This window comes from Streptomyces sp. NPDC033136, from assembly GCF_055578235.1.
This window is the reverse complement of the sequence record NZ_JBVIPD010000010.1, coordinates 1-55,617: the sequence shown is the minus strand read 5'-3', so window position 1 is coordinate 55,617 and position 55,617 is coordinate 1. Positions and strand designations below refer to the sequence as shown.

The 55,617-nt window shown below is 72.6% G+C and carries 51 protein-coding genes, 7 pseudogenes and 1 riboswitch (1 of these 59 only partly in view); of the genes and pseudogenes, 29 read left to right on the top strand and 29 right to left on the bottom strand.

All coding sequences use genetic code 11. From position 1 onward, the window contains the following. Window positions 1-342, bottom strand: partial view of an ABC transporter ATP-binding protein gene (locus tag ACZ5TL_RS20075; protein ID WP_468591314.1) — the beginning only. The gene continues 579 nt to the left of window position 1, outside the view; only the first 342 of its 921 coding nucleotides appear in the window; the start codon lies at window positions 340-342; the stop codon falls past the left edge of the window. 107 nt (window positions 343-449) lie between these two features. Here ACZ5TL_RS20075 and ACZ5TL_RS20070 point away from each other — a divergent pair, with 107 nt between their 5' ends. The 3 genes from ACZ5TL_RS20070 (at window position 450) to ACZ5TL_RS20060 (ending at window position 3,555) form a co-directional block, all read left to right on the top strand. Next, complete coding sequence (locus ACZ5TL_RS20070; protein ID WP_468591312.1) at window positions 450-1,619, top strand: sensor histidine kinase; 1,170 nt, start codon at window positions 450-452, stop codon at window positions 1,617-1,619. A 14-nt stretch (window positions 1,620-1,633) separates the two neighbouring features. Beyond that, window positions 1,634-2,296 (top strand): response regulator transcription factor, encoded by a 663-nt coding sequence (locus ACZ5TL_RS20065; protein ID WP_468591310.1) that lies wholly within the window; start codon window positions 1,634-1,636, stop codon window positions 2,294-2,296. A gap of 101 nt (window positions 2,297-2,397) precedes the next feature. Further along, window positions 2,398-3,555, top strand: coding sequence for an ROK family transcriptional regulator (locus ACZ5TL_RS20060; protein WP_468591309.1), 1,158 nt, complete (start codon window positions 2,398-2,400; stop codon window positions 3,553-3,555). Window positions 3,556-3,862: 307 nt separating this feature from the next. Here the strand turns inward: ACZ5TL_RS20060 and ACZ5TL_RS20055 are convergent, their stop codons facing one another. After that, window positions 3,863-4,624, bottom strand: coding sequence for a GntR family transcriptional regulator (locus ACZ5TL_RS20055; RefSeq protein WP_468591307.1), 762 nt, complete (start codon window positions 4,622-4,624; stop codon window positions 3,863-3,865). 492 nt (window positions 4,625-5,116) lie between these two features. Here ACZ5TL_RS20055 and ACZ5TL_RS20050 point away from each other — a divergent pair, with 492 nt between their 5' ends. From ACZ5TL_RS20050 to ACZ5TL_RS20030, 5 genes are all read left to right on the top strand, one after another. Beyond that, the gene (locus tag ACZ5TL_RS20050; protein ID WP_468591305.1) at window positions 5,117-5,770 is read left to right on the top strand and encodes an NADPH-dependent F420 reductase; all 654 of its coding nucleotides are present in this window, start codon (window positions 5,117-5,119) and stop codon (window positions 5,768-5,770) included. Between the two features lie 106 nt (window positions 5,771-5,876). Beyond that, entirely contained in the window at window positions 5,877-6,707 is an 831-nt protein-coding gene (locus ACZ5TL_RS20045) for an alpha/beta fold hydrolase (RefSeq protein WP_468591303.1), read from the top strand. Between the two features lie 68 nt (window positions 6,708-6,775). After that, window positions 6,776-8,215 carry a MocR-like pyridoxine biosynthesis transcription factor PdxR gene (gene pdxR / locus ACZ5TL_RS20040; RefSeq protein WP_468591301.1) on the top strand — a complete coding sequence of 480 codons (1,440 nt, stop codon included), beginning with the start codon at window positions 6,776-6,778 and terminating at the stop codon, window positions 8,213-8,215. Window positions 8,216-8,342: 127 nt separating this feature from the next. Next, the gene (locus ACZ5TL_RS20035; protein WP_468591299.1) at window positions 8,343-9,905 is read left to right on the top strand and encodes an alkaline phosphatase D family protein; all 1,563 of its coding nucleotides are present in this window, start codon (window positions 8,343-8,345) and stop codon (window positions 9,903-9,905) included. Between the two features lie 121 nt (window positions 9,906-10,026). Then, window positions 10,027-11,301, top strand: a complete 1,275-nt coding sequence (locus ACZ5TL_RS20030) for a GNAT family N-acetyltransferase (protein WP_468591570.1) — start codon at window positions 10,027-10,029, stop codon at window positions 11,299-11,301. 9 nt (window positions 11,302-11,310) lie between these two features. On the opposite strand, the gene ACZ5TL_RS20025 is transcribed toward ACZ5TL_RS20030, so the two are convergent. Beyond that, complete coding sequence (locus ACZ5TL_RS20025; RefSeq protein WP_468591569.1) at window positions 11,311-12,534, bottom strand: trans-sulfuration enzyme family protein; 1,224 nt, start codon at window positions 12,532-12,534, stop codon at window positions 11,311-11,313. Window positions 12,535-12,601: 67 nt separating this feature from the next. On the opposite strand from ACZ5TL_RS20025, the gene ACZ5TL_RS20020 reads away from it, so the two are divergent. Continuing rightward, complete coding sequence (locus ACZ5TL_RS20020; protein ID WP_468591297.1) at window positions 12,602-13,093, top strand: Lrp/AsnC family transcriptional regulator; 492 nt, start codon at window positions 12,602-12,604, stop codon at window positions 13,091-13,093. 31 nt (window positions 13,094-13,124) lie between these two features. Beyond that, on the top strand, window positions 13,125-14,816 hold the full coding sequence (locus tag ACZ5TL_RS20015) for a DUF885 domain-containing protein (RefSeq protein WP_468591295.1): 1,692 nt from the start codon (window positions 13,125-13,127) through the stop codon (window positions 14,814-14,816). A 176-nt stretch (window positions 14,817-14,992) separates the two neighbouring features. Here the strand turns inward: ACZ5TL_RS20015 and ACZ5TL_RS20010 are convergent, their stop codons facing one another. The 11 genes and pseudogenes from ACZ5TL_RS20010 to ACZ5TL_RS19960 form a co-directional block, all read right to left on the bottom strand. After that, window positions 14,993-15,511: an immunity 21 family protein gene (locus ACZ5TL_RS20010; protein WP_468591293.1), complete on the bottom strand. Its 519-nt coding sequence runs from the start codon at window positions 15,509-15,511 to the stop codon at window positions 14,993-14,995. A gap of 59 nt (window positions 15,512-15,570) precedes the next feature. Next, window positions 15,571-18,582 (bottom strand): AAA family ATPase, encoded by a 3,012-nt coding sequence (locus tag ACZ5TL_RS20005; RefSeq protein WP_468591292.1) that lies wholly within the window; start codon window positions 18,580-18,582, stop codon window positions 15,571-15,573. Beyond that, window positions 18,579-19,742 (bottom strand): exonuclease SbcCD subunit D, encoded by a 1,164-nt coding sequence (locus ACZ5TL_RS20000; RefSeq protein ID WP_468591290.1) that lies wholly within the window; start codon window positions 19,740-19,742, stop codon window positions 18,579-18,581. The genes ACZ5TL_RS20005 and ACZ5TL_RS20000 overlap by 4 nt, the downstream gene beginning before the upstream one ends. Window positions 19,743-20,011: 269 nt before the next feature. Continuing rightward, a complete protein-coding gene (locus ACZ5TL_RS19995; RefSeq protein WP_468591288.1) occupies window positions 20,012-20,638 on the bottom strand; it encodes a YigZ family protein in 627 nt (208 codons plus the stop codon). Between the two features lie 142 nt (window positions 20,639-20,780). Continuing rightward, a pseudogene (locus ACZ5TL_RS19990) lies at window positions 20,781-21,081 on the bottom strand (ABC transporter permease); the annotation flags it as partial. Window positions 21,082-21,159: 78 nt separating this feature from the next. Beyond that, a pseudogene (locus ACZ5TL_RS19985) lies at window positions 21,160-21,294 on the bottom strand (DUF4097 family beta strand repeat-containing protein); the annotation flags it as partial. After that, window positions 21,294-21,842 (bottom strand): SixA phosphatase family protein, encoded by a 549-nt coding sequence (locus ACZ5TL_RS19980; RefSeq protein WP_468591287.1) that lies wholly within the window; start codon window positions 21,840-21,842, stop codon window positions 21,294-21,296. The gene ACZ5TL_RS19980 and the pseudogene ACZ5TL_RS19985, both read right to left, overlap by 1 nt. Beyond that, the gene (locus ACZ5TL_RS19975; RefSeq protein WP_468591286.1) at window positions 21,839-22,624 is read right to left on the bottom strand and encodes a hypothetical protein; all 786 of its coding nucleotides are present in this window, start codon (window positions 22,622-22,624) and stop codon (window positions 21,839-21,841) included. Before ACZ5TL_RS19975 ends, ACZ5TL_RS19980 begins: the two co-directional genes overlap by 4 nt. A 99-nt stretch (window positions 22,625-22,723) precedes the next feature. Beyond that, a complete protein-coding gene (locus tag ACZ5TL_RS19970) occupies window positions 22,724-23,545 on the bottom strand; it encodes an ABC transporter ATP-binding protein (RefSeq protein WP_468591284.1) in 822 nt (273 codons plus the stop codon). Further along, a complete protein-coding gene (locus ACZ5TL_RS19965; RefSeq protein WP_468591568.1) occupies window positions 23,542-24,594 on the bottom strand; it encodes a FecCD family ABC transporter permease in 1,053 nt (350 codons plus the stop codon). The genes ACZ5TL_RS19970 and ACZ5TL_RS19965 overlap by 4 nt, the downstream gene beginning before the upstream one ends. Before the next feature lie 11 nt (window positions 24,595-24,605). Further along, window positions 24,606-25,622, bottom strand: a complete 1,017-nt coding sequence (locus tag ACZ5TL_RS19960; protein WP_468591283.1) for an ABC transporter substrate-binding protein — start codon at window positions 25,620-25,622, stop codon at window positions 24,606-24,608. Between the two features lie 69 nt (window positions 25,623-25,691). Next, a riboswitch (cobalamin riboswitch) is annotated at window positions 25,692-25,881 on the bottom strand. Window positions 25,882-25,962: 81 nt separating this feature from the next. Between ACZ5TL_RS19960 and ACZ5TL_RS19955 the strand changes: the two genes are divergently transcribed. Beyond that, window positions 25,963-26,373, top strand: coding sequence for a CoA-binding protein (locus ACZ5TL_RS19955; RefSeq protein ID WP_468591282.1), 411 nt, complete (start codon window positions 25,963-25,965; stop codon window positions 26,371-26,373). A 233-nt stretch (window positions 26,374-26,606) separates the two neighbouring features. Here the strand turns inward: ACZ5TL_RS19955 and ACZ5TL_RS19950 are convergent, their stop codons facing one another. Then, window positions 26,607-26,966, bottom strand: a complete 360-nt coding sequence (locus tag ACZ5TL_RS19950; RefSeq protein ID WP_468591281.1) for an ArsR/SmtB family transcription factor — start codon at window positions 26,964-26,966, stop codon at window positions 26,607-26,609. A gap of 64 nt (window positions 26,967-27,030) precedes the next feature. Between ACZ5TL_RS19950 and ACZ5TL_RS19945 the strand changes: the two genes are divergently transcribed. Continuing rightward, complete coding sequence (locus tag ACZ5TL_RS19945) at window positions 27,031-28,155, top strand: cation diffusion facilitator family transporter (protein WP_468591279.1); 1,125 nt, start codon at window positions 27,031-27,033, stop codon at window positions 28,153-28,155. A gap of 1 nt (window position 28,156) precedes the next feature. On the opposite strand, the gene ACZ5TL_RS19940 is transcribed toward ACZ5TL_RS19945, so the two are convergent. From ACZ5TL_RS19940 to ACZ5TL_RS19930, 3 genes are all read right to left on the bottom strand, one after another. Beyond that, entirely contained in the window at window positions 28,157-28,714 is a 558-nt protein-coding gene (locus ACZ5TL_RS19940) for a YbaK/EbsC family protein (protein ID WP_468591277.1), read from the bottom strand. A gap of 43 nt (window positions 28,715-28,757) precedes the next feature. Next, the gene (locus tag ACZ5TL_RS19935) at window positions 28,758-29,330 is read right to left on the bottom strand and encodes a helix-turn-helix domain-containing protein (RefSeq protein ID WP_468591276.1); all 573 of its coding nucleotides are present in this window, start codon (window positions 29,328-29,330) and stop codon (window positions 28,758-28,760) included. Between the two features lie 118 nt (window positions 29,331-29,448). Beyond that, the gene (locus tag ACZ5TL_RS19930; protein ID WP_468591275.1) at window positions 29,449-30,321 is read right to left on the bottom strand and encodes an acyltransferase; all 873 of its coding nucleotides are present in this window, start codon (window positions 30,319-30,321) and stop codon (window positions 29,449-29,451) included. Window positions 30,322-30,431: 110 nt separating this feature from the next. On the opposite strand from ACZ5TL_RS19930, the gene ACZ5TL_RS19925 reads away from it, so the two are divergent. Next, window positions 30,432-30,959: a gamma carbonic anhydrase family protein gene (locus tag ACZ5TL_RS19925; protein ID WP_468591274.1), complete on the top strand. Its 528-nt coding sequence runs from the start codon at window positions 30,432-30,434 to the stop codon at window positions 30,957-30,959. A 63-nt stretch (window positions 30,960-31,022) separates the two neighbouring features. Here the strand turns inward: ACZ5TL_RS19925 and ACZ5TL_RS19920 are convergent, their stop codons facing one another. From ACZ5TL_RS19920 to ACZ5TL_RS19905, 4 genes are all read right to left on the bottom strand, one after another. Further along, on the bottom strand, window positions 31,023-31,652 hold the full coding sequence (locus tag ACZ5TL_RS19920; protein ID WP_468591272.1) for a DedA family protein: 630 nt from the start codon (window positions 31,650-31,652) through the stop codon (window positions 31,023-31,025). Between the two features lie 72 nt (window positions 31,653-31,724). Beyond that, the gene (locus ACZ5TL_RS19915; RefSeq protein ID WP_468591271.1) at window positions 31,725-34,109 is read right to left on the bottom strand and encodes a phosphoketolase family protein; all 2,385 of its coding nucleotides are present in this window, start codon (window positions 34,107-34,109) and stop codon (window positions 31,725-31,727) included. A 187-nt stretch (window positions 34,110-34,296) separates the two neighbouring features. Beyond that, window positions 34,297-34,380 (bottom strand): hypothetical protein, encoded by an 84-nt coding sequence (locus tag ACZ5TL_RS19910; RefSeq protein ID WP_468591567.1) that lies wholly within the window; start codon window positions 34,378-34,380, stop codon window positions 34,297-34,299. A 591-nt stretch (window positions 34,381-34,971) separates the two neighbouring features. Beyond that, entirely contained in the window at window positions 34,972-36,828 is a 1,857-nt protein-coding gene (locus tag ACZ5TL_RS19905) for a ricin-type beta-trefoil lectin domain protein (RefSeq protein WP_468591269.1), read from the bottom strand. A 370-nt stretch (window positions 36,829-37,198) separates the two neighbouring features. Here ACZ5TL_RS19905 and ACZ5TL_RS19900 point away from each other — a divergent pair. Next, window positions 37,199-37,537, top strand: a pseudogene (locus ACZ5TL_RS19900) (UTP--glucose-1-phosphate uridylyltransferase); the annotation flags it as partial. Between the two features lie 51 nt (window positions 37,538-37,588). Here ACZ5TL_RS19900 and ACZ5TL_RS19895 read toward each other — a convergent pair. Then, the gene (locus tag ACZ5TL_RS19895; RefSeq protein ID WP_468591268.1) at window positions 37,589-38,041 is read right to left on the bottom strand and encodes a DUF4442 domain-containing protein; all 453 of its coding nucleotides are present in this window, start codon (window positions 38,039-38,041) and stop codon (window positions 37,589-37,591) included. A 164-nt stretch (window positions 38,042-38,205) separates the two neighbouring features. Between ACZ5TL_RS19895 and ACZ5TL_RS19890 the strand changes: the two genes are divergently transcribed. Continuing rightward, window positions 38,206-39,210: a DUF8017 domain-containing protein gene (locus tag ACZ5TL_RS19890; protein ID WP_468591266.1), complete on the top strand. Its 1,005-nt coding sequence runs from the start codon at window positions 38,206-38,208 to the stop codon at window positions 39,208-39,210. Window positions 39,211-39,608: 398 nt separating this feature from the next. On the opposite strand, the gene ACZ5TL_RS19885 is transcribed toward ACZ5TL_RS19890, so the two are convergent. Next, window positions 39,609-40,454, bottom strand: coding sequence for a spermidine synthase (locus ACZ5TL_RS19885; protein WP_468591264.1), 846 nt, complete (start codon window positions 40,452-40,454; stop codon window positions 39,609-39,611). A 112-nt stretch (window positions 40,455-40,566) separates the two neighbouring features. Beyond that, on the bottom strand, window positions 40,567-41,736 hold the full coding sequence (gene tuf / locus ACZ5TL_RS19880) for an elongation factor Tu (RefSeq protein WP_468591262.1): 1,170 nt from the start codon (window positions 41,734-41,736) through the stop codon (window positions 40,567-40,569). 346 nt (window positions 41,737-42,082) lie between these two features. Here tuf and ACZ5TL_RS19875 point away from each other — a divergent pair, with 346 nt between their 5' ends. Together ACZ5TL_RS19875 and ACZ5TL_RS19870 are read left to right on the top strand one after the other, a co-directional pair. Then, entirely contained in the window at window positions 42,083-42,874 is a 792-nt protein-coding gene (locus ACZ5TL_RS19875; RefSeq protein WP_468591261.1) for a TVP38/TMEM64 family protein, read from the top strand. Window positions 42,875-43,210: 336 nt separating this feature from the next. After that, a complete protein-coding gene (locus tag ACZ5TL_RS19870) occupies window positions 43,211-44,086 on the top strand; it encodes an undecaprenyl-diphosphate phosphatase (protein ID WP_468591259.1) in 876 nt (291 codons plus the stop codon). Window positions 44,087-44,800: 714 nt separating this feature from the next. Here the strand turns inward: ACZ5TL_RS19870 and ACZ5TL_RS19865 are convergent. Beyond that, window positions 44,801-44,911 (bottom strand): annotated as a pseudogene (locus ACZ5TL_RS19865) (hydroxymethylbilane synthase); the annotation flags it as partial. Between the two features lie 191 nt (window positions 44,912-45,102). Then, window positions 45,103-45,324, bottom strand: a pseudogene (locus tag ACZ5TL_RS19860) (ATP-binding protein); the annotation flags it as partial. A gap of 135 nt (window positions 45,325-45,459) precedes the next feature. Here ACZ5TL_RS19860 and ACZ5TL_RS19855 point away from each other — a divergent pair. Genes ACZ5TL_RS19855 through ACZ5TL_RS19845 form a run of 3 tightly spaced genes read left to right on the top strand, consistent with a single transcriptional unit; the run spans window position 45,460 to window position 48,316 of the window. Further along, window positions 45,460-46,140, top strand: coding sequence for a helix-turn-helix transcriptional regulator (locus tag ACZ5TL_RS19855; RefSeq protein WP_468591566.1), 681 nt, complete (start codon window positions 45,460-45,462; stop codon window positions 46,138-46,140). Beyond that, window positions 46,137-47,141 carry an ornithine cyclodeaminase family protein gene (locus tag ACZ5TL_RS19850; RefSeq protein ID WP_468591257.1) on the top strand — a complete coding sequence of 335 codons (1,005 nt, stop codon included), beginning with the start codon at window positions 46,137-46,139 and terminating at the stop codon, window positions 47,139-47,141. The genes ACZ5TL_RS19855 and ACZ5TL_RS19850 overlap by 4 nt, the downstream gene beginning before the upstream one ends. Further along, window positions 47,138-48,316 (top strand): DSD1 family PLP-dependent enzyme, encoded by a 1,179-nt coding sequence (locus ACZ5TL_RS19845; RefSeq protein ID WP_468591256.1) that lies wholly within the window; start codon window positions 47,138-47,140, stop codon window positions 48,314-48,316. The genes ACZ5TL_RS19850 and ACZ5TL_RS19845 overlap by 4 nt, the downstream gene beginning before the upstream one ends. Before the next feature lie 749 nt (window positions 48,317-49,065). Here ACZ5TL_RS19845 and ACZ5TL_RS19840 read toward each other — a convergent pair. Next, window positions 49,066-49,458: pseudogene (locus ACZ5TL_RS19840) on the bottom strand (GNAT family N-acetyltransferase); the annotation flags it as partial. A gap of 157 nt (window positions 49,459-49,615) precedes the next feature. On the opposite strand from ACZ5TL_RS19840, the gene ACZ5TL_RS19835 reads away from it, so the two are divergent. Next, on the top strand, window positions 49,616-49,930 hold the full coding sequence (locus ACZ5TL_RS19835; RefSeq protein ID WP_468591254.1) for a 3-hydroxyacyl-CoA dehydrogenase NAD-binding domain-containing protein: 315 nt from the start codon (window positions 49,616-49,618) through the stop codon (window positions 49,928-49,930). Window positions 49,931-50,225: 295 nt separating this feature from the next. Here the strand turns inward: ACZ5TL_RS19835 and ACZ5TL_RS19830 are convergent, their stop codons facing one another. Next, complete coding sequence (locus tag ACZ5TL_RS19830; protein WP_468591253.1) at window positions 50,226-50,663, bottom strand: MarR family winged helix-turn-helix transcriptional regulator; 438 nt, start codon at window positions 50,661-50,663, stop codon at window positions 50,226-50,228. Between the two features lie 125 nt (window positions 50,664-50,788). Here ACZ5TL_RS19830 and ACZ5TL_RS19825 point away from each other — a divergent pair, with 125 nt between their 5' ends. The 8 genes and pseudogenes from ACZ5TL_RS19825 to ACZ5TL_RS19790 form a co-directional block, all read left to right on the top strand. Continuing rightward, the gene (locus tag ACZ5TL_RS19825; protein WP_468591251.1) at window positions 50,789-51,292 is read left to right on the top strand and encodes an allene oxide cyclase barrel-like domain-containing protein; all 504 of its coding nucleotides are present in this window, start codon (window positions 50,789-50,791) and stop codon (window positions 51,290-51,292) included. 41 nt (window positions 51,293-51,333) lie between these two features. Next, entirely contained in the window at window positions 51,334-51,987 is a 654-nt protein-coding gene (locus tag ACZ5TL_RS19820; RefSeq protein WP_468591250.1) for an NAD(P)-dependent oxidoreductase, read from the top strand. Between the two features lie 187 nt (window positions 51,988-52,174). After that, window positions 52,175-52,705, top strand: a complete 531-nt coding sequence (locus tag ACZ5TL_RS19815; RefSeq protein ID WP_468591248.1) for a MarR family winged helix-turn-helix transcriptional regulator — start codon at window positions 52,175-52,177, stop codon at window positions 52,703-52,705. A gap of 162 nt (window positions 52,706-52,867) precedes the next feature. Next, entirely contained in the window at window positions 52,868-53,494 is a 627-nt protein-coding gene (locus tag ACZ5TL_RS19810; protein ID WP_468591247.1) for a DsbA family protein, read from the top strand. Between the two features lie 25 nt (window positions 53,495-53,519). Continuing rightward, on the top strand, window positions 53,520-54,326 hold the full coding sequence (locus ACZ5TL_RS19805) for an MBL fold metallo-hydrolase (RefSeq protein WP_468591245.1): 807 nt from the start codon (window positions 53,520-53,522) through the stop codon (window positions 54,324-54,326). A gap of 5 nt (window positions 54,327-54,331) precedes the next feature. Continuing rightward, window positions 54,332-54,751, top strand: a complete 420-nt coding sequence (locus ACZ5TL_RS19800; RefSeq protein ID WP_468591244.1) for a nuclear transport factor 2 family protein — start codon at window positions 54,332-54,334, stop codon at window positions 54,749-54,751. A gap of 462 nt (window positions 54,752-55,213) precedes the next feature. After that, window positions 55,214-55,309: pseudogene (locus ACZ5TL_RS19795) on the top strand (transposase family protein); the annotation flags it as partial. Between the two features lie 66 nt (window positions 55,310-55,375). Further along, window positions 55,376-55,617: transposase (locus ACZ5TL_RS19790; RefSeq protein WP_468591243.1), on the top strand; the 242-nt coding region annotated here is incomplete at its 3' end.

The window sequence follows — 55,617 nt, the reverse complement described above, 5'->3', positions numbered from 1 at the left end:
CAGTACCTCGTCGACCCGGCGGTCCGGGATGCGGTTGCTCACCGCCAGGACACGGAGGTGGTCGCGAGCGCTGCGGGAGCCGTGCGCGGCCTGTGCGTCGAGCAGAGCGCCGACGTGCCGCAGGGGTTCGCGCAGGGCCGGGTAGGCGCGGCCGCCGACCGTGGCGGAACCGGTGGTCGGCCGGTCGAGGCCCAGCACCAGTCGCATGGTGGTGGACTTGCCGGCGCCGTTGGGGCCGAGGAAGCCAGTGACGCGGCCGGGCAGCACCCGGAAGGTGAGGCAGTCCACGGCTCGTTTACCGCCGTACTCCTTGGTGAGGTTCTGGACTTCGATGCTGGTCATGGCAGCAGCCTGACCGTTCATCTGGGGCGGGGCCTCCCCCGGCGGTGGAGATCCTCTCCCCCGCCCGGGGGAGGCTCGTTGCCGGTGACGGCTGCCACGATGGCGCAATGGTCCGCATGCTGCGCCCGCTCACGCGGGCGGTGACGTACAAACGATGGCTGCACCTGATGGTGGGCATCGTGTGGTCGTCGTTGTGGATTTTCATCGACGAGGCGTGGTGGACCCAGGTCACGGCCGCCCTGTTGCTCGGACTCGCGGGCCTCGTGCCCCTGACACGCGTGGTGGAGGGGTTTCAGGCCAGGCTGCTGCTGACCGACCACCGGCAGGAGGGTGAGAGCGCGGAGATCGTGACCACCCCGTCGGTCACGTGGGGGGACCGCGGGCGGACGGTGGTGTGGCTGGAGACGCGGCTCGTCTTCGGCTGGGTCGTGGCCCATCTCTCCGTTCAGTTGCCCCTTTTCGCGGTCGACCTGCTGACGACGGGGCTCGGTCTTGGACCCTTCGCTGACGGATTCGTGACCGTCGAGGAGAACCGCTGGTGGCACGCCGTGGCGGCACCCGCGCCATTGATTCTGCTCCCCGTGGTCGTGGTGTGGTCGGGCCACTGCATCACCGCGCTGGCCGAACGGCTTCTCGGGCCTTCGCCCGCCGAGCGGATGGCGGCACTGGAGGCGCGCACCGACCAGTTGCTGGAACGCACGCGGATCGCCCGCGAGTTGCACGACTCCATCGGGCATGCGCTCACGGTCGCCGTGGTGCAGGCCGGGGCGGCTCGGGCGGCCGGTGACGCGGAGTTCACGGACCGGGCGCTGGGCGCCATCGAAGAGACCGGCCGGGCCGCCCTGGAGGACCTGGAGCGCGTACTGGGTGTCCTGCGCGAGTCGGAGAAACCGGTGAGCGGCAGGCCGACGCTGGCGGACGCCGACCGGTTGCTGGAGTCCGCACGTGCCTCCGGTGCGAAGGTCGACGCCGAGGTGACGGGCCCGGTGGACACCGTGCCCCGGCCGGTGTCCCGGGAGGGATACCGGATCCTCCAGGAAGCCCTGACCAACGTGCTGCGGCACGCGGGGACGGTCCCGGCGCACGTACGCGTCCAGGTCGCCGACGGCACCCTCGTTCTCTCGATACGCAATCCCCTGACGGCTCCGGTGCCGGGCCCCGGGCGCGGCAGCGGCCTGCGCGGCATACGCGAGCGCGCGGCCTTGCTCGGCGGGCGGTCCCGGACCGGCCCTGACGAAGGTGACTGGCAGGTCCATGTCGAGCTACCGCTGAGTTGATCTACGCTGATCCGATGCCGGTCACTGTTCTCCTCGTCGACGACGAACCCCTGGTACGCGCGGGTCTGCGAGCCGTGCTGGAGGCGCAGCCCGACATCGAGGTCGTCGGGGAGGCCGCGGACGGGGCGTCGGTGATCCCGCTCGTGCGACAGCTGCGGCCGGACGTGGTCGCCATGGACGTACGGATGCCGCTGCTGGACGGTATCGAGGCCACCCGGGCGCTGCTGCGGACGGTCGACGAGCCGCCGCGGGTCCTAGTGGTGACGACCTTCGAGAATGACGAGTACGTCTACGAGGCACTGCGCGCGGGTGCCGACGGGTTCTTGCTGAAGAGGGCCCGGCCCGCCGAGATCGTGCACGCGGTGCGGCTGATCGCCGAGGGTGAGTCGCTGCTGTTCCCGGCCTCGGTGCGGCAGCTCGCCGCCGAGTACGGCGACACCGGCGGGAACCGTGCGGCACGGGCCGCGATGGAGCGGGCCCGGCTGACCGAGCGCGAGGCCGAGGTGCTGCGGCTGATGGCGCGCGGCCTGTCGAACGCGGAGATCGCCGCCCGGCTGGTGGTGGGGACGGAGACCGTGAAGTCGCATGTCAGCGCGGTGCTGGCGAAGCTCGGGGCGCGGGACCGCACACAGGCGGTGATCACGGCGTACGAGTCGGGGTTCGTGGCACCGGGCTGATCCCCCGGGACCTGCCCCGGGACCGGCGCCTGCCCCTCGCCGGGGTGCATCGTGCCGAAGTACGATCCGGCCAACACGCGCACGACCTGGGAGGACGGACGGTGGGGCGGCTGACCGGCGGGGATCCCTCGCTGCTGCGCAGGATCAACTCCGCGGTGGTGCTGCACGCGCTGCGCGCCACGGACTGCGCGACGCTGACCGAGATCACCCGGGTGACGGGGCTGTCCCGGCCGACCGTCGAGGGCGTCGTCGAGGGGCTGATCGAGGCCGGGCTCGTCGTCGAGAAGGCGGCCGAGGAGGGTGCCGCGCGACGGCAGGGGCGGCCCGCGCGGCGGTTCCGGTTCCGGGCGGAGGCCGGGCACCTGCTGGGACTGGAGATCGGGGCGCGCCGGGTGGCCGCGCTGCTGGCCGACCTGGACGGCCGGGTGATCGGCTCCCAGGCCAAGGACGTGCCGGAGACGGCCGGGGCCGACGAGCGGCTGGAGCGGCTGCGGGGTGCCGTCGCCGAGCTGCTGCGGCGGGCCGGTGTCGCCCGCGGCTCACTGTGGGCCGTGGGCGTGGCGACGCCCGGGATCGTCGAGGCGGACGGCACGGTGCGGCTGGGCACCGCGCTGCCCGGGTGGACGGGGCTGCGGCTGGGCGAACGGCTGGGCCGGTCCTTCAAGTGCCCGGTCCTGGTGGAGAACGACGCCAACGCGGCCGCCGTCGCCGAGCACTGGAAGGGCGCGGCCGCCGAGTCGGACGACGTGGTGTTCGTGCTGGCGGGGCTCAGCCCGGGCGCCGGTTCGCTGATCGGGGGGCGGCTGCACCGGGGCTACGGCGGCGCGGCCGGGGAGATCGGCGCGCTGCACCTGCTGGGCCGGGAGGTGACGCCCGAGACGCTCCTGTCCACCACGGACGAACCCCTCCACCCCCTGGACGAGCAGGCGGTCGCCGAGGTGTTCGCGCAGGCCCGCGAGGGCGACCAGCGGGCCCGCGCGGCTGTCGACCGCTTCAACCAGCGCCTGGTCCACGACGTGGCGGCCCTGGTCCTTGCCCTCGACCCGGAACTGGTCGTCATCGGCGGCTGGGCCGCGGGTCTGGACGGCGTCCTGGACCCCCTCCGTCACGAACTGGCCCGCTACTGCCTGCGGCCCCCGCAGGTGACCCTGTCCCGTCTGGGAGACGCGGCAGTGGCGACAGGCGCCCTGCGTCTCGCCCTGGACCATGTGGAGGAGCAGCTCTTCACGGTGGAGACGCCTACGGCACCCCACCGCTGACGCCCCCCCCCGCGGGCACGGGGCCCTGCCGAACCGCGGCTCCACCGCACATGCGCGCGGCCAGCCGCAGCGCACCCCCGAGCCACCGATCAACGCCCTGCCGCCGACCCCCTCACGGGCACGGGACCCTGCCGATCCGCGCCTCCACCCCCGCGGACGCGACCAGCCGCAACGCACCCCCGCCCCCCGATCGACGCCCTAACGGTCGGGGGCCGTTTCGTGACCGCTGCGGCTCCACCGCGTCAGCACGACCGGCCGCCACGCACCCGCGGCCCCCCGACGCACCGCACCCCCTGCACCGCTGACGTCAGGACGCCTGCCGCTGCGGCCCGGCGTGGATTTCCACGCCCCCCGCGTCACCGAAGGTCAACCGACACGTGTCAGCGCGATACGTCGCCACCGAAAGCGCGGCCGTGCGCCCCGCGGCGACGAACCGGGTCGTCACCACCAGCACGGGAGCCCCGGGCAGCCGGTCCAGCTCCTTCGCGTCGTCGGCCCCGGCAGAGCCGAGCTCCACCGCGTTCTCCTGCCGCTCCAGCTCCAGCCGCTGCAGCTCGCGCAGCACCGCACGCGCGCGCGCCGCTCCGGACGGCGCGTCGATGTCGGAGCGGTCGGGCACCGAGGACTCCGGGACGTACAGCAGTTCGGCGGCGACGGGCCGCCCGTGCGAGACGCGGGACCGGCGCACGATGTGCACGGACTCCTCCCGGCCGGTCTCCAGCGCCTCGGCGACGGCCGCAGACGGCACGGCCTCCGTGCAGTCGACGAGCTGCCAGGCGTCCTCGGGGCCGCCCGGCCAGGTGTGCGGGCCGGTGCCGAGGGAGACGCCCTCGCGGGGCGGCGCGACGGTCGTACCGACACCGCGGCGGCGCTGCAGCCTGCCTTCCAGTTCGAGCTGCTCCAGGGCCTGGCGGAGCGTGGCGCGGGCGACGCCGAAGCGTGCTGCGAGGTCGCGCTCGTTGGGGAGGATCTCCCCCACCGAGAACTCCGAGTCGAGCGCCTGACTGAGCACGGTCTTGAGATGCCAGTACTTCGGTTCCGGCACCGATTCCAGCTGCGTGGTCCCCACCCTGTCCTCCGCAATCGCCGTGGTCGGCGGCTTTTCAGCGCCCTTGTTTATTAAAGGTTGTTGCACTTCTCTGCGACCATAGGACGGCCCTGATCCTTGGTCAAGACCAATGGCCGGGAACGTTCACGGGGCGTTTCCCAGGGCCCCGGCAGGCCCAGGAGTGCCGGCTGCGCGGCGGACAGCGACCGCAGTTCGCCGGGGTTTGCCGGGACGGGTTTGCAACGACGTGGACGGCCTGGATCCGGCCGTCCGCGTCGTCGAGCTGGAAGACGGAGTCGGGGTTGTCCCCGGACAGGACGGGGCGACGCCCAGCGGGACGGGACGGTGCGCTTCGAAGACCTCGGCGACGTCGGGCGACGTCGGTCGCGGTCTCGGTGGTCACCGCTCCGCCCCGGCCCACCGCTGCGGCCCTGTCCAGGCGCGATCGCCCCGTCCCGGACAGAATGGCGTTCAGGCGCCGGTTTCCGGCGGCGCGGCTCCCCGGAGGTGGCGATGCGGTACGCGGTGCTGGGTACGGGCCAGGTCGGGCGGACGCTCGGCGGACGGCTGGTGGAACTGGGGCACGAGGTGCGGCTCGGCTCGCGCACGCGGGACAACGCCGCCGCGGTGCAGTGGGCCGCCGCCGCGGGCCCCAGGGCGGGCTCGGGGACGTTCGCGGACGCGGCGGAGTTCGGTGAGGTCGTGGTGAACGCGGTGGGCGGGCGGGTGGCGCTCGCCGCGCTGGAGGCGGCGGGGGCGGGGCACCTCGGCGGGAAGGTCCTCGTGGACGTCTCCAACCCGCTGGCGTTCGAGGAGGGCGAGCTGCGGCTGTCGCCGGTGGAGTCGGACAGTGTGGGCGAGCAGATCCAGCGGGCGTTTCCGCACGCGCGCGTGGTGAAGACGCTCAACACCGTCAACTGCCGGGTGATGGTGGAGCCCGCGCGGGTGCCGGGCCAGCACGACGTCTTCGTCTGCGGGGACGACCCGGGCGCCAAGGAGCAGGTGACGGCGCTGCTCGGGGAGTTCGGCTGGCCGGCGGACCGGGTGCTCGACCTGGGCGGCATCCGGGCGTCCCGGGCCGTGGAGATGTGGCTGCCACTGTGGGGCGGCCTGTTCCAGAAGTTCGGGCACGGGGAGTTCAACCTGGAGGTGCGCAGGGCCCGCTGAGCGGCACGCGCCCGTGAAGGTGCCGGCATCTTGGGGCTACCCGCCGGTAGCAATTGCTGACAAGCTGTCTACAGCGTCCGTCAGTGAGTACAGCCGAGGAGCACCCATGTCCGCCACCGTCTCCTTCAAAGTCGCCACCGCGCAGGGCGAGCAGAACGTGACCCTGTCCTACACCCGCGAGGGCAGCGGCGAGCCGCTGCTCCTGCTGCACGGCATCGGCCACCACCGGCAGGTGTGGGACCCGGTACTCCCCGCGCTCGCGGCCGAGCGCGATGTGATCGCCGTCGACCTGCCCGGGTGCGGTGAGTCACCGGCGCTCCCGGACGGCATGGCGCACAACCTGCCGACGATGAACGCCGTCCTCGCGGCGCTGTGCGAGGCACTGGAGATCGAACGACCGCACGTGGCGGGCAACTCGCTGGGCGGTCTGCTGGCCCTGGACCTGGCTCGGGCTTCGCTGGCCCGGTCGGTCACCGCCCTGTCCCCCGCCGGGTTCTGGAGCGCGGCCGAGCGCCGCTACGCCTTCGCCGTGCTGATGACGATGCGGCAGATCGCCCAGCGGATGCCGCTGCCGCTGGTCGAACGGCTGGCCCGCCCGGCGATCGGCCGCACCCTGCTGACGAGCACCATCTACGCCCGCCCGGGCCGCCGTTCACCCGAGGCCGTGATCGCCGAGACGCTCGCGCTGGCCCGGGCGCAGAGGTTCTCCGAGACGCTCCGCTCGGGCCGGACCGTGCGGTTCACCGACGACATCGTGGGCACGCCGGTCACCGTGGCCTGGGGCAACCGCGACCGGATCCTCATCCCCCGCCAGGGTGTACGGGCCAAGGGCGTCATCCCCCAGGCCCGGCTGGTACGGCTGCCCGGCTGCGGCCACGTCCCGATGAACGACGACCCCGCGCTGGTGGCCCGGGTGGTGCTCGACGGCAGCCGCTGAACCGCGGGGAGCCGGCCACGACCAGCCAGGGCGGCTCCAGCCTCCAAGGACCCCTAAGGTCTCCCCTCATGAGGCCAACGCAGAGCGATCCGGGCGGAGATGCCGCGTCCGCCGCCTGGGAGCTGCTGCTCCCCGCCGCTTCGGCACCGGCACGCACGCGCGGCCGTTCCCTCCAGGCCGCGCTGCGTGAGGCGGTCCGCTCGGGCCGGCTCGCGCCGGGCACCCGGCTGCCGTCGAGCCGGGATCTCGCGGCGGACCTGGGCGTGTCGCGCGGGCTGGTCACGGAGACCTACGAGCAGTTGACGGCGGAGGGGTATCTGCGCAGCGGCCGGGGCGCCGGGACCTGGGTGGGCGCGGCCGTGCGGGCCGCGCGGCCGCGGGCCCACGACCTCGCTCCGCGTGCGCCCGGCTCCCGGGCGGACTTCGTGCCGGGGACACCGGACCTGGCGCTGTTCCCGCGCCCCGCGTGGGCCGCCGCGCAGCGCGCGGTGCTGGCGGAGCTGCCGCACCAGGAGCTGGGATATCCCGACCCGCGCGGGTTGCCCCGGCTGCGCACCGCGCTGGCCGAACTGCTCACCCGGCGGCGGGGCGTGGTGGCCGACCCGGAGCGCGTCGTGGTCGTCTCCGGGGTGGCCCAGGCGACGGCCCTGCTCGGTTTCGCGCTGCACGCGCGCGGGGTGCGCGCCGTCGGTGTGGAGGACCCCGGCAGTCCCCAGCACGACGCGCTGTACGGCTCGGCCGGCGTCACCGCCGTACCGCTGCCCGTGGACGAGGAGGGAGTCGCCCTGGAGGCGCTGCGGGCGTCGGGCGTACGGGCCGTGGTGACGACACCGGCCCACCAGTTCCCCACCGGCATCGCCTACTCGGCGCGACGGCGCGCCGGCCTGCTCGACTGGGCGCGGTCCGTGGACGGCGTCGTCCTGGAGGACGACTACGACGGCGACTTCCGCTACGACCGCGCCCCCGTCGGCGCGCTCCAGGGCCTCGACCCGGACCATGTGGCCTACACGGGGTCGGTGAGCAAGTCCCTCGCCCCGGGGTTGCGGCTGGGCTGGCTGCTGGTGCCCGAGTCCTGGGCGGAGGAGATCGTCGAACGCAAACGCACCATGGACCTCGGCCACCCGGCCCTCGACCAGGCCCTGCTCGCCCGCTTCCTGGAACGCGGCGACTACGACCGCCAGTTGCGCCGCTGCCAGCGGGCCTACCGTGACCGGCGTGACGCGCTGGTCGCCGCCCTGGACGAGCACTTCCCCGGCTCGCGGGTGTCCGGGATCGCGGCCGGGCTGCACGTGATCGCCACACTGCCGGGACGGTACGGGCCCGAGGAGCGGTTCCTCAGGCGCGTCGCGCAGGCCGGGGTGGCGGTACGCCCCCTGTCGTCCTACTCGCACCCGCGGGCCGAGGACCCCGGGGCGAAGGAGGTGCGGCTCGTGCTGGGCTACGCCCATGTGCCGCCCGCCCGGATCGCCGAGGGCGTCCGCCTGATGGCGGAGGCGGCCACCGGGTGACCCGGCGTGCCCGCCGGGTTCCCTCACCCCGCGGCCAGTTGTTCACTTGGGGTTCGTGTGGGCGCCGCGGCGTGCCAGTAGGTGTGGCTCTGCACACTGGCCGGATCCCGTCCCTGGAGGCGTCTCCATGTCACACCGTCCGTTCCCCGGGCGCCGCGGCGTCCTGCGCGGTTCCCTCGCCGCGTCGGCGGCCCTGTCCCTGCCCACCGCGCTCGGCGCGGCGCCGGCCCTCGCCCGGTCCGGGCGTCCTACGGCGAAGTGGGGTGTGCAGGCGGGAGACGTGACCTGCGACTCCGGGCTGGTATGGGTGCGCTCCGACCGGCCGGCCCGGATGATCGTCGAGACGTCGGCGACCGAGTCGTTCCGCAACCCGCGCAGATGGCACGGCCCGCTGCTGGGCCCGGGCACCGATTTCACCGGCACGACCCGGCTGCGCGGACTGCCGTCCGGCGAGCAGATCCACTACCGCGTGCTGCTGGCCGACCCGGACGACCCGCGCCGCGCCGGTGAGCCGGTCACCGGCACCTTCCGCACGGCCTCCGCGAAACGCCGCGACGGGGTGCGCTTCGTCTGGTCCGGCGACCTGGCCGGGCAGGGCTGGGGCATCAACCCGGAGTTCGGCGGCTACCGCATCTATGACGCGATGGGCGCCCTGGACCCGGACTTCTTCCTGTGCAGCGGCGACACCATCTACGCCGACGGTCCGATCGCCGGGACCGTGCCCCTGCCCGGCGGCCGGACCTGGCGGAACATCACCACCGAGGAGAAGGCGAAGGTCGCCGAGACGCTCGGGGAGTTCCGCGGCAACTTCCGCTACAACCTGCTGGACGGGAACCTGCGGGCCTTCAACGCCCGGGTCCCGTCCATCGTCCAGTGGGACGACCACGAGGTCACCAACAACTGGTACCCGGGGGAGATCCTCACCGACAGCCGGTACACCGAGAAGCGCGTCGACGTGCTCGCCGCCCGCGCCCGCCAGGCCTTCTCGGAGTACTTCCCGGTCTCCACACTGCGCCGCCCCGGCGGCCGCGTCCACCGCGTGCAGCGCCACGGCCCGCTGCTGGACGTCTTCGTCCTGGACATGCGCACCTACCGAAACGCCAACTCCCCGGACGACCAGCCCGTGGACCCGCAGGGCATCCTCGGCCGCGAGCAGCTGGAGTGGCTCAAGCGCGAGCTGTCCCGCTCCCGGGCGGTGTGGAAGGTGATCGCTTCCGACATGCCGATCGGCCTGGTCGTCCCGGACGCCGCGAACATCGAGGCCGTAGCGCAGGGCGATCCCGGCACGCCACTCGGCCGTGAACTGCAGATCGCCGAACTGCTGCGGTTCGTCAAGCACCGGCGGATCACGGGCACGGTGTGGCTGACGGCCGATGTGCACCACACCTCGGCGCAGCACTACCAGCCGTCGCGGGCGGCCTTCACCGACTTCGAGCCGTTCTGGGAGTTCGTGTCGGGCCCGCTCAACGCCGGCGCCTTTCCGGCGAACGCGCTCGACGCCACCTTCGGCCCGGACCGCGTGTTCGTGAAGGCGCCGACGACGGCCAACGTCTCGCCCGCCGGGGGCTACCAGTTCTTCGGCGAGGTCGTCATCGACGGCCACAGCGGCGAGCTGACAGTACGTCTGCGCGAGCAGGACGGCACGGTGCTGTTCACCCAGGTGCTCCAACCGGGCCGGGTCGGCCAGTAGGTACGGAGCGCAACGTTTGAAGCGTCGACAAAGGGGGGAAACTGCCACCTTTACCCGCCAGTCACAATCCGTTCTCGATCGCGCAACACCGTTCCGTCACAGTGGGTGCATGAAGCGAGACATGAATCGAGAAGTGACTCAAGTGCCGTACCGGAAAGACGACTCCCGCCCCGCCACGCCGTGGCAGCGGATCGCGGAGGCGTTCCACGTCCGGCGAACACGACGCCACGAACACGCGCCGCCGACGGGCGATACCGAGTCCCCGCCCCCGGAGCCGGTGCCGGGTGCGGGGGCGGGTGCGGGGGCGAACACCCTGTGGCGGATGCGGACGACGGTGAAGGACGAACCGGGATCGCTGGCGGCCCTGTGCACCGCCCTGGCCGTACACCGGGTCGACATCCTCAGCCTCCAGACGCATCCGCTGGCCGAGGGCACGGTGGACGAGTTCCTGCTGCGGGCGTCGGCCGATCTGCCGGCGTCCGCGATCAGCACGGCGGTCCGGTGGGCCGGCGGTAACGACACCTGGATCGAGCGGGCCGACGCCCACGACCTGGTGGACGCGCCGACCCGGGTGCTCGGGCTCGCGGCCCGCACCGCCCTGGACTCGGCCGAACTCCCGCTGACGCTGCGCCAGTTGCTGGGCCGGTGCACGATCCGTTCCCATCCGGCGCCGGCCGGCGGCGACCGGGTGCCGGGGGGCCTGCCGGTGGAAGGGGCCCTCGACGACACGGTGATGCGGCTGCGCGGCCCGGAAGGCGGAATGATCACCGTGGAGCGGCCGTACCTGCCGTTCACCCCGACCGAGTTCGCCCGGGCCAGGGCCCTGGTGGAACTGGACGCCCGGCTCGGGCCGCGCCTCCCCCACGGACGGGACCTGCTCACGCTCGCCGAGGGCAGCGACATCGTCGTGCGGCGGGCGGACACGCGCGACCTGGAAGCGGCCAGGGCGATGCACGAGCGCTGCTCGGAGCGCACGCTGAAGTTCCGCTATCACGGGCCCGTCGGTGACGCCGACCGGTACCTCAGCCACCTGCTGAGTCCGCGCTACGGCCGCACCCTCGCCGTGCAGACGGCCTCCGGGCGGATCGTCGGGCTCGGTCACCTCCTGTGGGACGGGGACGAGACGGAGGTCGCGCTGATCGTCGAGGACGCGTGGCAGCGACGGGGCGTGGGCGCGCAGTTGCTGGCGCGGCTCGTGGCCCTGGCCGTCGAGGCGGGGTGCTCGAGTGTGTACGCGGTGACGCAGGCGTCCAACACGGGAATGGTCGCGGCGATGCGGGGGCTGGGACTTCCTCTCGACTACCAGGTCGAGGAGGGGACGCTGGTGATCACCGCGCGGCTGGGTGAGGCCGTCGTGACGGGTGCGGAGGAGTTCGGGAGCGCCTCCGCGCCGTAGGGGTGTCCGTCACTGGGCGGGTGCGGGCGCACTGTGGCTCGTCGCGCGGTTCCCCGTGCCCCTGCCGGGCCGCCGCAGCGCCCGGTCGAGGTCCGACCACAGGTCCTCCACGTCCTCCAGGCCCACCGACATGCGCAGCAGCCGGTCGCTCACCCCGGCGCCCCTGCGGTCCTCCGCGTCCACGATGCGGTGGCTGATGGACGCCGGGTGCTGGATGAGGGTGTCCACGCTGCCGAGGCTCACCGCGGGGGTGATGAGGCGTACGCCGGCGATGACCTCGTGCGGGTCGCCGTGGACCTCGAAGGCGACCATGGCGCCGCCGATGCGCGGGTAGTGCACCCGGGTCACGCGCGGGTCGGCGGCGAGGCGGCGGGCCAGTTCGGCGGCGGTGGCGGAGGCGGCCCGGACCCGGACGGGGAGGGTGGACAGGCCGCGCAGCAGCAGGTAGCCCGCCAGGGGGTGCAGGACGCCGCCCGTGGCGAAGCGCACCTGGCGCAACCGGCCTGCGAACTCCTCGTCGCAGGCGACGACGCCCGCCAGTACGTCGCCGTGTCCGCCGAGGTACTTGGTGGCGCTGTGCAGCACCAGCCGCGCGCCGTGCTCGGCGGGGCGCTGGAGGACCGGTGTGGCGAAGGTGTTGTCGACGAGCAGCGGCACCGAGCCGCAGGCGTGCGCCACGGCCCGCAGGTCGACCTCGGCGAGGGTGGGGTTGGCCGGGGACTCGACCATGACCAGGCCGGTGTCCGGGCGCAGCGCGTCGGCGACGCCGGCCGGGTCGGTCCAGGTGACCTCCGAGCCCAGCAGCCCGGCGGTCAGCAGGTGGTCGCTGCAGCCGTAGAGGGGGCGTACGGCGACGACGTGGCGCAGGCCCATCGAGCCGCGGACGAGGAGAGCGGCGCTCAGGGCGGCCATCCCGCTGGCGAACGCGACCGCGGCCTCGGTGCCCTCCAGTCGGGCCAGCGCCGTCTCGAAGCGGGCGACGGTCGGATTGCCCAGCCGCCCGTACACGGGCGGGCCGTCCGGCTCCGCGCCGGTGGTGGCGAACGCGTCGATGCGCGCCGCCTCGCCGCGGCTGTCGTACGAGGGGTAGGTGGTGGACAGGTCGATCGGCGGGGCGTGCAGCCCCTGCCGGGCGAGGTCGTCCCGCCCGGCGTGCACGGCCTCGGTGGCGAGTGCTCGCGGTGCGGTGCGTCCGTCGCGGTGGGAGCCCGTGCACGGTGTGTCCATGTCCATGTCCATGGAGAAGAAGAGTGAACATCGGCCGGGGTTCTGTGCGTGAATCCCGTGCTACGTTCGGCCGATGGCCGAATCTGTCGTACTGGACCCGGTGGATCTGCACCTGCTGCGGCTGTTGCAGAACGACGCACGGGCGACGTACCGGGATCTCGCCGCGCAGGTCGGGGTGGCGCCGTCGACCTGTCTGGACCGGGTGGCCCGGCTGCGCCGCTCGGGCGTGATCCTCGGGCACCGGCTGGAGCTGGATCCGGCCAAACTGGGGCGGGGCCTGGAGGCGCTGCTGTCGGTGCAGGTCAGGCCGCACCGGCGGGAGCTGGTCGGACCGTTCGTGGAGCGGATCCGCGCGCTGCCGGAGTCCCGGACGGTCTTCCATCTGACCGGGCCGGACGACTATCTGGTCCATGTCGCGGTCGCCGACATGGCCGATCTGCAGCGGCTCGTGCTGGACGAGTTCACCGCGCACCGGGAGGTGGCCCGGGTGGAGACCCGGCTGATCTTCCAGCAGTGGGAGTGCGGGCCGCTGCTGCCGCCTTCGCCCTCGGCTCAATCCGGGTGACGTGCGCGGTCCCCCGTACGAGGATGGCCGCATGTCTGAGATCAAGAGCCCGCTGCCCCGCGAGGTCGCCGACGCCTACGTCGACGAGCTCGTCGCCCTCGACCCGATCACCGGCACGTTCCTCGGCGACCAGGAGAGTTCGAGCAGGCTGCCCGACACCTCGCCCGCGGGTCAGGAGGCGCTCGCGGAGCTGGCGCGCCGGACGCTGGCCCGGCTGGACGAGGCCGAGCGGCTGCCCGGCGCGGACAGCGACATCGAACGCCGCTGCGCGCGGCTGCTGCGGGAGCGGCTCACCGCCGAACTCGCCGTGCACGAGGCCGACGAGAGTCTGCGCTCCGTCAGCAACCTCAGCTCCGTGGCCCACGCGGTGCGGCAGGTGTTCACCGTGACGCCGGCGCAGTCGGAGGAGGACTGGACGGCGATCGCCGAGCGGCTGCGCGCGGTCCCGGCCGCGCTGGACGGCTACCGGGAGTCCCTGGCGCTCGGCCTGGAGCGGAAGCTGTACGCCGGCCCCCGCGCCACGGCGACGTTCGTGGGGCAGCTCGGCGAGTGGGCCGACGCGGATGGTCAGGGCCACGGCTGGTTCGAGCAGTACGCGGCCGCCGGTCCCGAGTCCCTGCGCTCCGAGCTGGTCTCGGCGGCCCGTGCGGCCACCGAGGCCGTGGTACGGCTGCGCGACTGGATGCGGGACGTGTACGCGCCGACGGTCGAGGGCGCGCCGGACGTGGTGGGCCGGGAGCGGTACGCGCGCTGGGTGCGCTACTTCAACGGCACGGACCTGGACCTCGACGAGGCGTACGCGTACGGCTGGTCCGAGTACCACCGCCTCCTCGGCGAGATGAGGACTGAGGCCGAGAAGATCCTGCCGGGCGCCGCCACCCCGTGGGAGGCGCTGGCGCACCTGGACGAGCAGGGCACGCACATCGAGGGCGTCGACGAGGTCCGCGAGTGGCTGCAGAGCCTCATGGACGAGGCGATCGACTCGCTCGACGGCACGCACTTCGACCTGGCCGAGCGGGTACGCCGCGTTGAGTCGCGCATCGCCCCTCCGGGCAGTGCCGCGGCGCCCTACTACACGCCCCCGTCGGACGATTTCTCCCGCCCGGGCTGCACCTGGCTGCCGACCATGGGCGAGACGCGCTTCCCTGTCTACGACCTGGTGTCGACCTGGTACCACGAGGGCGTGCCCGGCCACCACCTCCAGCTGGCCCAGTGGAAGCACGTGGCGCAGGACCTCTCCCGCTACCAGGCGAGCGTCGGCATGGTGAGTGCCAACGCCGAGGGCTGGGCGCTGTACGCGGAGCGGCTGATGGACGAGCTGGGCTTCCTGACGGAGCCGGAGCGCCGGCTCGGCTATCTGGACGCGCAGATGATGCGGGCCGTGCGCGTGATCATCGATATCGGCATGCACCTGGAGCTGACGATCCCGGACGACTCGCCCTTCCACCCCGGCGAGCGCTGGACGCCCGGACTCGCGCAGGAGTTCTTCGGCTCGCACAGCAGCCGGCCCGCGGACTTCGTGGAGAGCGAGCTGACCCGCTACCTGTCCATGCCGGGCCAGGCCATCGGCTACAAGCTCGGCGAGCGGGCCTGGCTCCTGGGCCGCGAGAACGCCCGCAAGCGGCACGGGGACGCCTTCGACCCGAAGGCGTGGCACATGGCGGCGCTGTCGCAGGGTTCGCTGGGCCTCGACGACCTGGTGGACGAGCTGTCGCGGCTGTAGGCGCCGCCGGGCGCCGGAAGCCGTCCTCGGAGTCGACGGCCCGGGTGCCGCTCCGCCTCGTCCGTGGCGAGCCACGCGACGGGGCGAGCCACGCGACGGGGCGAGCCGGTGCCGTCAGGCGGGTTCGGATGTGCCTGCCCGGTCGCGCGGTTCCCCGCGCCCCTGAGAGGCGCGGGCTATCGCGGGGCCAGCAGCCGGAGCTGGACCAGGCCCAGCCACGTCTCCGGTCCCGGCTGGACACTCGCCGCGCGGACCGCGTACCGGCCCGGCTCCAGGGCGACCCGCACCCGGTCGGTCCCCGACGGGTCCGTCCCGGGCCAGGCCGCGTCGAACAGGAGCACGGACCCGGGCACGTCCCAGTGCACCTCCGGCTCCCACTCCGCGCCGGCGATCGCCGGCGGGACGCCGGCCAGCAGTTCGTCCTCGGAGTTTCCGGCGCACCAGCGGACGAAGATCCCGTGGTCGGGCAGGTACGCGGTGGAGGCGGGCTCGTCGCCCAGCACGAGGGCCGTGGAGTCGCCCACCGGCAGCAGTCCGACGTTGCCGTCCACCTCGCAGGCCCGGTCGTAGTCCGAGGCCGTCTCCTCGCCGTCGGCGCCCGCCCAGAACGGCAGGACGGTCTCGGGTACCGCTATCAGCGGCCCACCGCCCGACTCCACCCACTCCACGACGCCCGGCTCCGCGTATCGCACCATGGCGCAAGAACCTACAGGGTCAACTCCCGCACGATGATCGGGGGTTTCAGCAGCCGTAGTCACCCGCCTCCACGGGAGCCGGCGCCGCGCTGCCGCAGCACCGACCCCGATCTGCCCTTGACGACCTCCAGCTGGGCGTGGATCCGCCGCCGCAGGTCGGGCACGTGGCTGACGATGCCGACGCTGCGGTCGCGTTCGCGCAGGGAGTCGAGGACGTCGAGGACCTCGTCGAGGGTCTGGTCGTCGAGGCTGCCGAAGCCCTCGTCGATGAAGAGGGTGTCCAGCCGCACCCCGCCGGCCTCGTCCGTGACGACGTCGGCGAGGCCGAGGGCGAGGGCGAGGGAAGCGAAGAACGTCTCGCCGCCCGACAGGGTCGCCGTGTCGCGTTCGCGGCCGGTCCAGGCGTCGACGACGTGCAGCCCGAGGCCACTGCGGCCGCGTCCGGTGCGGTCGTCGGAGTGGACGAGGGTGTAGCGGCCGGACGACATGCGCCGCAGCCGTACCGTCGCGGCGGCGGCGACCTGTTCCAGGCGGGCCGCCAGCACGTAGGACTCCAGTCGCATCCGGCGCTCGTTGTCGGCCGAGGTTCCCGCGGCGAGGCCGGCCATGCGGGCGATCCGGTCGTACTCCTCGCGCAGCGGCGCCAGCCGGCGCACGGAGGCGGTCGCCCGGGCGGACAGCCGGTCGAGTTCGGCACAGCGCCGGCCGGCCGCGTCGTCGGCGGAGGCGGCGTCGCGCAGACGGCGGGCCGCGTCGTCGGTGTCCTGCTGCGCGCGGGCGACATCGGCGGGTGGCCGCTCGGCGGCGGCCGCGGTGTCCGCCTCGGCGAGGACGCTTTGAACAGCGGCCTCCTCGGTCTGCCAGGCGTCCAGGCGGTGTTGCAGCTCGCGGTGGGCGGCGGCGTCGAGGAGCGCGGCTGCCGCGGCCTGCGGCGTCTCGAAACCGGCCCGGAAGGCGGCGTCGGCGAGCCGGGCGTCGGCGTCCTTGAGCCGCTGGGCGGTGTCCTCGGCGACGCGGGCGGTGTCGGCGGCGTCCGTGAGCAGCGCGGTGCGCCGCTCCAGTTGCGCGGCCCGCGCGGCGACGCTGTCCAGGGCGCCCCTCGCCCGGTCCAGCTCTTCCTGCAGCAGGGCGCGTTCGCGGTCCAGCCGCTCCCGGTGTCCCACGCGGGACGCGGCCCGTACGGCGGCCTCCTGCCGGGCGGTCAGGCGCCGTTCGTGCTCCTGTCCGGCCTGCCGCAGCCGCTCCTGCGCGGAGTGCAGCTCTGCGGCGGCGCCGCGGGCGAGCGTGTACTGCCCCTCCAGTTCCTCGGCCTCGCGGGTGAGTTGACCGGTGGGCGTGTCACCCGCCTCGGCGGTGGCGGCGGCCAGTGCCTCCCGTACCACGCCGAGGCTCTGCTCGTGGTCGGCTCGCTGTTCGTCGGCGCGCTGGTAGGTGGCGAGGGCGTGCTCCTCGGCCTCGCGGTCGACGTGACCGGCGACCTTGCGGGCGGGGGCGGGGTGCTCGGTGGCGCCGCAGACGGCGCAGGGCTCGCCGTCGGTGAGGTGCGCGGCCAGCTCGGCGGCGATGCCGGTCAGACGCTGTTCCTTGAGGTCGAGCCAGTGCTGCTTGGCCCGCAGCGCCACCTCCTGAGCGGAGCGGACCTGCTCGACGGCCTTGTCGGTGTCCTCGGCGAGTTGGTCGCGCAGCCGGGCCGCCTTCAGCCGCTGGTGAGCGGGTTCACGCCGTAGGGCGAGCTGCTCGGCGCGGGAGGCGGCCCGCTGGGCGGCTTCCACCCGCTCCTGGAGGGCGGTGCGGGTCTCCTCCCAGCCGTCGAGCCAGGCCTCCGCCTCCTGAAGGAGGTCGGCGTCGGCACGCTCCTGACGGTCGAGGCCCGCGCGTTCGCCGAGGAGTTCGGCCAGCCGGCGCTCGGCGCGGCGGGCCGAGTCCAGTCCGCCCAGTTCTTCGGCGGCCCGGCGGGCGGCGGCGGCGAGTCCAGCCGCGCCCGCGTCGGCGAAACGCCCGGGCAGCAGCGCACGGGCGCGTGCCTCGGCGGCGGCCGCCCGGCGGTGCTCGGCGTCGGCGGACTCCCGCAGCTCCAGGGCGGGCGCGACCGTCTCGGCCTTGCGGGACCGCTCCATGAGCGCCTGCGCCTGCCGGTACGCCTCGGCTCCCTGCTCCAGATGCGCCGCCTTCTCGCGCGCGTCGGTGAACCGGCTCTGCAGCCGGGCGAGTTCGCGTACCTCGTCCAGGGCGCGGCCGGCGGCGGCCTGCGCGGACTCGGCGGCGGCGAGCCCGCACCCGGCGACGGTGAGCTGTTCGCGGGCGGTGCCGCGGGCGACGGCGGCCGCGCCCAGCACGGCCTCGGCGAGCCCGGGATCGCCGGGTGCCAGGTCCGGCAGTGCCATGGCGTCGCCCGCGGCCTGCTGCATGCGGTGGGCGTCGGCCAGCAACTCGGCGTCCCCGTCGCGCACCTGGGTCTCGGTGGCCCGGCGGCGCTCGGCGAGGCGCTTCTCGACGTCGGCGAAACGGCTGGTGTCGAAGAGGCGGCCCAGCAGTTTGCCGCGGGCCTCGGCGTCGGCGCGCAGGAACCGGGCGAAGTCGCCCTGGGGCAGCAGCACGACCTGGCAGAACTGCTCGCGGCTCATGCCGAGCAGCTGGGTGATCTCCTCGCCGATCTCCTGGTGGGAGCGGCTGAGGTCCTTCCATACACCGGAGGCCGGGTCGTACTCGCGCAGCCAGGTCTGGGCCTTGTCGACCGTGGTGCCGGTGCCGCGTTTCTTCGGACGTTCCCAGGGTGGCTGGCGGGTGATCTCCAGGCGGCGTCCGGCGACGGTGAGTTCGAGGCCGACCCCGGTGCGGATCTCGGGGGCAGCGTGGTCGCTGCGCAGGGTCGTGCCCTGGCCGCCGCCCTGCCGGGCGCCCGGTACGGAGCCGTAGAGGGCGTAGCACACGGCGTCGAGGACGGAGGTCTTGCCCGCGCCGGTGGGTCCGTGCAGCAGGAACAGCCCGGCCGCGGACAGGTCGTCGAAGTCGACGCTCTGGGTGCCGCCGAAGGGTCCGAAGGCGGTGACGGCGAGCCGGTGGAGCCTCACCGGGCCACCTCCCGTACGGCTTCGTCGGCCCGTACGGCGTCGAACGCGTCCCGCAGCACGCCCTGTTCGTGCGCGTCGGGTCCGGTGCCGCGCACATGGGCGACGAAGTCCTCGGCGATCTGCTGGTCGCTGCGTCCGGCGAGGCGCCGGGCGTACGACACCTCGGCCTCCTCCTGGTCCCGGTCGGGGTCGAAGACGAGGCTGAGCGTGTGCGGGAAGCGCTCGGTGAGCCGGGCCATCGGGTCGGCCGGGCGGACGGGGTCGGTGAGCGTCGCCTCGACCCACGCCCCTTCGTGCCGCGTCAGCTCCGGGTCGGCGAGCAGGTCCTCCAGCGTGCCCCGGAGGCGGGCCAGGGCGCGCGGCACCGGGCAGTCGACGCGCTCGGCCGCAACGGTGCCGTCGGCGGCGAGGTCGACGAGCCACATGCTCTTGCGGTGGGCGGACTCGGAGAAGGAGTAGGGCAGCGGGGAGCCGGAGTAGCGGACCCGGTCGGTGAGGGTCTGGCAGCCGTGCAGGTGCCCGAGTGCCACGTAGTCGACGCCGTCGAAGACTCCGGCGGGCACCGCGGCCACGCCGCCGACGGTGATGTCCCGCTCGCTGTCGCTGGGTTGGCCGCCGGTGACGAAGGCGTGGGCGAGGACGACGGAACGGGTGCCGGGCTCGCGGCCGGCGAGGTCGGCGCGGACCCGGTCCATGGCGGCGCCGAGCACGGCCTCGTGCCCGGCCTTCTCCACGCCGAACTCGTCCTTCACCAGCGCCGGTTCGAGGTACGGCAGTCCGTAGAAGGCGACGTCACCGTGGGCGTCGGCCAGCACGACCGGAGTGCCGGCCGCCGACGGCTCGGTCCGCAGATGGATGCCGGCCCGTCCGATCAGTCCCGCGCCCACGCCCAGACGGCGGGCGGAGTCGTGGTTCCCGGAGATCATCACCGTCGGCACGCCGAGGCCGGCGAGCCGGTGCAGGGCGTCGTCGAACAGCTCGACCGCGGCGAGGGGCGGCACGGCCCGGTCGTACACGTCTCCGGAGACGACCACCGCGTCCACGGCCCGCTCGCGCACGGTCGTCACGAGGTGGCTGACGAACTCGGCCTGGGCGCCGAGCATGTTCACCCGGTGGAAGGCCCGGCCGAGGTGCCAGTCGGACGTGTGCAGCAGTCTCACGACCCCGTTCCGCCCCGCATGTCTCCCCCTGCTGCCGCTCCACGAACCGCGCGAGCCGGTCCGGCTCGCTGTCAGCACCCACCACGCTAACCCGTGCGGGCACCTGGCCCCTCACGAACCTCGCGATGCCCCACCTTGGGGCGTCAATTCAGGGGAAATGTCCGCGAGTATGCGTGGAACGTGTCACTCCGGCACGCTGCCGTACTCCCGTGTCCACCGGTCGGGGGGCCTCACCGCGTCCGTCTTGCGGCACTCGCCGTGGCCGCGTGTCAGGCGTCCCCGTACGCCTCCCCGCCCAACGCGAACCCGGCCGTCCCGGCGGTCGCGTCGGCCAGCCACGCCCGGAAGGCGTCCACGTCGGCGTCCGGCAGGGCGATCCGGATCGTGACCGCCTCCCCGTAGCGCACGTCCCGCACCTCACGCCCCGTGGTCCGCAGGTCGTTCTCCAGTTTGCCGGCGCGCTGGTGGTCGACGGTGACCGTGGCCAGCCGGAACCTGCGGCGGGTGCGGGTGCCGAGGGTGTCCAGGGCCTCGCCGACCGCTCCGCCGTACGCCCGGATGAGCCCGCCCGCACCGAGCTTGACCCCGCCGAAATAGCGGGTGACGACGGCGACGACGTACCGCATGTCCCGGCGCAGCAGCATCTGGAGCATGGGGACGCCTGCGGTGCCTCCGGGTTCTCCGTCGTCGCCGGCCTTCTGGACGGAGGCGTCGGCGCCGATGACGTAGGCGAAACAGTTGTGGCTGGCGTCGGCGTGCTCCTTGCGGACCGCGGCGATGAAGTCCTGGGCCTCCTGCTCGGTGGCCGCCGGGGCGAGGGCGCAGAGGAAGCGGGAGCGGTTGACCTCGGTCTCGTGCACGCCCGCGCGGGCGACCGTGCGGTATTCGTCCTGCATCGGCCCAGCCTAATCGTCGGCACCGGTGACGACGGGGCGGTGTCCTCGCGCACGAACGGGGCGGCGCACTCCGGCGTGGTGCCGGTGTACGCCGCCGTGGGGTGGGGAGGGGTTGCGGAGGTGATCCGCGGGGTCATGGCGCTTATCGGGGGTCGTCGTCGAACTTCGAGGTCGACCAGAAAGTAGCCGAGCACCGCGAGCCCCGCGCACCAGATGACGGCGAGCCATCCGTTGGTGCCGATCTCGCTGCCGAGCAGCAGGCCGCGCAGGGTCTCGATGGCCGGCGTGAACGGCTGGTACTCGGCGATCGGCCGGAACCAGCCCGGCATCGTGTCGAGGGGCACGAAGGCGCTGGACAGGAGCGGCAGCTGGATCAGGGGCATGGCGTTGTTGCCGGCGGCCTCGGCGTTCGGGCTGACGAGGCTCATGGGCCAGGTCGATGCCGTCGAGGACGGTCTTGTCGCCGTAGGACTTGCGCAGCCCGTGCGCGGCGATCGCCAGGTCGGTCATGAGGGGCTTCTTTACAGGCTGCGGGCGGTGACGGCGCCGTAGGCGGTGGTCGCGTGGATGGTCAGGCCGGCGGCGGCGCCGTCGGTGTTCTTGAGCGCGTTGTGGATCCGGCCGCAGGTGGTGCCGGCGTCCAGGGAGGCGGAGACTAGTGGTGCTTCTTCACGCCCCGGGGCACGGTGACCGATGTGACCAGGGCGGTGCCTGGGGTGAAGGCCCGCCAGGACGTGCCGCGCCAGGACAGGACGGCGATCGCCGAGGTGGGGAACTTCGTGCGGACCCGCTCCAGGGTGTCGTCGAGGCCGTCACCGGCGAGCGCCAGGACCAGTTCCTCCAGACCGGGGTTGTGTCCGAGCAGCAGCAGCGTCTCCACCTCGGCGGGCGTCTCGTGCACGACGGCCAGCAGGCCCGCAGGGCCCGCCGCGTACAGGCGGTGGTCGTAGCGGACGGGCGGGGGTGTGCCCCACTCGGCGGCGGCCAGGTCCCAGGTCCGGCGGGCGCGTACGGCGGTGGAGCACAGCGCGAGGTCCGGCAGGCAGTCGGCCTCGGCCAGGGCCCGGCCGGCCGCGGGGGCGTCCCGGCGGCCGCGCGGGGCGAGCGGGCGTTCGTGGTCGGAGACGTCCACGGGCCAGGCGGACTTGGCGTGCCGCAGCACCACCAGGCGGCGCAGCGGGCCCGCTCCTGCGCGGTCGATCATGACGGGGATCCCAGGTCGGCGGTGAGGTCGAGGCCGAGGAGCCGGTCGGCGTAGGCGAACGTCTCGAAGCGGGCGCCGTCCGGCAGATCCGGCTCGGTCTCCACATGGTGCAGCACATCCAGCACCCGGGGCACGTCCAGGTCGTCCTCCCAGGCATCGCGCAGTCTCACCCGCACCTCGTCGGGAACCGGCCGCGAGGGGCTCCGGGCCCATCGGGCGACCGCGCCGCGCCAGCGGGCGAGGGTGGCGCGGGCGTCGTCGAGGTCGGCCGCCGTCAGCCGGGCGGGGGCGCTGTGGTGCCGGGTGATCAACGCGAGACGCAGGACGGCGGGGTCGATGCCGGACTCCGGGCCCTCCTGAGCCGACCGCCCGGCCGGCGCCTCCCCTTCCGCCGAACCGCCGGCCCGGCTGTCCGACACCTCCGCCCCCACGGCGCCGACCGCGATCCGCACCCCGTCGGGCGTCGCACCGCCCTTGGCCGCGACATGGATGACCTGGGCCTCCCCCAGGCCCGCGCTGACGTCAGGACTGTCCTCGAAGGGCCGGACGCCGAGTGCCGCGGCGCTCGTCCGCAGTTCCGCCTGGCGCCGCCCGCCCGTCAGCAGGGCCCACACGGGGGTGCCACCGAGCTCCAGGGTCCGCACGAGCAGGTCCGCGACGAGCAGCACCCGCAGGTTCGTCGTGTCGGAGCCGGGCGCGTGCACCTCGACACGGGTCAGGCCCCGGCGGGCGGGGGCGGCTTCGACCGGCCGGCCGGTACGAGTGTCGATGATGCGCAGCACGAGGCGAGCGTAGGCCGCCGGCCGGGGACACGCGGGCAGGTTCGGCGTTTCCCGGCCACCGTGGCGGACAGGCCCCTTCTTGGCGTGGGCCGGGTCCGCTCAGTCCAGGGTTCCCAGGAACCGCACGTGGGGCCGCCCCTCGGGGCCTTCGCACCGGACGTCCGCCCGCACCCCGTACACCTCGGCGATGAGCTCCTGGGTGAGCACGTCCCGCGCGGTGCCGCCCGCCACCACCCGACCCTCGCGCAGCACCACGACCTGATCGCAGTACATCGCCGCGAGGTTGAGGTCGTGCAGGGCGACGACGGTCGTGACCGGCAGGCCCGTGACCAGGGCGAGCAGGTCGAGCTGGTGGTGGATGTCGAGGTGGTTGGTCGGCTCGTCCAGGAGGAGTTCGCGGGGTTCCTGGGCCAGCGCGCGGGCGATCTGCACCCGCTGGCGTTCGCCGCCCGAGAGGGTGTGCCAGGGCTGGCCGGCCCGGCCGGCGAGGCCCGTGCGCGCCAGGGCGGCGCGTACCGCCCGCGCGTCGTCAGCCGAGGCGGGTGTCCAGGCGCGGCGGTGCGGCACGCGGCCCAGCCGTACGACGTCCTCGACCGTCAGCTCGACCTGTGTGTCCGACTGCTGCTCCACCATGGCGAGGCGGCGGGCGACCGTACGGCGGGGCAGGCCGTCCAGCGGCGTGCCGTCGAGCGTGACGACTCCGGTGGTCGGCGTGAGCAGCCCGGCCAGCAGTCGCAGCAGTGTGGACTTGCCGGAGCCGTTGGGGCCGAGGACACCGACCGTGGAGCCGGTCTCCGGCGCGAGGACGACGTCGTCGAGGATCAGGCGTCCGTCGGCACGGCGGCCTACCCGGTCGGCCCGCAGCCCGGCCCCGCTCACCGCCGTCGCCGCCCCGCTCGCCGCCGCCCCTGCCCCCTTCACCGCACCCTCCGCGTCCGGTAGAGCACCACCACGAACGCCGGCACCCCGATCAGCGACGTCACCACCCCCACCGGAACCTCCTGCGGGTCCAGCACCGTACGGGCCAGCGTGTCCACCCACACCAGGAACACCGCCCCGGCCAGGGCCGTGACCGGCAGCAGCCGGGCGTGCCCGGGGCCGGCCAGGGCCCGGGCGGCATGCGGCAGGACCAGCCCGACGAAGCCGATCGCCCCGGCCGAACTGACCAGCGCCGCCGTGAGCAGGGCCGTGACGCACAGCAGCACCAGCCGGGTGCGGGCCACGGACACCCCGAGCGCGGCCGCCGCGTCCTGCCCGAAAGCGAAGGCGTCGAGGGTACGGGCGTACGCCAGGCACACGACCAGCGTCACGGCCAGGACGGCCAGGCACAGCCAGACGTCGGTCCAGCCCGCGCCGCCGAGCGAGCCGAGGAGCCAGAAGAGCACGCCCCGGGTCGTCTCGGCGTCGGCGGCGGTCATCACGACGAAGGAGGTGAGCGCGGAGAACAGCTGCATGGCGGCGACGCCCGCGAGGACGACCCGGTCGGTGGTGCCGCCGAGGGTGTGGCTGAGCAGCAGCACCAGCGCGAAGGAGACCAGGGCGCCGAGGAACGCGCCCGCGGACACCGGGAGGGCGCCGCCTCCCACGCCGAGCACGACGACCAGGACCGCGCCGGTGGAGGCGCCCGAGGACACCCCGAGCACGAACGGATCGGCGAGCGGGTTGCGCAGCAGCGACTGCATCACCGCCCCGCACACGGCGAGTCCGGCCCCGCACACGGCCGCGAGCAGGGTGCGGGGCAGCCGCAGCTGCCAGACGATCCCGTCCCGGATCGGCGTCAGCTCCGAGCTGCCGAGGCCGAGGTGGGCGGCCACGACGGACCACACGTCGGCGACGCTGATGTCGGCGGGCCCGATGGTGAGGGACACGGCGAGGGAGACGACGAGCGCGAGGGCCCCGGCAGCGCCCAGCGCGAGCCCGGACCCACGGCGGGTCCGGATCCCGGACGCCGGGGCCGTGACCTCCGGCAGGTCCCGGTCGGTCACTTGGCCGGCCCGAACCGGCGCAGCCCGGCGGCGACCTGCTCCACGCCCTCGACCGTGCGGATGGTCGGGTTCATGGCCTGCCCGCTGAGCAGCACGTACCGCTTGTGCCGGACGGCGTCCATGGTCCTGGTGACCGGGTTGGACTCCAGGAAGGCGATCTTCCGCGCGGCCGACTCGGCGGTCTGTGACTTCCTGGTCAGGTCGCCGATGACGAGGACGTCGGGGTCACGGTCGGCGACCGTCTCCCAGTTGATCTGCGGCCACTCCTCGTGCGTGTCGTCGAAGGCGTTCTTCGCGCCGAGGGCCCGGGTGATGATGCCCGGCGCTCCGCAACAGCCCGCCATGTAGGGCGACTCGGAGTTGGCGAACCAGTACAGGAGGGTGACGTCGTGGGCGTCGATGCCGGAGGTGGCCTTCGTCATGCGCTGCCGGAGGGACGCCACGAGTTCCTCGCCGCGTTCCCTCACCCCGAACACGGCCGCGAGATCCCGTACCTCGCCGTACACGGTGTCGATGCCCAGGGCTCTGTCGCGTGCTCCGTCGCCGCCCCCCGAGTTGTCCTTGCCGGCGCAGTCGGACGGGGAGACGTACGTGGGGACGCCGAGCTTCTCGAACTGCTCGCGGGTGGCGACGCCGCCCTTGCCGAGGGTGGAGACGAAGGAGGCGGCGACGAAGTCGGGGCCGGCGTCCAGGACCCGTTCGAAGGACGGGTTGTTCTCGGCGATGCGCGGCACCTTCGCCTCGGCCTTCTCCAGCCCCTTCATCACCGGGTCGGTCCAGGTGGCGGTACCCGCGAGGCGGTCGGCGAGGCCGAGGGAGAGCAGGATCTCGGTGGTGCCCTGGTTGAGGGAGACGGCGTGCCGCGGCGCGGCCTCGACGCGGACCTCGTGGCCGCAGTTGCCGAGGGTGACGGCGGCTTTCGCGGGGGCGGGCTTCGCGTCGCCGCAGGCGGTCAGGAGCAGGGAGCCGACCGCGAGCAGCACGGCGGCACGGGCGGGTCGGGCGAGGGACACGGGAACCAGTCCTCAGTCGTCGAGGGCTCGATCGCGGAGCCCGGTCGTACGGTGCTCCCCCGCCGCGTGCGGCCGCGGGGGCCGCCAGCAGGTCTTCGGACTCGGGTTCATCCGGATCGGAGCGCCTTCCCGGACCTCCGCGAGGGAGTCCAGTGGCCGAGGCCCCGCCCGTCCCCCTCACCGCTGCGCGTCAGTTCCGGATTCGCACCGGATTCCCTGACCCACGTACATGGGTTCGACTGGCCTCGGCAAGCTATCACGGGGGCACCGGGGGAATGACCGCGCACCTCGCGTCGTTGTGCGCACAGCAGGTCGTCCACGACGTCCGAGGAGGCAGCCTGTGTACGGCGACGAGGCAACGATCCGCAGGATTCTCGCCGGACTCGGCGACACCTGGGCCGTGGTGGGCCTGTCGTCGAACCAGCGGCGCGCGGCGTACGGGGTCGCCGCCGTCCTCCAGCGCTTCGGCAAGCGCGTCGTGCCGGTGCATCCGAAGGCCGAGACGGTGCACGGCGAGCAGGGGTACGCGAGCCTGGCGGACATCCCCTTCGAGGTGGACGTCGTGGACGTGTTCGTGAACAGCGACCTCGCCGGAGCGGTCGCCGACGAGGCGGTCGCGAAGGGCGCCAGGGCCGTGTGGTTCCAGCTCGGTGTCGTCGACGAGGCGGCGTACGAGCGGACCCGCGCCGCGGGCCTGGACATGGTGATGGACCGCTGCCCAGCGATCGAGATCCCCCTGCTCGGGCAGTGATCCCCCTGCTCGGGCGTGACCTCGACGGCTGCTCATCCGCGGTGGCCGGCGATCCACCACTGGGCCCGGGCGTTGGCGTCCCGGCCCGGGGAGATGGGGCGGGGCATCGAGGACGGGCCGTCGCGGAGGCGCCCGCCCACTGAGACCGGCCTCCATGACGAGCCGCATGACCCGTGCCTTGCCGCTCCCGGGCTCCGGCGAGCAGTACCTCGGGGCGGCCGCGCGGTACTGACTCAGTCGTGCGGGGGCCGGTCGCTGAGGCGGTGGTCGGCCACGTTCAGCGCCTCGTCCACCAGCCGGCGCAGATGGCCGTCGCGGAGTGAGTAGACCACCCGGCGGCCCTCCTTGCGCGTGTCCACCAGGCCCGCGAGGCGCAGTCGCGCCAGGTGCTGGCTGACGGCCGGCCGCGCCGCCCCGCACGCCTGGGTGAGCGTCGTGACGTCGGCTTCCGACCCTGTCAGTGCGTGCAGCAGGGCGAGCCGCGTCCGGTCCCCGAGCAGGGCGAGCAGTTCGGCGGCGAGCGCGAACTGCTCCTCGCCGGGACTGCGCGGATGCGCATCGTGCGCAGATGACAGGTGCATGCGTGCGCTCATACGCACATAATGGCCCCGTGGGCGTGTGCACGTCCACTCACACGCGCACCGGAAGGGGACCCACGTGAGCGACCGGCACGAGCATTCCCACCCTCATGACCACGGACACCGGCACGACCGGGGCCACGGGCACGAGGACGGGCACGGGCACGGCGGGGGCCACGGGCACGACGACGGGCACGGGCACGACGGGGGCCACGGGCACGGCCTGCTCCACCGGATGGCCCACGTCCTCACCCCGCACTCCCACGAGACGGCCGGCAAGGTCGACTCCACCCTGGAGTCGTCGGCCCGCGGGATGCGGGCGCTCTGGGTCTCGCTCGCGGTGCTCGGCGTGACGGCCCTGGCCCAGGCGGTGGTGGTGGCCCTCTCCGGCTCGGTGGCGCTGCTCGGGGACACGGTCCACAACGCGGCGGACGCGCTGACCGCCGTACCGCTCGGCATCGCCTTCGTTCTGGGGCGGCGCGCGGCCACCCGCCGCTTCACCTACGGCTACGGGCGGGCCGAGGACCTGGCGGGCCTGGTGATCGTGCTGACCATCGCCGCGTCGGCGGCCTTCGCGGGCTGGGCGGCTCTGGACCGGCTGCTGGATCCGCGGCCCGTCGAGCACGTCCCGGCCGTCGCCGTGGCCGCCCTCGTCGGTTTCGCGGGCAACGAGTGGGTGGCCCGCTACCGCATCCGCGTCGGCCGCGCGATCGGATCCGCCGCGCTGGTCGCCGACGGGCTGCACGCCCGTACCGACGGGTTCACCTCACTGGCCGTGCTGCTGGGCGCCGCGGGCTCGGCCCTGGGATGGCACCTGGCGGACCCCGTCGTCGGGCTGGCGATCACCGCGGCGATCGTCCTGGTGCTGCGGGACGCGGCGCGGGAGGTGTTCCGGCGGGTGCTGGACGCCGTCGACCCGGCCCTGGTGGACCGGGCCGAGCGGGCACTGGCCGACGTTCCCGGGGTGCGCGGGGTGGGTGAACTGCGGCTGCGCTGGATCGGCCACCGGCTGCGCGCCGAGGTGGCGGTCGTGGTCGACGGTGAGGTGACGGTACGGGAGGCCCACCGCATCGCCGTCGACGCCGAGCATGCGCTGCTGCACGCCGTACCGCGCCTCACCGCGGCCCTGGTCCACGCCGACCCGGAACCGGCCCCGGGCGAGACCGACCCGCATCTGGCACTGGCGCACCACACCGCGGCGTAGGTCAGGAGACCCCGAGCCCCTCCAGCACCACGGCGCCCGGCAGTTCCGCGAACGCCTTGCCCGGGACCAGCAGCTTGCCGCGCCGCCGGCCGCTGCCGACCAGCACATACGCCAGGTCGACGACGGCCGTGTCCACCAGGAGGGGCCAGCCGCCCGGAAGTCCGATCGGGGTGATGCCGCCGTACTCCATGCCGGTCTCGGCGGTCGCCGTGTCCATCGAGGCGAACGAGGCCTTGCGGGCGCCGAGCCGACGGCGCACGACGCCGTTCACGTCGACCCGGGTGGTGGACAGCACCACGCACGCGGCGAGCGTTGACTCGCCGCCGCGCTTGCCCTCGACGACCACGCAGTTCGCGGACTGCTCCAGCAGCTCCCGCCCGTAGTGCTCCACGAAGATGGCCGTGTCGGCCCACTCCGGGTCGGTGTCGACGTACACGAGCCGGTCGGCGGGGACGCTGCCCTGCCAGTGGCGGACGGCGACGGCGACCGGGGCGGCGAGTTCGCCGAGGCAGGCGGGGGCCGGACGGGCGTTGTCGAAGTGTCCGATGGGTGGGCGCATGACCGCACGCTAACAACCGCCGACCGCCCGCCGGCCGGGCGTCTCAGGACACGGGCGGCACCGAGACGGCCATGACCATCTCCGTCGGCACGTCGCCGGTGTTGCCGTAGGTGTGCGGGACGTTGGCCTCGAAGTGGACGCTCGCGCCCGCGGGGACACGGTGCTCGGCGCCGTCGACGGTGAGCGTGAGCTCCCCCGCGGTGACGTGGAGCAGTTCGGTCGTGCCGGCGGGGTGCGGGTCCGAGGAGCTGCTCTGGCCCGGCATGAGCCGCCAGTCCCACAGCTCCAGTGGGCCGGGCGCCTCGGTGCCCGCGAGCAGCCGGTTGTAGCTGCCGGCGTCGGTGTGCCACAGCCGTACGGCCTGCTCGGCCGGGACGATGCGGACGTGCGGGCCCTGCTCGTAGTCGAGGAGGGTGGTGATGCTGACGCCGAGCGCGTCGCCGATCTTGACGACGGTGCCGAGGCTGGGGTTGGTGCGGGCCTGCTCGATCTGGATGAGCATGCCGCGGCTGACGCCTGCCCGGGCGGCGAGCACGTCCAGGGTGAAGCCGCGCACCGCGCGCCAGTGCTTGACGCTGCGTGCCAGCGACTGGGTCAGCAGGTCGAGGTCCGACACATTCCGTCCAATATTGCGTATGACACAGTACATCAGGGTGCACTACCGTGCGGTTGACCTGATCGTTCACCGAACTGTACTGCGAGGCATCCGCCGGCGTCGGGCTGAACCCGCGGGCTCAGGACTCCGGCTCCAGCTCCGCGAGACCGGCCGCCGTCTCCTCGCCACGAGCGCCGTCTCGTCGCTCTCCGGTTCCCGGCCGCCGGTCCCCGTGCTCATCGCCCGCTGTCCCCTGTGCGTCCAGCTCGGCCAGACGTGCCGCCGTCTCCTCGTCGAGTTCCGACAGCGCCCGCAGCTGCTCGGGCGTCACACCCTCGGGGATCGGGACCGGCGGCGGGGTGCGCAGGGGCGGCTGCCAGCCGTCGGCGGGCGTCCAGCGCCGGACGACACGCGCCGGTGCGCCCGCCACCACGGCGTGGTCGGGCACCGTGCCCCGCACGACCGCACCCGCGGCCACCACCACGTTCCGCCCGATCCGGGCGCCCGGCAGGATCACCGCGCCCGTGCCGATCCAGCAGCCGGGCCCGATCTCCACCGGCTCCATGCGCGGCCACTGCCTGCCGATCGGCTCGTGCGGATCGTCGTAGGAGTGGTTCGTGGAGGTGACGTAGACGTACGGGCCGAAGTAGCAGTCACTGCCGATCGTGACCGTCGTGTCGGCGATGACGTGGCTGCCGCGGCCCAGGACGACGCCGTCGCCGAGGCGCAGGATGGGGTCCGGGCCGAGGTCGAGGTCGGGCATCAGGCCCGCGGTGAGGGTGACCTGCTCGCCGATGATGCAGTGGGAGCCGAGGTGGATCCACGGCTCACCGAAGACCGTGCCGAGCGGGAAGGCGAGCCTGGTACCTGTTCCCATCGCGCCGAACCGGTACCGGCCGGGGTGCTCCGCGGTGACGGAGGCCGTCCGCTGCAGCCAGGCCCACCCGGCGTGGACGGCGCGCTGCGTGAGGCCCCGCCGCCAGGATGAGAACGTGTTCTTGCGCTTCGGCACGAGGTCACCGTACTCAGCGCTGGGACCCCTCATGAGGGCGAGGGCCTGTGATCTTCGCCCCACCGGGTGGCGTACGGTGCCGGTGGTCCACGACGACTCTGGAGGCGCACATGGGACAGCGGGCGATGATCACGGGGATCGGCGGCCGGGAGCCGGAGATCGACGAGACGGCCTTCGTGGCGCCCACCGCGTCGGTGATCGGGAGCGTGACGCTGGGTGGCGGCGCGAGTGTCTGGTACGGGGCCGTTCTGCGCGGGGACGTCGAGGAGATCTCCGTCGGAGCGAGCAGTAATGTCCAGGACAACTGCACGTTGCACGCCGACCCGGGGTTTCCCGTGAGCGTCGGTGAGCGGGTGAGCATCGGGCACAACGCGGTGGTGCACGGGGCGACCGTGGAGGACGACTGCCTGATCGGGATGGGGGCGACCGTGCTGAACGGCGCCGTGATCGGGGCCGGGTCGCTCGTCGCGGCGCAGGCGCTGGTGCCGCAGGGCATGGTCGTGCCGCCCGGATCGCTGGTGGCGGGGGTGCCGGCCAAGGTCAAGCGTCCCTTGACGGACGAGGAGCGGCAGGGCGTCACCCTCAACGGCACGATGTACGCCGAGTTGGCGAAGGCGCACCGGGAAGTGCATGCGTAGGCCCTTTCGGCGGGTGCGGGGCCGCGGGGGCCGGTCGCGCAGCACCCGGCGCCCCTGAGGAAACTACGCCTCCGTCGCTTCCAGCGTCCGGTTCGCCTTCCTGGCCTTGCGCCTGAGCACCAGCATCGACGTGAGGCCGAGGAGGACCGCTGCCACCAGGCCCAGCCACGAGAAGCGCTTCAGCCAGGACTCCGCGACGATGCCGACGTAGTAGACGACCGCTGTCGTGCCGCCGGCCCAGAGGATGCCGCCGAGGACGTTGGCGACGAGGAACTTCCAGTACGGCATGCGCAGCACGCCCGCGAGGGGGCCCGCGAAGATGCGCAGGAGGGCGACGAAGCGGCCGAAGAACACCGCCCACATGCCCCACTTCTCGAAGGAGCGCTCGGCGGTGGCGATGTGCCCCTCGCTGAAGTGCCTGGGGAACTTCCTGCCCAGCCAGGCCAGCAGGGGCCGCCCGCCCCTGCGGCCGATGGCGTAGCCGATGGAGTCGCCGATGATCGCGCCGGCCGTGGCGCTGGCGCCGAGGACGACGGGGTCGATGTCGCCGTGCTGGGAGGCGAGCAGCGCGGACGAGACCAGGATGATCTCGCCCGGCATCGGGATGCCCAGGCTCTCCAGGCCGATGACCACTCCCACCAGCGCGTAGACGGCGATCGCCGGTACGGTTTCGAGCCACTGCTGGACGTGCAACGCCGGTTCCTTTCCCTGAGCCTCCCCGCGTGCCCCGGGAAGCCTACCGGCGGTGAGGACGTCCCCCGCGGCTCAGGCGTTCCAGCTCCACTCGGCGACCTCGGGCAGGTCGGTGCCGTGCTCACGGATCCAGGCGTGGTGGCGGGTACGGGCGTCGGCCATGCGCTGGCGTACGGCCGTGGCGCGCACCGCGAGACCCGGGACGCGGTCGATGACGTCCATGACCAGGCGGTAGCGGTCGAGGTCGTTGCGGACGACCATGTCGAAGGGCGTGGTGGTGGTGCCGGCCTCCTTGTAGCCGCGCACGTGCAGGTGCTGGTGGCCGGCGCGGCGGTAGGCCAGGCGGTGGATCAGCCACGGGTACCCGTGGTAGGCGAAGATCACCGGCTTGTCGGTGGTGAACAGCCCGTCGTACTCGAAGTCGTTCATGCCGTGCGGGTGCTCCTCCCGGGGCAGCAGCCGGGCGAGGTCGACCACGTTCACCACGCGGACGGCCAGCTCGGGCAGGTACCGGCGGAGCAGATGCGCGGCGGCCAGAGTCTCCTGGGTGGGGACGTCACCGGCACAGGCCAGGACGACATCGGGCTCGCCGCCGTCCTCCGTGCCCGCCCACTCCCAGATGCCGGCACCGCGGGCGCAGTGCACCCGGGCCTCGTCCATCGACAGCCAGTCGAAGCAGGGCTGCTTGCCGGCCACGATGACGTTGACGTAGTCGCGGCTGCGCAGGGCGTGGTCCGCCACGGACAGCAGGGTGTTGGCGTCCGGCGGGAGGTAGACGCGCACGACCTCGGGGCTCTTGTTGAGGACGTGGTCGACGAAGCCGGGGTCCTGGTGGGAGAAGCCGTTGTGGTCCTGCCGCCACACGTGGGAGGTCAGCAGGTAGTTCAGGGAGGCGATGGGGGCGCGCCAGGGCAGCCTGCGCGAGGTGCGCAGCCACTTGATGTGCTGGTTGACCATGGAGTCGACGATGTGCACGAACGCCTCGTAGCAGGAGAACAGCCCGTGCCGGCCGGTGAGCAGGTAGCCCTCCAGCCAGCCCTGGCAGAGGTGTTCGGAGAGGACCTCCATCACTCGGCCGTGCCGGTCCAGGTGCTCGTCCACGGGGAGGGTCCCTGCCTGCCACGCCTTGCCGCTGGCGTCGAAGACGGCCTGCAGCCGGTTGGAGGCGGTCTCGTCCGGGCCGACCAGGCGGAAGTCACGCCGGTCGGCCGTGCCCGCCATGACGTCCCGGAGCAGGTCGCCGAGGACGCGGGTCGGCTCGTGCATCGTCGTGCCCGGCTTGTCGACGGGAACGGCGAAGTCGTCCAGGGAGGGGACCGGCAGGTCGCGCACGAGCAGTCCGCCGTTGGCGTGTGGGGTGGCGCCAAGCCGCCGGGTGCCCTCGGGGACGCAGGCGAGGACGTCGGCGGCCGGGCGGCCCTCGGCGTCGAACAGTTCCCCGGGCCGGTAGGAGCGCAACCACGTTTCCAGGGCGCGCAGGTGGGCGGGGTTGTCGCGGACACCGGACAGCGGCACCTGGTGCGCCCGCCAGGTGCCCTCCACCGGCACGCCGTCGACCTCGGCCGGGCCGGTCCAGCCCTTCGGGGTGCGCAGCACGATGACCGGCCAGCGCGGGCGGCCGGTCGCGCCTTCCTCGCGGGCGGCGCGCTGGGCCTCGGTGATGCGGTCGAGGGCGGTGTCCATGGCCTCGGCCATGGCCCGGTGGACGGCGGCCGGGTCGTCGCCGGTGACATGGATCGGGTCGTGGCCGTAACCGCGCAGGAGCGCGTCGAGCTCCTCCTCGGGCAGGCGGGCCGGCACCGTCGGGTTGGCGATCTTGTAGCCGTTGAGATGGAGGATCGGCAGGACGGCACCGTCATGGACCGGGTCGAGGAACTTGTTGGCGTGCCAGGAACCTGCCAGGGGGCCGGTCTCCGCCTCGCCGTCGCCGATCACGCACGTGACGAGCAGGTCCGGGTTGTCGAGGGCGGCGCCGTAGGCGTGCGCGAGGGAGTAACCGAGTTCACCGCCCTCGTGGATCGAGCCGGGCACCTCCGGGGCGACATGGCTGGGCACGCCGCCGGGGAAGGAGAACTGCCGCATCAGCCGTTCCATGCCCCGCGCGTCCCGGGACACGTCCGGGTACTTCTCGCTGTAGCTGCCCTCCAGCCAGGAGTTGGCCAGGACCGACGGCCCGCCGTGACCCGGGCCCCAGACGCAGAGGGCGTCGATCTCGCGGGTCTTGATCACCCGGTTGAGGTGGGTGTGGACGAGGTTGAGGCCGGGCGAGGTGCCCCAGTGCCCGAGCAGCCGCGGCTTGATGTGTTCGGGCCGCAACGGCTCGGTCAGCAGCGGGTTCGCCAGCAGGTAGATCTGACCGGCCGCCAGGTAGTTGGCGGCCCGCCAGTGGGCGTCCAGCGTGCGCAGTTCCTCGTCGGTCGGTGCGGTCCTGCTGTCCTGGCGCGGGGCCTCGGGCATGAGCGACTCCCTGGGTTCTGCGATGGCCTCCGGAGGAGTACCAGTCTGTTCCGCTTCGATGCCTGGCGCCTGTCGGCCACACGCCCTGCGGCGACCGGTGTCAGCCACCCACGCGTACGTGCGTCCGCACCCGCAGATCCCGTGACGACGCCCCGATCCGGAGGGGGCGCGGGCCGGCGCCCAGCACTCAGTCGTGGGTCCCGGGGTCCCAGGAGGACAGGGTCCGCCGCTCGACCCGGACGGTGACACGGCGTTCCTCCCCCGCCGCCAGCGCGAGCCGCCGGTAGCCGGCCGGCCCCGGACCGACTGGCCGGGCGGGAGGCCGGGGGACGGACCGACGTAGACCTGCGGCACGTCCACACCGTCGCGCGGGCCGGTGTCACGGACCGTGAAGGCGACGTCGACACCGTCGCCCGTCCCGTGCGCGTCGTCGTGGTAGGCGAAGGACGTGTACGACAGCCCGTGGCCGAAGGGGAACAGCAGCCGCACGTCCGCGCGCGTTGCGCAGCAGGGTGGCGCCCACCCCGGCGCCGTCGCACGCGAGGGCGCCGTGCCGAAGGGGGTGCCGTCGGGCATCTCCAGGTCGAGGCCCGCCTGGAGGGCCTTCCGGGTGCTGTGCGCGGCGGATCAGTCGGTCTTCACCGGGCACCGGTGCCCGGGCCGCGTCCGTCCGATGCGAGAGCACGACGGGACGGCGCCGCGGCGACGGCGAGCGCCCCGCCGAGCAGAAGCAGGGCGGATCGTCCGGGAAAGCGGGGGCGGTGTCGCTCATGCGACGCACTCTGCGCCAGCCCCGGCTGGGCACCCGGCCGGACACCGCGGGCGACCACGGGGCCACCCGAGTGGGCGGCCCCGGCCCGCGCTACGGCAGCGCGGCCGTGCGGAGCACCGTGACGGTGCCGGTCGCGGCGGTGGTCACGGCAGTGGCCGCGGTGGTGGTAGCGGGACCGAGTGCAGCGGTGCCGGACTGTGCCCCGGATTCGCCGGACGGCGCCCCCGGCTCCGCCTCGCCGCAGCAGCCCACCCGCGCGACCCGTGTCTCGTACCGCTCCTGCGGCGGGTCTCCCGATTCGGTCCGCGGCGGCTCGGTCCGGTGCGCCGGCGGGCCGTTGCCGTACGGCTGCTCCTTCTCCTCTTCGCGGTTCTCCGGTGGCGCGTCCTCGGCCCGCTTCTCCCCGGATGTTCCGGGCGTGACCGCCGGTTCCAGCGCCCAGCGGCGGTCCCTCGAGCCGTCGCGGCCGGTGACGATCACGTCCCGGCCCTTTCCGGGGGCGACGGCGAGTCCCTCGCCGCCGCGCGGCAGGAGTTCGCCGCGCACGGTCAGGTCGTAGTGGACGACTCCGGCGTGCACGAGGCAGCCGGTCAGGACGACCGAGTCCCCGGCGGCGGGGGAACCGAGGCAGAGAGTGGGGGCGGTGGCGCTGCGCAGCAGGCCGTCGTCCTGGTACGACCACTGCGGGGACGCGGCGGAGCAGCCGGTCAGCACCATGCGGGCGTCGGCCCGCAGCCGGCCGCCCCGGACGTCGAGGCACAGGTCCGCGTCGAGGTTCCGCAGCCGGCCCCGGGCCACCTCGGCGGCGTTGCCCGCGGAGGCGGCCGACGGGGAGCCGCCGGACGCGGATCCCTCCCCGTCCGGCCCCACGGGCGAGGGCCCTGCCTCGTCCGGATCGACGGAGTGGCCGCTGACCACGCCCCACGTGGCCTGCGGATCGGCGGCGCCGCCTTCCTCCGTCCAGCCCCGGGCGGCGAGCAGGGTCGCGAGCAACACCAGCGAGGTCACCCCGACCGCGGCGGCGAGCGCCTTCGTGTGCCGTTTCGGGGAGCCGGGCCGGCCGCCCGCCGGCAGGGCACGGGGCCGCAGGCGATGCCGCCCGCCGACGGGCAGGGTGTGCTGCCCCTCGTCGCGGCTCGGCCGTGATTCCAGGTAGCGGCGGGCGCCCCACCCCAGCACGGTCTCGGCGAGCAGATCCTCCAAACCGCCCTCGAAGTGGCTGAGTTGTTCGGCGGCGTGCCGGCAGTAGCGGCAGGCCATGAGATGCCGTTGCACGTCCGGCAGCAGGCCCCCGCCGCGCCGCATCGGAACGTCCAGCAGGCGGTTGTAGTAGCGGCATTCCTGCGTCGGCGCGAGTTCCCGGTGCGCCCGTACGCAACCCGCCCGGAATTGTTCGCGCGCCTGCTCCAGCCCGGCCGAGGCGGTACGGGCGTCCACCCCCAGCAGACGGGCCGGTACGGATATGGGTTCGGCTTCGGCCCCCGTGTGCCAGAGCAGGCATTGGGACGCACCCGGAAGGGCACGGAATGCGCGTTCGGCGAGGCGCCGCCTTTCGGGTGTCACGGACCGGGCGGCGCGCAGACCGCGGGCGCCGACGGTTTTGCGGAGTTCCGGCAGCACAGTGGAAAGGCCGTCGTCGGCGGCCCAGTCCATGACGGTGTCCCGCACGGCGACGAGCAGACGCGGGCGCAGGGCGCCGCCGCCCGGCCGGGCGAGTTCCCGGCGGAACGCGGCGGCGGCCGCCATCGACGCCGAATCCTCGGAGGATGCCAGGCAGATCACGGCGTAGTCGTACACCGCCCGCCAGTGCCGCGCGAGCAACAGGGCGACGGCGCGCGGCCCTTCACCGGGCTCGCCGGCCCGGGCGAGAAGATTGCGGTCGGACTCCGCGGGCGCCGCTCCGGGGCGCGGGGGGTACGGCGGGCGTGGGGGGTAGGGGGATTGCACGGAACCATTTCCTTCCAGCCGCAGGACGGCAGGCGAATTGCGCGTCCATCGGAAAGCAGGTGCGTGATTGGTGCATACCTGTGCCGCGTCAGCTGCGGACTTGGCTGTGATGCGGCTCACTTTCGCACATACGACTGACCGGTAACAAGGAGTTCGGATGACCCAAGTCCACGACGCGGGTAATTCAGATATGTTACCGGCGGTATCCGTACCGGCATTCGAAAGTATCCCTGCTCAAGGCCTCAAGTTGTGTGCACTCAAAGGCGGTTGGTCCACGAAATCTCCCACTCCACAGCGCGCTCCCATCCGGCTCTCGGTGTGCTCTCAGCTCCGCCCGCCAGCATGGGCCGCATGATCGCCCCCCACCCTTCCACCCCGGCCGCCCCGCCCACACCGTCCGCAAGCCGTCATCGGCCGCTACGTCCTCGACCCGGCCGTCTTCGGCGTCCTGGAGCGCACCCCGCCGGGCCGGGGCGGCGAGATGCAACTGACGGACACCCTCCAGGAACTGGCCGCGGCCGGCATGGTGCACGGGGTCGCCTTCAAGGGCTCGCGCTACGACACCGGCGACACAGCCGGCTACCTCCGCACGGTGGTCCGGCTGGCCCGCGACCGGCCCGACCTGGGGCCGGAGCTCACGGCATGGCTCAGGGAGTTCGCCGCGGGGCTGGACGGCGCGCGCCCCGCGCGGCGGGACATCGCTGCCTGACACGCTCGAACCCCGGCACCCGCCGGGGTTCGAGCACACGCGGCAGCCGGATCAGCCGTTGGGCCGCAGCGTCCACACGACGGTCATCTCGCCGGTCACGGCACCGTCGGCCCGCTGGATGGAGATGGCCACCGGGAACTCGGGCCGCTCACCGGCGTCCAGTTCCGCGACGACCTCGGCGGCCGGGCGGCCCAGGGTGGCGGTGGCGGTGACGGCGCCCATCGCCAGCTTCTTGTAGGCGATCTCGGCGCTGACGGCGAGCGGCACGGCGCGCGAGAGCTGGTCCCCGAACGCGGCCAGCACGATCGCCCCGCTCGCGGACTCGCCGAGCGTGAACATCGCACCGGCGTGCGGGCCGCCCACGTGGTTGTGGTACTCGCCCTGGTCCGGCAGGGAGACCACCGCCCGCTCCGGCGTGGTCTCGAGGAACTCGAGGTTCAGGGTCCGGGCCATGGGCACCGTGGCGGCGAGCATCTCGCCGATGGACATCTGGTCTGCGCTCATGACCGCATGTTACTCACGAGTAGAGATGGCTGACCAGGCCGGTGTGACGACCGCCGCACCGGCTGGCACCGTATCCGCCCGCACCGCGCTGTCTCCGGGTTGCTACATCTCCGTCCACGGGCGGTGACCGAATCGTGTCCGGAGCGCGGCTAGGGTGGCTGCTCATGTGGCCAGGACAGCAGCCGCCCGGGGGCGAGCAGAACCCGCAAGCGAACAACCCGTACCAGCAGCCGGGGTACCAGCAGCCGAATCCGTATCAGCAGCCGGGCTATCAGCAGCAGCCCAACCCCTATGGCCAGCAGCCGCAGTGGGGCACTCCCGCGCCGGCCGGCGCGCCGCAGCCGCCGCAGGGCGGTGGCGGCGGCAACCGGACGAAACTGGTCGCGGTCATCGCCGCCACCGCCGTGGTCGTGGCGGCAGGGGTGACCGGCTTCCTGGTACTCGGCGGCGACAAGGACGACACGGCGGAGGGCAAGAACGACAAGAAGAAGTCGCCCCCGACCGCCTCCAAGGAGCCGAGCCCCTCGGCTTCCGAGGACAACCCGCGCGACGGCGAGGCGGAGAAGGCGACCGTCCCGGGCTGGCAGGTCGTCGTCAACACGCGCTTCGGCACCAAGTTCGACGTCCCCGCCGGCTGGGAGATCGACACCCCCGGTACGAGCGTGGGCTTCGAATGGGAGAAGAAGGACGGTGAGCTGGACCGCACCACCGTCACCGCCCCGGCCTACCTGAAGTCCAAATGGTGCACCAGCGACACGAACAAGGACGGCCGCGAGGAGGACACCGCCCTCGTGACCGCCGGTACCCGCGGTGAGAACGGCGCGAAGAACTCGGACATGGCGGCCGAGACCCGCGTGCCATGGTGGATCTTCGGGGGCTACACCCAGCCCGACAAGAAGAGCGTGAAGTTCACCAAGCCCAAGCCGTACACCACCAAGTCGGGCATCAAGGGCAGCGTCGCCACGGCGCATTCGGAGAACACCCCGCAGAACGGCAAGTGCGACAGCGAGGGCAAGGCGATCACCTTCGCGTTCAAGAACGGCGCGGGCGACTTCGTCACCTGGAACCTGTTCGGCGCCAAGGGCGTCAAGGACGAGCTGTCCGAGGCGACCATCCAGAAGATCCTCAGCACCGTGCGCCTCACCGAGGAAGCGCCCACGGAATCGTGACCGGCCGGGGCCGGCCCCAGCCGTCTGGCCGGCCTGCCCCGCTCCGGAGAGGTCACGGGGCGCCGACCACCACCTCCCGCCGCACCGCCGGGGCGGACCACGCCTACCCCCGCTGACCGCCGCCGCGGTCGTCACCAGCCCCGGCGCCCTCGTTCTCGCGGCGGCATGCACGGGCCTCGAGGCGGGCGGGCCGTGACGTCGGCCCGGTGGCGGCGCGCACGGGCTCCCGCTGGTGCCCTTCCCGCTGACCGGCGGCGCCGTCGCGGACCGGTGCGGGCGGCCGTCGCCGTGGCGGCCGGCGGCGCCGTCCGCTGCCCCGGCACCATGTGAGGGTCGCGGCCAACGCCCTGAACTGCCTCGCGCAGGGCGTCGATCGCCGCCCTCGCGTCACGCTCCCGTCAGCCGATACCGAACGCCCCGTCGGGTGGCTCGGGTGAGGGCACGGCGTCCTCGTCCCGCACGGCCCGTGCCCCTCCGGTGAACTCCCGCAGCGTGGCACCGTGTTCGACCCGGGCGGGGAAGGCGTCGGCGGCCGTGAGCCGGGTCAGGGCAGCGAGGTCGACGGGCTCGTGCCCGGCGACGAGCACCGCGTTCCCGAACCGCCGCCCCCGCAGCACCCCCGGCTCGGCGATCAGCGCGAGTTCCCCGAAGGCGGTGGCCAAGGTGGCGAGTTGCGACCGCAGGAAACCGAACGGCGCCGCATCGGGGAGATTGGCGAGGTAGACCCCACTCCCCCGCAGGACCCGCGCGGCCTCCCGTACATAGGCGACCGACGTGAGATGCGCCGGGACCCGCGAGCCGCCGAACACATCGGCGACGATCACATCGGCCGAGCCCCCGGCGGCGTTCTCCAGCCACCGCCGCGCGTCCGCCGCGTGCAGCGCGACCCGGGCCCCCTCCGGCAACGGCAGATGCTCGGCCACCAGGTCCAGCAGCCCGCGATCGGCCTCGACGACCTCCTGCCGCGACCCGGGCCGTGTCACGGCCACGTACCGGGGCAGCGTGAGCGCCCCACCCCCGAGATGCACCACGTCCAGCGCGGCCCCCGGCTCGGCCAGTACATCCAGCACATGCCCGAGCCGCCGCGCGTACTCGAACTCCAGATGCGCCGGATCGTCCAGGTCGACATACGACTGCGGCGCCCCGTCGACGGTCAGCAGCCAGGCCCGCTCCCGGTCGACGTCGGGCATGAGCTTGGCGGTGCCGTGATCGACGTCGCGGGTTACGGGAATGGCCTCGTTCACCCTCTAATTGTGCCGGTGGCCCCGCGCCCCCTCAGGGGCGCGGGGCTGTGCTGAGGTGCGAACGCGCCGCGTGGGCACTGCCGGCCGCCGTCCCTCGCGCCGCGGGAACCGATCACGCGACGGCGGTCACGGTCCCCGCCCCCACGGTCCGGCCCCCCTCACGCATGGCGAACCCGAGCCCCGCCTCCAACGGCACGTCCCGTCCGAGCTCCACGGTCATCACCACCGTCTCCCCGGGCCGCGCCACAGCCCTCTCACCGAGATCGACGTCCCCCACCACATCCGCCGTACGGATGTAGAACTGCGGCCGGTACCCGCTGGAGACAGCCGTCGTACGCCCGCCCTCGCGCGCGGACAGCACATACACCCGCGCCGTGAACCGACGACTCGGCACCACGCTTCCCGGCGCGGCCACCACGTGCCCCCGCCGGACGGCGTCCCGGGGAACTCCCCGCAGCAGCAACGCCACGTTGTCCCCGGCCTGCGCCTCCTCCATCGGCTTGCCGAAGGTCTCCAGCCCGGTCACCACGGTCTCCAGGTCCGCCCCGAGCACCTCGACCCGGTCCCCGACCCGCACCACACCACGCTCCACGGCCCCGGTCACCACGGTCCCGCGCCCGGTGATGGTCAGCACGTTCTCCACGGACAGCAGGAACGGCGCGTCCAGATACCGCTCCGGCATCGGCACATAGGTGTCCACCGCGTCGAGCAGGGCCTCGACCGACGCCGTCCACCGCGGGTCCCCCTCCAGCGCCTTCAGCCCGGAGACCCGGACCACGGGCACGGAGTCACCACCGTAGCCGTGCGCCGTGAGCAGTTCGCGGACCTCCAGCTCGACCAGGTCGGTCAGCTCCTCGTCCCCGGCGTCGGCCTTGTTGAGGGCGACGACGACGTGGTCGACGCCCACCTGCCGGGCGAGCAGGACGTGTTCGGCGGTCTGCGGCATGATCCCGTCGAGCGCGGAGACGACGAGGATCGCCCCGTCCAGCTGCGCGGCGCCGGTGACCATGTTCTTGACGTAGTCGGCGTGGCCCGGCATGTCGACGTGCGCGTAGTGCCGGGTGTCGGTCTCGTACTCGACGTGCGCGATGTTGATGGTGATGCCGCGCGCCGCCTCCTCGGGCGCCCGGTCGATCCGGTCGAACGGCACGAACGCGCCGGTGCCGCGGTCGGCGAGGACCTTGGTGATGGCGGCGGTCAGGGTGGTCTTGCCGTGGTCGACATGGCCCATGGTGCCGATGTTGAGATGCGGTTTCGTGCGGACGTAGGCCGTCTTGGACATGGCTGTACCTCGAAGCGTCTAGTCATGGAGTGGGACCCCGAGGACCTGCCCGACCCTCCCCTTGCGGGGCCGCCGGACGAACCGGAGAGGGTCAGCTTCGGGCGCCGTCGGCAACGGCCGTGAGAACGGCGACGGCAGCCTTCGGGGCATCCGTGACCACGGATGCTGCGAGGGTGAAGGCGTGCCGGAACATGACGTCGATCCTCGCCGACGTCTCACCGCACGTCGAATGGTTTTCATCCGCCCCGCGCATCCGCCCTGCGTACGGCTGTGCGCACGGCGGCCGGTGACGGTCGTGAGACGAACCATACGGCGATCACACACATATGTCGGTTAGTGTCACCGGATGCTCGATGCCACCACCCGCTCTGGGGGCACCGCCACGGCCTCTCCCCGGGCCACCACCGCGGAGCTCGCCGTCGCCGTTCCCCCGGCAACGACCGCCTCGCACGCCGTACCCACCGGTTTCGCGGCTCGCTGCACGAGAGTTCTGTTCTCCCCGTGGTCGCGTTTGTCCCTGCTCGTCGCGCTGCTCGCCGCCGGTGCGTGCGGCGTGCTGCTGTTCGAGCCGCAGCGGCTGCTGACGCAGGGCTGGCCGCCCCAGCTCGGCGGCGCCATGGCGGCGGTGGTGTTCGCCGTCGCGTACGGCGTGTGCACCGTGGCGTTCGTGCCGAGGCCGCTGCTGAACCTCGCGGCGGGCGCGCTGTTCGGTTCGCAGCTGGGCCTCGGTGTGGCCCTGTCGGGCACGGTGCTGGGGGCCGGGATCGCCTTCTGCCTGGGCCGGTCACTGGGGCAGGACGCCCTGCGGCCGTTGCTGCGGGGGCGCTGGCTGAAGGCGGCGGACGGCCAGCTCAGCCGGCACGGCTTCCGTTCGATGCTGGCGGTGCGGCTGTTCCCCGGTGTGCCGTTCTGGGCCGCGAACTACTGCGCCTCCGTCTCCCGTATGGGCCTGCTGCCGTTCCTGCTGGCCACGGGCCTCGGCTCGATCCCGAACACCGCCGCCTACGCCGTCGCCGGCGCCCGCGCCTCCACCCCGACGTCCCCCGCCTTCCTGATCGCCCTGGCGTGCATCGCCCTGCCCGCGCTGGCGGGCGTGGTGGTGGCCTGGCGCAAGCGGCACCGCCTGCGCGCGCTCTGACGAATCTTCAGGTCCGCCCGCCGCACAACGTCCCCGCGACCATGGCGTGGGCGAGCCCGCCCTCCTCGCACATGGTCTGGCAGCGCGTGCCGGGCGCCCCGCTCCCGCGTGCACCAGTGTCGTCGCCGAGCGCGATGGCGCCGCCGACCAAGCGGTGACCGGACCCCGGCGGCCTGATCGTCACCGCTCGGGGGCGGCTTCCAAACCCCTGTGTCCGGGAGGCCTTCCGGGGGCGCTACGCTTCCTGCTCGGCACGCACGATCCCCCGTTCATCACAACGGCGGCCCGGTGTGCCCGTCGTCCGTCCCACGATCGGCACTTGGACTCCGTTACCTCATGTCTTGGTTCGAATCACTCATCCTCGGACTCGTCCAGGGGCTGACCGAGTTCCTCCCCGTCTCCTCCAGCGCGCACCTGCGGCTGACGGCGGCCTTCTCGGGCTGGGAGGACCCGGGTGCGGCCTTCACGGCGATCACGCAGATCGGCACCGAGGCCGCTGTGCTGATCTACTTCCGCAAGGACATCGGGCGGATCCTCTCGGCGTGGACGCGCTCCCTCACGAACAAGGCGCTGCGCAGTGACCCCGACGCGCGGATGGGCTGGCTCGTGATCGTCGGCTCGATCCCGATCGGCGTGCTCGGCGTGACGCTGAAGGACCAGATCGAGGGGCCGTTCCGCGACCTGCGGATCACGGCGACGATGCTGATCGGCATGGGCATCGTCCTGGGCGTCGCCGACCGGCTCGCGGCGCGCGACGAGAACGGCGGCCGCCATCGCGCCCCCAAGCAGCGCAAGGCCCTGGAGGACCTGGGAGTGCGGGACGGCCTGATCTACGGCGTCTGCCAGGCCCTGGCGCTCGTCCCGGGCGTCTCCCGCTCCGGCGCCACCATCAGCGGCGGCCTGTTCATGGGCTACAAGCGGGAGGCCGCGGCCCGCTACTCCTTCCTGCTCGCCATCCCCGCGGTGCTGGCATCCGGCCTGTTCGAGCTCAAGGACGCCACCGAGGGCGGCCACGTCTCGTGGGGGCCGACGATCTTCGCGACGGTCATCGCCTTCGGCGTGGGATACGCCGTGATCGCATGGTTCATGAAGTTCATCTCGACCAGGAGCTTCATGCCGTTCGTCTACTACCGCATCGTCCTCGGCATCGTCATCATCGTGCTGGTCAGCATGGGTGCGCTGAGCCCCCACGCGGCCGAGTCGGCGGGCTGACGCGGGGCCGCACAGGTGGCGCTATCTAGCATTTTCTAGCGCCTGATTGCAGCACCACGCCATGATCATCTCCCACTTGTCTCCCACTCATCTCCCACCGGGGAGGCGGGATACGCCCCACTAGGACGAGTGCGTCCGCAAAGCAGGGGATGACACGGAAGGGCCCGCACGGCTTGCCGTGCGGGCCGTCGGTGTGCGGCTCGTGCACGTTCCGGCAACCCGTCACGTGGCGCGTGAGGGGCCCGGAGACGTGGGCGTAGCGGTAGCCGTCGCCAGTACCCCACCCAGGAACACTCCAGGGCGTCCGGAGCCAGAAGGCGGAAGGCGTCCCGGTACCCGGCCGTGGCGAGCCCGGTACAGAACCCGTACCCGCCTGGAAGGTCCGTATCGCGGGACGTGGGTGGGCTCCAGGATGTTGAAGCCCCCGAGGACCAGGCGGTGGCCAGCCTTCCCGGCGGGGAGCGCGGCGGCCAGGCGTCCCAGGAACGTGCGCTTCCTGGTGGCCTTCGCCTCCGTCCGGTCGCGGGACGGTACACGCACACCCTGACGACCTCCAAGGGCCCCGTGTCGGTCTCCACGGTCACGGCGGCCACCCGGTGCGGGAGGTAGTCCACCGGCACCCGGGAGCGGGCTCGTGGCGAGGCGGGAACGATCATCACGCCCCGCTCCCGGGTGCCGTGCGGCGGCCACCGACAACGGCCGCCGAGCTCCGCCCTTCGTGAAGGCGCCTTTGCCCTCCACCTTCGCGAGGTCACCCATCCACTTGTCGCCGGTCGTCTTCACGGGAAGCACCGTCGTCTGCACGTCCGGGTGGAGCGCGGCCAGCTCGGCGCGGACTCGCCAGGTACTCGACCATTCCGGTCGTGCCGAGGGCCTGGAGCGCGGCCCACTCCCCGGAGGTCGAGTAAACGACGATCGGAACTTTCTCCTCGTCGCGGAGCCGTACGAGGACGTCCCCGGCCCTAGACCTTCACCCTGCCCGAGCGCCGCGAGATCAAGAAGACAGGAAGTCCAGGCCGCCCGAACACGACCTGTCCTTTTCGACCTGGAGCCTGACCAAGGCTGGCGGACTTCCTGGTCCTCGAGGGGTGCTCGTCCAGGAAGAGCACCCCCCGGTGCGAAAGCGACACCGCGCCGGGCCGCGCGGCACCCGGGCCACCGCCGACCAGTGACCGCATCGTGGCCGAGTGGTGCGGGGCGCAGTAAGGGGCCACGTCGATGAGCGGCTTGTCCGCAGGCGCCGCCGGGACGGAACGCCAACCACGGGCTGCTGGACAATCATCGAGAGGATTTCTAGACTCATTATCTAGATCTAGAATAAGAATCTAGTTCAGGTTGAGGATGGGGGCCATGTGGCACATGTTGTTGATGGTGTGGAGAGGGGCGAACGCGAGGGCGTCGTCACCTCGGCCTCGGCCGAGGCGGACGAGCACCTCATCCGTGAGGCCGAGAAGATCGCTGTTGCGCTGGGCCGCATGTTCCCGGGCCTGTGCGAGGTGGTTCTGCATGACCTGCGGGATCCGCAGCACGCGATCCGAGTGATCGAGAACAACCTTTCGGGCCGCGAGGTCGGGGACTCCGTCACAGAGCTGGGCCTGGCTCGTATCGAGGACTCCGGCTACCCCAGCGTGATCCAGAACTACCCCAACCAGTTCCCCGATGGTCGCCCGGCGAAGAGCACATCCATCGGGATCAAGAACGCGGCCGGCGAGTACATCGCGGCTCTGTGCCTGAACCTCGACGTGTCGGTGCTGTCACCGGTGACGCTCGCTTTGTCGAACCTCGTGGCAACGGAGACCGAGCACCGCGGGCAGGCCCTGGAGACCCTGCGGGACCGCAGCGCACGCGAGCTGCGCCAGGCGGTGGAGGAACTGGCCGCGGAGCGCGGAGCGACTCCCCGGTCGCTGGGGCGGGAGGACAAGAAGGCACTGGTGCGGCAGCTGCACCAGGACGGCTATTTCGACTCGCGTGATGCGGCACAGGCCATCGGGGACCTGCTCGGCGTGTCCCGGGCGACCATCTACAACTACGCCAAGCGAAGGGGCACTTCGTGAACGCCGCAGGATCCACCACTGGCCCCGTGCCCGCTTCCTCGGCCGGCTCCGGCCCGTCACCGGCCGCGCGCCTTCTGCTGCACATCACTGAGGAGCAGACCGCCGTGCTCGTGGACGAGGATCTGGCCTTGGAAGCGGCCCGCGCCGCCTTCGCCGCGACGGTGGACGGCACGGTCTTTCCCAGTCTCGCCGTGCACGGGTCCGACCCGCGCAACCAGTTCACCCTCAAGCCATCCGCGTCCGCGACCCACGCCGGGGTGAAGATCGGTACCTACTGGCCGGGCAACACGGAGCACGGGCTGCCGCGCCACCACTCCACCCTGCTGCTGTTGGACCAGACGATCGGCAGGATCGCGGCCGTCCTGGAGGTCGGCACCGCGAACGCCTACCGGACCGCCGCGGCCGACGCCCTCGCCGTCGACCTGCTGGCCCGCGCCGACACCACCACGCTGGCCATCTTCGGCACCGGCCACCAGGCCGGCTACGAGGTGGCGGCCGTCAGCCGCGTCCGACCCATCGGTGAGATCCTGGTTGTGGGACGCACCGCCGAGCGTGCCGAGCGGATGGCCGCGGTACTGGCAACCCAGGGGCATACCGCCCGGAGCGTGGGCGCCGAAGAAGCCTGTGCCCGGGCCGATGTGATCGTCACCGCCACGACCGCCCGGGCCGATACCCCGCCGCTGTTCGAGGCTGCGTGGGTCCGCCCCGGTACCCACGTCTCCTGCATGGGCGCCGACGCCCCCGGCAAGCGGGAACTCCCGCCCGAACTGTTCGCCCGCGCCCGTGTCTTCTGCGACCTTCCCGAACAGGCCCGCCGTATGGGCGAGAGCCAGCATGCCCCGGCCCAGACGGTCCTCATCCCGCTCGGCGAGGTCCTCACCCAACGCGCCACGGGACGCACGGACGACAGCGACATCACGGTCTTCGACAGCTCCGGAATCGGCGCGCAGGACCTGTATCTGGGCCTGGCCCTCCTGAAGAAGATGGACATCTCCCTGTGAACAATCCAGTAACCGCCGCCGGTCCCGGCACCGCCCGGACCCTGGCCGATCCCGACACCCCGTTCGCCGTCGTCGACGCCCACAAGGTGCGGCGCAACATCGAACGACTGGCAATCAGGGCCGACCGGCTTCACGTCGCCCTGCGCCCTCACGTGAAGACGGCCAAGAGCCTCGATGTCGCCGCCCTCCTGCACCACGGCACCCCCTGTCCCATCACCGTCTCCACCCTCGCCGAGGCCGAGGCGTTCGCCGACGGCGGCTACACCGACATCACCTACGCTGTCGGCATCGACCCCCACAAACTCCCGCGCGTCCTCAAGCTGCTGCGCCGCGGCGTCACCCTGCGCATCCTGCTGGACAGCACCGAGCAGGCGGAGTTCGTCGCCCAAGCCTCCCGCAAGGCCGGCCTTCGCGTCCCAGCCCAGATCGAGATCGACTGCGACGGCCACCGCGGCGGTCTCAAGCCCAACGCATCCGAGCTCGTCGAGATCGGCCGCATCCTGCATGACGCGGGCTGTCTGGACGGAGTGCTGACCCACGCGGGCGAGTCGTACTTCACCTACACCGGCGAGGAACAGCGCCTGGCAGCGAAGAACGAACGCGACACCGCCGTCGTCTCGGCAGAGCGGCTGCGCGCTGCCGGCCTGCCCGTGGCCACCGTCAGCGTCGGCTCCACCCCCACCGCCCACGCGGCCGAGGACCTCACCGGCGTCACCGAACTGCGCGCCGGCAACTACGTCTTCTTCGACCTGGTGATGGCCGGCATCGGCGTCTGCCGCATCGAGGACATCGCCCTGTCGGTCGTCGTCACCGTCATCGGCCACCGCCCCGAACACGGCTGGATCGTCACCGACGGCGGCTGGATGGCCATGTCCCGCGACCGCGGCACTGCCGTCCAGGCGCAGGACCAGGGATACGGCCTGGTCACCGACCTGGACGGCACTCTCGTCCCGGACCTGATCATGACGGCCGCAAGCCAGGAACACGGCACCCTCACCACCCGCGACGGCGCCCGCGTGCCCGACCTGCCCGTCGGCACCCGTCTGCGCATCCTGCCCAACCACGCCTGCGCCACCGCCGCCCAGCACCAGGGCTACCACGTCATCGACGGCACCCGAACCACGAACACCACACCGGCGATCCAGGACATCTGGCAGCGCGTCACCGGCTGGTGACCAGCAAGTACACCGGACCAGCCGCCCCGTCAGCGGATGCCGGGCAGGGCCTTGTCCGGATGCGCGGCGTGCACGTACTTCACCGCCCTGGAGAGCTGCAGTGCGCCGAAAACCCCGAAGACGGGCTACGCATCCTGCAACGCACTGCGCGTCACCAGCGGCACCACCGCCTTCCAGGAAGAGCAGGCAGCGAGGAAGGGCATCGCACCCCAGACCATCCGGCCGAACACCGCCGCGGACTCCCCCACCGGCTATGGCCCCAGCGATCTGCAGTCGGCCTACTGGCCTGACCTCCGCCGCCTCCGCCAGCGGCTCCGGCAGGACCATCGCCATCGTCGACGCCCACGACGACCCGAACGCCGAGTCGGACCTGGCCAACACACACGACAGTCAGGCCCTGATGCCCCCGTCCGGAGCCTCCCGCCGATCCGCTCCACCGCGGGCCGCACCGACGCCGGTCGGCCAGGCTCCACGGGGCAAGGGCTGTGGCTACCTCCAATTTCGCTGATGTGTGAACTGCGTATTTACGCGTCCGACCTCGATCGTGTGCGGAGCGAGCCGAGGTGTACGCGATTTCGATGGCCCTGAGAGTGCCTGAGGCGAGGGAGTCGCCGGGGGAGGCCGCTGCCGCAAGCGATCACCCAGCCAGGGCAGAGGCGACGGCACACACGGAGCGCGCGGCTCCAGCGGCTCCTGCATGCCGGCCACCATGCAGGCGAAGCTGGTGGCCCGCCAACCGGCACACCGCGTCATTCCGAAGGAATGCGAAACTCGAATTCGGGAGCATCCCACGGCACGGCGGGCGGGTTCGCGAGCGCGGTCCCGGTCCGCACTGCACCGGCGCGGTGGTAGAAGTCCTCGGCGGGAAGATGCGACACGACCTTGACGCAGTCGAGCCCGGCGGCACGGGCCTCGGAGTGCATGTGCGCGACGAGCAGTCGTCCAATACCCCGTGCTTGCGCTTCGTCAGCGACGAACAGCGGGTCGGGCTCCGGTGGAGCGAGGACGAGCGAGTAGAACCCGAGGACCCGGCCTCCGGGCTCGTCGGCGCCGACGGCCACGAAGGCGCGGTGGGCCTCGATGTAATCAGGACCTACCCGGTAGCCCGCGACCGCTGCTGCGTACTTACCCTCGTAGGCGCCTAACGGGTGCTTCCAAAAGGGACACCGAGTGCAACGGCGCCCGCGCCGGACGCTGTAACCCGCCTATTCGGAAGCCCCGCGGGCCGCACCGGCGGGGCTTCTCATCGAGTGCCGCTCTCACAGTGATCTCACGGATCTCGCTGACCGGGACCTGGTGGTGGAGGCGGCCACGGAGGACGAGACGGTCAGGGTCGAGCTGTTCGCCGAGTTCGACCGGATCGTCACTCGCGAGGACGCCCTCCTGACATCGAACACCTCCTCTCTCCCCATCATGAAACGGGGCACGGCCACGACCCGCCCGCAGCAGGTGATCGGGGTGCGCTTCTTCAATCCCGTGCTGGAGCTGGAGCTGGTCGAGATCGTGCCGTCGCTGCTGACGGCTCCTCAAGCAGAGGCATGTGCAGAGCAGTTCGTCACCGGAGTGCTGGACAAGAAGGTGACCGGCGCGCAGGACCGCGCCGGGTTCGGGTGAACGCCCTGCTCGTGCCATACCTTCTCTCGGCGATCCGGCTGCTGGAGTCCGGCCACGCCTCCGTGGAGGACATCGACACGCCTGATCCTCGGCCATGACGTGCAAGTCGCGCCGGCGTCGACAACCTGCGCTTCCGTGTCCGCCTCGCTGAGCCGGAGCGGATGAATGCGCCCACACTGATCCTTCCTGCCTTCCTCTGCCGAGAGTGAGCCGCGCCGATCTGTCAGCACTCCGACGAGGAGTGTCAGCAGGAAGTTGCCGCCGTGCCCGACGCAACCGCACTCCCGCGAGGAACTCACTCGTTGGCGTCGCGGAGCGTGCGCAGGATGCGTTCCAGGTGGCGGCGGTCCTCGGATGAGAGCGGTCCGGTGACGTGGCTGCGGAGATGGTGGACGTGAGCGGTCAGGGCGTGGTCGAGCGCTTCGGCGCCCTTGTCGGTCAGTGCGGCGAGTGCGGCTCGCCGGTCGGCGGGGTCGGGGTCGCGGCGGATCAGCCCCTCCTCCGCCATGCGGTCGGCGAGCCGGGTGAAGCCCCCCGAGCTGAAGGACACGGCCTCCGCCAGGTCCGTCATGCGCAGCCGGTGGCCGGGGGTACGGCCCAGTCGCAGCAGCACCTCGAACCAGGTGTCCGGGACTCCCAGGTCGCGGTGCACACGGGGCTTGAGGCGAGCGAACGCCTCCACGAACAGGCCGTAGAGCGTCACATCGTCGTCGTTCAGCAGGTGCTCGTTCACCCCACGAGGATGACAGAAAACCGAGAGCGGAAGAAGCTGCTGTTGCAATATCTGCATAGGCAGAGATATTGTCTGCGTCGGCAGGTACTTTTCTCTGTACGCCCCCACAGATGTGGAGCCCGATCATGCGCAAGCGCACCCTCACCGCGTTCGGCGTCGCCGCCGCCACGGCCGGCGCCCTCACCCTCGGCCTGACCCTGGCGCCCGCTTCGGCGGACGCCGCTCCCGTCTCGCACGGACACCGCACCATCACCATCGAGGCCGTGGAGAAGGGCACCGCGGTCAACCTGGTCGACGTCGCCCCCGCCGACTCCGCCCTCGGCGACCAGCTGATCGGGACCGGCGACCTCACCGGCCGCGACGGCCGCAAGCTGGGCACCAGCAGCTTCGTCGGCATCTCCACCGACGCCAAGCCACGCACCGCCGAGCTGCTGACCTTCGTCTACGAGCTGCCCGGCGGCAAGATCGCCACGTCCGGCACGGCCAAGCTCTCCGCCTCCGGACCCGTCTTCGACGAGAAGTTCGCCATCACGGGCGGCACCGGCAGGTACAAGAACGCCTCCGGAGAGGTGCGCGTCCTGCAGGAGACGATGGAGCGGGCGAAGGTCACCTTCCAGATCCAGCGCTGACCACACCCACGCATACGCAACGAGCACGAACGGAGTCACCCGTGAGGATCCTCCTGATCGGCGCCACCGGCATGATCGGCTCCCGCGTCACGGCGGAAGCACTCGGCCGCGGCCACGAGGTCACCGCCGCCACCCGCTCGGGCCGCGCGGACAGCCTGCCGGAGCACCAGGCGCTGACCGTCCACGCCCTGGACGCCACCGCGCCGGGCAAGGTCGCCCAGGCCGCCGCCGGACACGACGTCGTCATCTCCGCCGTCTCCCCGCCCCGCGACGGCTCCGACCCGGTCGCCCCGCTACTGACGACGTACACGTCCCTGGTCGATGGGCTGCGCATCGCGGGCGTGCACCGCCTGCTGGTGGTCGGAGGGGCCGGCAGCCTGAAGACCGCCTCGGGCCAGGACCGGGTCGACACCCCGGACTTCCCCGCGATCTACAAGGCCGAGGCGCTCGCCCAGCGCGAGGTGCTGCGCCTGCTGCGCGCCGAGGTGGGCAACGCCCTCGACTGGACGTACGTCTCCCCGGCCGACGAGATCGCCCCCGGCGAGCGCACCGGCACCTTCCGCCTCGGCGGCGACGACCTGCTCATCGCGGAGGACGGCACCAGCTTCATCAGCGCCGAGGACTACGCGGTCGCCCTCGTCGACGAGGCCGAGAAGAGCACGGCGATCCGCTGCCGCATCACCGTCGCGTACTGACGGACGTCTCACGAGGGCGTCCGCCTCGACGTCATACCGGCCGGCAGCGCCAAGGCGACACGGGTAAGACTTCGGATCTTCCGCTTCCCGGCCGGTCCGTGCACCTGGGCGGTGTGCTCCGAGAGTCGGTGGCTGACATGTTCCGGCACGGTGAGCGCCCCGATGGCGCACGAGGCATGATCGGTGGATGCATGGTGTGGAGGACCAGTTGGGTGGGGGGAACGTGGAAGAGTCGACGGAGATCTCGTCGTCGAAGGAGGCCGCGGACAATGCGCTGGTGCTGGCATTCGGACGGTTGCAGGGGGCGGCGAACCGGCTGGAGTACATCCTCGGGCGGTCGCTGGAGCTGGAGTGCGGCATCAGCCATCTGATGTTCGAGGTGCTGCTCATCCTCGGGCGGGCCGGCGATCCCGGGCTGTCGATGCGGGCCATCGCCCAGGAGCAGGTGCTGACCACAGGCGGGGCGACGCGCCTGGTGGACCGGATGGAGGCGGCCGGACTGGTGGAGCGCGCCGAGGACCCCGGCGACAGACGCGGGCGGCTGGTACGGCTGACCCGGTTGGGAGAGGAGACCACCGTGCGGGCGTCCCGGGTGCACGTGGAGAACATCCGGCGTTACTTCCTGGCGCCGCTGCCGCCCGAGGACCGGGAGCGGTTCGCCGAGAACCTGCGAATCCTGAGCCACTCCGCACGGGACGTGCTGCCCCGCCTGCCCTGAACGACCCCTCCGGGCTGCGGCCGGACCGCTTCATCGATGCAATGACAGCGGGATCGCAGGGAATGTGGCTGGCCGTCCAAAAATACCTGACACATCAGTTACTGTTTCCTCAGGCGAACCACTCGCGTTCAGTGGGCGCCCACACCTTCGTTGGGACTTTCGATGAAGCTCGTCTACGCCTTCGACGCCTACTGCGGCTGGTCGCACGGGTTCTCCGGAACGCTGCGCGAGGTCGTCTCCCGTCATCCCGCCCTGCCGGTCGAGGTGGTCTCCGGTGGTCTGTTCACCGGGCTGCGCCGGGTGCCGATCCGCGAGTTCGGCTACGTCCAGGGCGCCAACGCCCAGATCGCCGAGCTGACCGGCGCCGAGTTCGGCGCGGGCTACGAGCGTCTGATCGCCGACGGATCGTTCGTGATGGACTCCGAGGCCGCCGCGCGCGGCGTCGTCGCCCTGCGCCGGGCGGTCCCCGACCGCGCGGCGGAACTGGCCGCCGCCCTCCAGCGGGCCTTCTACGTCGACGGCCTCAGCCTCTCCGACCCCGCGACCTACCGGAAGGTCGCCGAGGAGGCCGGTCTGGACGCCGACACCGTCGGCGCCGCCTTCGACGCGCCCGAGACGCACAACGCGGCGGCGGACGACTTCCACCGCTGTGCTGAGCTGGGTGTCACCGGCTTTCCCACCCTGCTCGTCCAGGACGGCGACCGGGTCGCCGTCCTGGCCCACGGCCATGCCACCGCCGACGAGATCGACCGGCGACTGGCCGCCCTCACCATCGCCCCCACCCACTGAACTCCGTCCTCTCCAGGAGGCCCGCATGAGCACCCTCTCCTTCAAGGTCCTCGACCTCGAATTCCCGGCCGGCAGCAAGAACAAGACCGCCACGCTCGTCACCGGCGAGCAGGAGGCGCTGCTGGTCGACGCCGGCTTCACCCGCGCCGACGGCCACCGCCTGGCCGCCGAGATCCTCGACTCCGGCAAGAAGCTGACCACCGTCTTCGTCAGCCACGGCGACCCCGACTTCTACTTCGGAGCAGAGGTCCTCGCCGACGCTTTCCCCGACGCCACCTTCGTCGCCACCCCGATCGTCATCGAGCACATCCGGCACTCCTACGAGGGCAAGCTCAAGGCGTGGGCGGCCCTCGGCCCGAACCTGCCCACCCGCCTGGTCGACCTCACCCCGCTGACCGGCGACCTCACCCTGGAGGGCCACCGCTTCGAGCTCAAGGGCGGACCGGCCGGCCTGCCCGACCGCCACTACCTGTGGCAGGCCGAGCACCGTGCCCTCCTCGGAGGCGTCCTGCTCTTCCAGCAGGAACACGTCTGGGTCGCCGACACCCCCACCCCCGAGGACCGCTCCGCCTGGATCGACCTGCTGGACGAGATGGCCTCCCTCCAGCCGGAGCTGGTCGTCCCCGGCCACCGTCTGCCCGGCACGGCGGCCGATGCCTCGGCCATCACCGCCACCCGCGACTACCTCGTCGCCTTCGAGGAGGAGCTCGGCAAGGCGGCCGACGGCGCCGCGCTGACCGAGGCGCTCGTCAAGCGCTACCCCGACAACGGCATGCTGATCGCCGCCCAGCTCGGGGCGAAGGTCGCCAAGGGCGAGATGAAGTGGGGCTGAGTGTCATGACGTACGAGCACACCGACTTCGCGACCTCCACGGCCCCCGCCGACGTGGTCCGCCGCCAGTACCTGGCCTCCGCGGCCGGCGACCTGGCCGCCCTGCGCGCCACCCTCGCCCCGGACGTGGAGTGGAAGGAGATGGCCGGCTTCCCTCTCGCCGGCACCTACCGCACCCCCGACGGGGTCACCGCCAACGTGATGGAGCAGCTGGGCAAGGAGTGGGACGACTGGACCGCGCACGACGACACCTATGTCGCCGAGGGCGAGAACGTCGTCGTCCTCGCCCGCTACACCGCGACCAACAAGGCCACCGGCAAGCCGATCGACGTGCGCGTCGCCCACCACTTCGTGGTCCGCGGCGGACTCATCGTCCGCTTCGAACAGTTCGTCGACACCGCCAAGGTTCGCGACGCCATGACGTAGCTGTGACAGCGCCCCACAGGCGAACTCACACAAGGCCGGGAAGACAGTGAGGTCCACCGGCGGCAACGGCACGGCACCGTCTTCCGCGACACCTCCGCCGCCGATGTCAGCGGCCCGCGCGACGAAACCGTCCCCGGGACGGCGACCGGCACGGCGGAGAAACGCGCCCGCACGTCGCCGGAATCACTCCCCGATGCCTTCCCGGTCCGGCCGACGGGGGGCAGCCGGGACCGACCGTCGTCGTGCGATGAACGTCGCAACCACGATCAACCACGCCCTCCGGACGTACGCGCACCCGGTGGTGCTGGTGGCCGTACCGCAACCAGCACCACCGCGAAGACGTGAGAGGCCGACACGCGGCGCCCTCTCCTGTGCGCACTCTCACCCCACCATCAACGGGGAGCGCTAGACATGCCCATGAAGAGGCGTCACTTCCTCGCGGCAGGCGCGCTCACGGCCGTTCGGTGGCGCGACCTGGACCACGGCGAGATCCGGGTGTTCCTGGAGGCCGAGGCGCCGCGGGTGTCCTGTCGCGAGCACGGGGTGACAGCCGCCGCTGAAGCTTCCCCTTGATGTTGGACACCTGGAGACTGGGACGTGAGGTTCCAGAGGAAGTAGTGCCAGGTGGGAAGCAAGAGCAACCGCAGCAGGCGGTACTCGGAGGAGTTCAAGCGCGACGCGGTCGCGCTGGTCCGCTCCTCCGGCAAGACCGTCACCGAGGTGGCCCGGGAGATCGGGGTCAGCGCCGAGGGCCTGCGGAACTGGGTCAAACAGGACACGATCGACCGCGGGCAGGGGGCGCCGGGCGAGCTCACGAGCGCGGAGCGCGAGGAACTGCGTCGGCTGCGGCGGCAGAACCGTGAGCA

Excerpts from the sequence above, each read along its gene's own strand:
- ACZ5TL_RS19950 (WP_468591281.1), bottom strand. The coding sequence starts at position 26,966 with ATGAGCGCACGCATGCACCTGTCATCTGCGCACGATGCGCATCCGCGC.
- ACZ5TL_RS19915 (WP_468591271.1), bottom strand. The coding sequence starts at position 34,109 with ATGCCCGAGGCCCCGCGCCAGGACAGCAGGACCGCACCGACCGACGAG.
- ACZ5TL_RS20045 (WP_468591303.1), top strand. The coding sequence starts at position 5,877 with ATGTCCGCCACCGTCTCCTTCAAAGTCGCCACCGCGCAGGGCGAGCAG.
- ACZ5TL_RS19870 (WP_468591259.1), top strand. The coding sequence starts at position 43,211 with ATGTCTTGGTTCGAATCACTCATCCTCGGACTCGTCCAGGGGCTGACC.
- ACZ5TL_RS20070 (WP_468591312.1), top strand. The coding sequence starts at position 450 with ATGGTCCGCATGCTGCGCCCGCTCACGCGGGCGGTGACGTACAAACGA.
- ACZ5TL_RS19925 (WP_468591274.1), top strand. The coding sequence starts at position 30,432 with ATGGGACAGCGGGCGATGATCACGGGGATCGGCGGCCGGGAGCCGGAG.
- ACZ5TL_RS19875 (WP_468591261.1), top strand. The coding sequence starts at position 42,083 with ATGCTCGATGCCACCACCCGCTCTGGGGGCACCGCCACGGCCTCTCCC.
- ACZ5TL_RS20065 (WP_468591310.1), top strand. The coding sequence starts at position 1,634 with ATGCCGGTCACTGTTCTCCTCGTCGACGACGAACCCCTGGTACGCGCG.
- ACZ5TL_RS19810 (WP_468591247.1), top strand. The coding sequence starts at position 52,868 with ATGAAGCTCGTCTACGCCTTCGACGCCTACTGCGGCTGGTCGCACGGG.
- ACZ5TL_RS19825 (WP_468591251.1), top strand. The coding sequence starts at position 50,789 with ATGCGCAAGCGCACCCTCACCGCGTTCGGCGTCGCCGCCGCCACGGCC.
- ACZ5TL_RS19980 (WP_468591287.1), bottom strand. The coding sequence starts at position 21,842 with ATGATCGACCGCGCAGGAGCGGGCCCGCTGCGCCGCCTGGTGGTGCTG.
- ACZ5TL_RS20020 (WP_468591297.1), top strand. The coding sequence starts at position 12,602 with ATGGCCGAATCTGTCGTACTGGACCCGGTGGATCTGCACCTGCTGCGG.
- ACZ5TL_RS19995 (WP_468591288.1), bottom strand. The coding sequence starts at position 20,638 with ATGCAGGACGAATACCGCACGGTCGCCCGCGCGGGCGTGCACGAGACC.
- ACZ5TL_RS19800 (WP_468591244.1), top strand. The coding sequence starts at position 54,332 with ATGACGTACGAGCACACCGACTTCGCGACCTCCACGGCCCCCGCCGAC.
- ACZ5TL_RS20025 (WP_468591569.1), bottom strand. The coding sequence starts at position 12,534 with ATGGACATGGACACACCGTGCACGGGCTCCCACCGCGACGGACGCACC.
- ACZ5TL_RS20035 (WP_468591299.1), top strand. The coding sequence starts at position 8,343 with ATGTCACACCGTCCGTTCCCCGGGCGCCGCGGCGTCCTGCGCGGTTCC.
- ACZ5TL_RS20010 (WP_468591293.1), bottom strand. The coding sequence starts at position 15,511 with ATGGTGCGATACGCGGAGCCGGGCGTCGTGGAGTGGGTGGAGTCGGGC.
- ACZ5TL_RS19805 (WP_468591245.1), top strand. The coding sequence starts at position 53,520 with ATGAGCACCCTCTCCTTCAAGGTCCTCGACCTCGAATTCCCGGCCGGC.
- ACZ5TL_RS19890 (WP_468591266.1), top strand. The coding sequence starts at position 38,206 with ATGTGGCCAGGACAGCAGCCGCCCGGGGGCGAGCAGAACCCGCAAGCG.
- pdxR (WP_468591301.1), top strand. The coding sequence starts at position 6,776 with ATGAGGCCAACGCAGAGCGATCCGGGCGGAGATGCCGCGTCCGCCGCC.
- tuf (WP_468591262.1), bottom strand. The coding sequence starts at position 41,736 with ATGTCCAAGACGGCCTACGTCCGCACGAAACCGCATCTCAACATCGGC.
- ACZ5TL_RS19815 (WP_468591248.1), top strand. The coding sequence starts at position 52,175 with ATGCATGGTGTGGAGGACCAGTTGGGTGGGGGGAACGTGGAAGAGTCG.
- ACZ5TL_RS20050 (WP_468591305.1), top strand. The coding sequence starts at position 5,117 with ATGCGGTACGCGGTGCTGGGTACGGGCCAGGTCGGGCGGACGCTCGGC.
- ACZ5TL_RS20030 (WP_468591570.1), top strand. The coding sequence starts at position 10,027 with ATGAATCGAGAAGTGACTCAAGTGCCGTACCGGAAAGACGACTCCCGC.
- ACZ5TL_RS19940 (WP_468591277.1), bottom strand. The coding sequence starts at position 28,714 with ATGCGCCCACCCATCGGACACTTCGACAACGCCCGTCCGGCCCCCGCC.
- ACZ5TL_RS20015 (WP_468591295.1), top strand. The coding sequence starts at position 13,125 with ATGTCTGAGATCAAGAGCCCGCTGCCCCGCGAGGTCGCCGACGCCTAC.
- ACZ5TL_RS19895 (WP_468591268.1), bottom strand. The coding sequence starts at position 38,041 with ATGAGCGCAGACCAGATGTCCATCGGCGAGATGCTCGCCGCCACGGTG.